This window comes from Stenotrophomonas sp. G106K1 (assembly GCF_037969685.1).
In the GTDB taxonomy this organism is placed as follows: domain Bacteria; phylum Pseudomonadota; class Gammaproteobacteria; order Xanthomonadales; family Xanthomonadaceae; genus Stenotrophomonas; species Stenotrophomonas lactitubi.
In genome coordinates, this window is record NZ_JBBPFR010000014.1 from 1 (window position 1) to 57671 (window position 57671).

54 protein-coding genes (1 of these 54 running past the window's edge) are annotated in these 57671 nt (G+C 65.4%); 15 read left to right on the plus strand and 39 right to left on the minus strand.

Annotation, left to right across the window (positions count from 1 at the left end):
* Nucleotides 1–132: 132 nt before the first annotated feature.
* From WKB25_RS13210 to WKB25_RS13225, 4 genes are all read right to left on the minus strand, one after another.
* Nucleotides 133–1140, minus strand: a complete 1008-nt coding sequence (locus tag WKB25_RS13210) for an aminoglycoside phosphotransferase family protein (RefSeq protein WP_340571145.1) — start codon at nt 1138–1140, stop codon at nt 133–135.
* Nucleotides 1141–1239: 99 nt separating this feature from the next.
* A complete protein-coding gene (locus WKB25_RS13215; protein ID WP_340571146.1) occupies nt 1240–2274 on the minus strand; it encodes a DUF418 domain-containing protein in 1035 nt (344 codons plus the stop codon).
* On the minus strand, nt 2271–2861 hold the full coding sequence (locus WKB25_RS13220) for a TetR/AcrR family transcriptional regulator (protein WP_340571147.1): 591 nt from the start codon (nt 2859–2861) through the stop codon (nt 2271–2273). The genes WKB25_RS13215 and WKB25_RS13220 overlap by 4 nt, the downstream gene beginning before the upstream one ends.
* Before the next feature lie 147 nt (nt 2862–3008).
* A complete protein-coding gene (locus WKB25_RS13225) occupies nt 3009–3812 on the minus strand; it encodes an APH(3')-II family aminoglycoside O-phosphotransferase (RefSeq protein ID WP_340571148.1) in 804 nt (267 codons plus the stop codon).
* Between the two features lie 105 nt (nt 3813–3917).
* Between WKB25_RS13225 and WKB25_RS13230 the strand changes: the two genes are divergently transcribed.
* Nucleotides 3918–4199: a hypothetical protein gene (locus WKB25_RS13230; protein ID WP_340571149.1), complete on the plus strand. Its 282-nt coding sequence runs from the start codon at nt 3918–3920 to the stop codon at nt 4197–4199.
* Between the two features lie 15 nt (nt 4200–4214).
* Here WKB25_RS13230 and WKB25_RS13235 read toward each other — a convergent pair whose 3' ends face one another.
* Nucleotides 4215–4826, minus strand: a complete 612-nt coding sequence (locus WKB25_RS13235) for a TetR/AcrR family transcriptional regulator (RefSeq protein ID WP_340571151.1) — start codon at nt 4824–4826, stop codon at nt 4215–4217.
* A 103-nt stretch (nt 4827–4929) separates the two neighbouring features.
* Here WKB25_RS13235 and WKB25_RS13240 point away from each other — a divergent pair, with 103 nt between their 5' ends.
* Nucleotides 4930–6006, plus strand: a complete 1077-nt coding sequence (locus WKB25_RS13240; RefSeq protein ID WP_340571152.1) for an MBL fold metallo-hydrolase — start codon at nt 4930–4932, stop codon at nt 6004–6006.
* A gap of 21 nt (nt 6007–6027) precedes the next feature.
* Here the strand turns inward: WKB25_RS13240 and WKB25_RS13245 are convergent, their stop codons facing one another.
* Nucleotides 6028–6534, minus strand: coding sequence for a DNA-binding protein (locus WKB25_RS13245; protein WP_340571153.1), 507 nt, complete (start codon nt 6532–6534; stop codon nt 6028–6030).
* Between the two features lie 104 nt (nt 6535–6638).
* On the minus strand, nt 6639–7418 hold the full coding sequence (locus WKB25_RS13250; RefSeq protein WP_340571154.1) for an NAD(P)H-dependent oxidoreductase: 780 nt from the start codon (nt 7416–7418) through the stop codon (nt 6639–6641).
* Between the two features lie 84 nt (nt 7419–7502).
* On the opposite strand from WKB25_RS13250, the gene WKB25_RS13255 reads away from it, so the two are divergent.
* The 3 genes from WKB25_RS13255 to WKB25_RS13265 all read left to right on the plus strand — a co-directional run bounded on the left by WKB25_RS13255 (nt 7503) and on the right by WKB25_RS13265 (nt 12027).
* Entirely contained in the window at nt 7503–8399 is an 897-nt protein-coding gene (locus tag WKB25_RS13255) for a LysR family transcriptional regulator (RefSeq protein ID WP_340571155.1), read from the plus strand.
* A gap of 114 nt (nt 8400–8513) precedes the next feature.
* Nucleotides 8514–11636 carry a discoidin domain-containing protein gene (locus WKB25_RS13260; protein WP_340571156.1) on the plus strand — a complete coding sequence of 1041 codons (3123 nt, stop codon included), beginning with the start codon at nt 8514–8516 and terminating at the stop codon, nt 11634–11636.
* 19 nt (nt 11637–11655) lie between these two features.
* A complete protein-coding gene (locus WKB25_RS13265; protein ID WP_340571157.1) occupies nt 11656–12027 on the plus strand; it encodes an Imm1 family immunity protein in 372 nt (123 codons plus the stop codon).
* A gap of 70 nt (nt 12028–12097) precedes the next feature.
* Here WKB25_RS13265 and WKB25_RS13270 read toward each other — a convergent pair whose 3' ends face one another.
* The 10 genes from WKB25_RS13270 to WKB25_RS13315 all read right to left on the minus strand — a co-directional run bounded on the left by WKB25_RS13270 (nt 12098) and on the right by WKB25_RS13315 (nt 23733).
* Complete coding sequence (locus tag WKB25_RS13270) at nt 12098–13072, minus strand: ABC transporter substrate-binding protein (RefSeq protein WP_340571158.1); 975 nt, start codon at nt 13070–13072, stop codon at nt 12098–12100.
* 19 nt (nt 13073–13091) lie between these two features.
* Nucleotides 13092–14834 (minus strand): amino acid ABC transporter permease/ATP-binding protein, encoded by a 1743-nt coding sequence (locus WKB25_RS13275; RefSeq protein ID WP_340571159.1) that lies wholly within the window; start codon nt 14832–14834, stop codon nt 13092–13094.
* Complete coding sequence (locus WKB25_RS13280) at nt 14831–15391, minus strand: GNAT family N-acetyltransferase (protein ID WP_340571160.1); 561 nt, start codon at nt 15389–15391, stop codon at nt 14831–14833. Before WKB25_RS13280 ends, WKB25_RS13275 begins: the two co-directional genes overlap by 4 nt.
* Complete coding sequence (locus tag WKB25_RS13285; RefSeq protein ID WP_340571161.1) at nt 15388–16608, minus strand: M20 aminoacylase family protein; 1221 nt, start codon at nt 16606–16608, stop codon at nt 15388–15390. Before WKB25_RS13285 ends, WKB25_RS13280 begins: the two co-directional genes overlap by 4 nt.
* Nucleotides 16609–16612: 4 nt before the next feature.
* Nucleotides 16613–17956 carry an LLM class flavin-dependent oxidoreductase gene (locus WKB25_RS13290; RefSeq protein WP_340571162.1) on the minus strand — a complete coding sequence of 448 codons (1344 nt, stop codon included), beginning with the start codon at nt 17954–17956 and terminating at the stop codon, nt 16613–16615.
* Between the two features lie 16 nt (nt 17957–17972).
* A complete protein-coding gene (locus WKB25_RS13295) occupies nt 17973–18950 on the minus strand; it encodes an LLM class flavin-dependent oxidoreductase (protein ID WP_340571164.1) in 978 nt (325 codons plus the stop codon).
* Between the two features lie 14 nt (nt 18951–18964).
* Nucleotides 18965–19327, minus strand: coding sequence for a DUF3088 family protein (locus tag WKB25_RS13300; protein ID WP_089240600.1), 363 nt, complete (start codon nt 19325–19327; stop codon nt 18965–18967).
* Between the two features lie 166 nt (nt 19328–19493).
* Entirely contained in the window at nt 19494–20519 is a 1026-nt protein-coding gene (locus tag WKB25_RS13305) for an LLM class flavin-dependent oxidoreductase (RefSeq protein ID WP_340571165.1), read from the minus strand.
* A 3-nt stretch (nt 20520–20522) separates the two neighbouring features.
* Nucleotides 20523–21104 (minus strand): FMN reductase, encoded by a 582-nt coding sequence (gene msuE / locus WKB25_RS13310; RefSeq protein ID WP_340571166.1) that lies wholly within the window; start codon nt 21102–21104, stop codon nt 20523–20525.
* Between the two features lie 52 nt (nt 21105–21156).
* The gene (locus WKB25_RS13315; RefSeq protein WP_340571167.1) at nt 21157–23733 is read right to left on the minus strand and encodes a TonB-dependent receptor; all 2577 of its coding nucleotides are present in this window, start codon (nt 23731–23733) and stop codon (nt 21157–21159) included.
* 341 nt (nt 23734–24074) lie between these two features.
* Here WKB25_RS13315 and ftrA point away from each other — a divergent pair, with 341 nt between their 5' ends.
* Nucleotides 24075–25076 carry a transcriptional regulator FtrA gene (ftrA, locus tag WKB25_RS13320; protein WP_100552342.1) on the plus strand — a complete coding sequence of 334 codons (1002 nt, stop codon included), beginning with the start codon at nt 24075–24077 and terminating at the stop codon, nt 25074–25076.
* A gap of 28 nt (nt 25077–25104) precedes the next feature.
* Here the strand turns inward: ftrA and WKB25_RS13325 are convergent, their stop codons facing one another.
* Both WKB25_RS13325 and WKB25_RS13330 read right to left on the minus strand, forming a co-directional pair.
* Nucleotides 25105–25602 (minus strand): hypothetical protein, encoded by a 498-nt coding sequence (locus WKB25_RS13325; protein WP_340571168.1) that lies wholly within the window; start codon nt 25600–25602, stop codon nt 25105–25107.
* Nucleotides 25603–25692: 90 nt separating this feature from the next.
* Nucleotides 25693–26280 carry a TetR/AcrR family transcriptional regulator gene (locus WKB25_RS13330; RefSeq protein ID WP_340571169.1) on the minus strand — a complete coding sequence of 196 codons (588 nt, stop codon included), beginning with the start codon at nt 26278–26280 and terminating at the stop codon, nt 25693–25695.
* Nucleotides 26281–26422: 142 nt separating this feature from the next.
* Between WKB25_RS13330 and WKB25_RS13335 the strand changes: the two genes are divergently transcribed.
* The 3 genes from WKB25_RS13335 to WKB25_RS13345 all read left to right on the plus strand — a co-directional run bounded on the left by WKB25_RS13335 (nt 26423) and on the right by WKB25_RS13345 (nt 27809).
* A complete protein-coding gene (locus tag WKB25_RS13335) occupies nt 26423–26737 on the plus strand; it encodes a metalloregulator ArsR/SmtB family transcription factor (protein WP_340571171.1) in 315 nt (104 codons plus the stop codon).
* A 2-nt stretch (nt 26738–26739) separates the two neighbouring features.
* Complete coding sequence (locus WKB25_RS13340; protein WP_033830924.1) at nt 26740–27198, plus strand: SRPBCC family protein; 459 nt, start codon at nt 26740–26742, stop codon at nt 27196–27198.
* 170 nt (nt 27199–27368) lie between these two features.
* Nucleotides 27369–27809 (plus strand): chemotaxis protein CheW, encoded by a 441-nt coding sequence (locus tag WKB25_RS13345; protein WP_340571172.1) that lies wholly within the window; start codon nt 27369–27371, stop codon nt 27807–27809.
* Nucleotides 27810–27863: 54 nt separating this feature from the next.
* Here WKB25_RS13345 and WKB25_RS13350 read toward each other — a convergent pair whose 3' ends face one another.
* The 4 genes from WKB25_RS13350 to WKB25_RS13365 form a co-directional block, all read right to left on the minus strand.
* Nucleotides 27864–28646, minus strand: a complete 783-nt coding sequence (locus tag WKB25_RS13350) for a 3-hydroxybutyrate dehydrogenase (protein ID WP_340571218.1) — start codon at nt 28644–28646, stop codon at nt 27864–27866.
* Nucleotides 28647–28732: 86 nt separating this feature from the next.
* A complete protein-coding gene (locus WKB25_RS13355) occupies nt 28733–29212 on the minus strand; it encodes a hypothetical protein (protein WP_340571173.1) in 480 nt (159 codons plus the stop codon).
* A gap of 85 nt (nt 29213–29297) precedes the next feature.
* Nucleotides 29298–30035, minus strand: coding sequence for a hypothetical protein (locus WKB25_RS13360; RefSeq protein WP_340571219.1), 738 nt, complete (start codon nt 30033–30035; stop codon nt 29298–29300).
* A gap of 98 nt (nt 30036–30133) precedes the next feature.
* Nucleotides 30134–30973 (minus strand): type 1 glutamine amidotransferase domain-containing protein, encoded by an 840-nt coding sequence (locus WKB25_RS13365; protein WP_340571174.1) that lies wholly within the window; start codon nt 30971–30973, stop codon nt 30134–30136.
* A 96-nt stretch (nt 30974–31069) separates the two neighbouring features.
* Here WKB25_RS13365 and WKB25_RS13370 point away from each other — a divergent pair, with 96 nt between their 5' ends.
* Nucleotides 31070–31993: a LysR family transcriptional regulator gene (locus WKB25_RS13370; RefSeq protein ID WP_340571175.1), complete on the plus strand. Its 924-nt coding sequence runs from the start codon at nt 31070–31072 to the stop codon at nt 31991–31993.
* Nucleotides 31994–32548: 555 nt separating this feature from the next.
* Nucleotides 32549–32905, plus strand: coding sequence for a hypothetical protein (locus WKB25_RS13375; protein ID WP_340571176.1), 357 nt, complete (start codon nt 32549–32551; stop codon nt 32903–32905).
* 68 nt (nt 32906–32973) lie between these two features.
* Here the strand turns inward: WKB25_RS13375 and WKB25_RS13380 are convergent, their stop codons facing one another.
* From WKB25_RS13380 to WKB25_RS13420, 9 genes are all read right to left on the minus strand, one after another.
* Nucleotides 32974–33786, minus strand: a complete 813-nt coding sequence (locus WKB25_RS13380; protein WP_340571177.1) for an RES family NAD+ phosphorylase — start codon at nt 33784–33786, stop codon at nt 32974–32976.
* A gap of 215 nt (nt 33787–34001) precedes the next feature.
* Nucleotides 34002–34937: a sce7725 family protein gene (locus WKB25_RS13385; protein ID WP_340571178.1), complete on the minus strand. Its 936-nt coding sequence runs from the start codon at nt 34935–34937 to the stop codon at nt 34002–34004.
* Between the two features lie 7 nt (nt 34938–34944).
* Entirely contained in the window at nt 34945–35835 is an 891-nt protein-coding gene (locus tag WKB25_RS13390) for a sce7726 family protein (RefSeq protein WP_340571179.1), read from the minus strand.
* Between the two features lie 242 nt (nt 35836–36077).
* Nucleotides 36078–37643: a glutamine-hydrolyzing GMP synthase gene (gene guaA, locus WKB25_RS13395; protein WP_012479957.1), complete on the minus strand. Its 1566-nt coding sequence runs from the start codon at nt 37641–37643 to the stop codon at nt 36078–36080.
* Nucleotides 37644–37752: 109 nt separating this feature from the next.
* Nucleotides 37753–39210 (minus strand): IMP dehydrogenase, encoded by a 1458-nt coding sequence (gene guaB, locus WKB25_RS13400; protein ID WP_140227099.1) that lies wholly within the window; start codon nt 39208–39210, stop codon nt 37753–37755.
* Between the two features lie 376 nt (nt 39211–39586).
* Nucleotides 39587–40465 carry a bifunctional methylenetetrahydrofolate dehydrogenase/methenyltetrahydrofolate cyclohydrolase FolD gene (folD, locus tag WKB25_RS13405; protein ID WP_099821271.1) on the minus strand — a complete coding sequence of 293 codons (879 nt, stop codon included), beginning with the start codon at nt 40463–40465 and terminating at the stop codon, nt 39587–39589.
* Between the two features lie 172 nt (nt 40466–40637).
* The gene (locus WKB25_RS13410) at nt 40638–42467 is read right to left on the minus strand and encodes a monovalent cation:proton antiporter-2 (CPA2) family protein (protein ID WP_340571180.1); all 1830 of its coding nucleotides are present in this window, start codon (nt 42465–42467) and stop codon (nt 40638–40640) included.
* A 555-nt stretch (nt 42468–43022) separates the two neighbouring features.
* Entirely contained in the window at nt 43023–44159 is a 1137-nt protein-coding gene (moeB, locus tag WKB25_RS13415; RefSeq protein ID WP_340571181.1) for a molybdopterin-synthase adenylyltransferase MoeB, read from the minus strand.
* 145 nt (nt 44160–44304) lie between these two features.
* Nucleotides 44305–45234 (minus strand): LysR family transcriptional regulator, encoded by a 930-nt coding sequence (locus tag WKB25_RS13420; RefSeq protein WP_340571182.1) that lies wholly within the window; start codon nt 45232–45234, stop codon nt 44305–44307.
* Between the two features lie 106 nt (nt 45235–45340).
* On the opposite strand from WKB25_RS13420, the gene WKB25_RS13425 reads away from it, so the two are divergent.
* Entirely contained in the window at nt 45341–46375 is a 1035-nt protein-coding gene (locus WKB25_RS13425; RefSeq protein WP_340571183.1) for an alcohol dehydrogenase catalytic domain-containing protein, read from the plus strand.
* Nucleotides 46376–46435: 60 nt separating this feature from the next.
* On the opposite strand, the gene der is transcribed toward WKB25_RS13425, so the two are convergent.
* From der to ndk, 7 genes are all read right to left on the minus strand, one after another.
* Entirely contained in the window at nt 46436–47833 is a 1398-nt protein-coding gene (der, locus tag WKB25_RS13430) for a ribosome biogenesis GTPase Der (protein ID WP_025874993.1), read from the minus strand.
* 15 nt (nt 47834–47848) lie between these two features.
* Nucleotides 47849–49057, minus strand: coding sequence for an outer membrane protein assembly factor BamB (gene bamB, locus WKB25_RS13435; protein ID WP_140227102.1), 1209 nt, complete (start codon nt 49055–49057; stop codon nt 47849–47851).
* Complete coding sequence (locus WKB25_RS13440) at nt 49057–49695, minus strand: tetratricopeptide repeat protein (RefSeq protein WP_025874997.1); 639 nt, start codon at nt 49693–49695, stop codon at nt 49057–49059. The genes bamB and WKB25_RS13440 overlap by 1 nt, the downstream gene beginning before the upstream one ends.
* A gap of 67 nt (nt 49696–49762) precedes the next feature.
* Nucleotides 49763–50623: a RodZ domain-containing protein gene (locus tag WKB25_RS13445; RefSeq protein WP_340571184.1), complete on the minus strand. Its 861-nt coding sequence runs from the start codon at nt 50621–50623 to the stop codon at nt 49763–49765.
* 18 nt (nt 50624–50641) lie between these two features.
* On the minus strand, nt 50642–51430 hold the full coding sequence (gene pilW / locus WKB25_RS13450; RefSeq protein WP_340571185.1) for a type IV pilus biogenesis/stability protein PilW: 789 nt from the start codon (nt 51428–51430) through the stop codon (nt 50642–50644).
* Nucleotides 51417–52622 (minus strand): 23S rRNA (adenine(2503)-C(2))-methyltransferase RlmN, encoded by a 1206-nt coding sequence (gene rlmN / locus WKB25_RS13455; RefSeq protein ID WP_093819808.1) that lies wholly within the window; start codon nt 52620–52622, stop codon nt 51417–51419. The genes pilW and rlmN overlap by 14 nt, the downstream gene beginning before the upstream one ends.
* A gap of 10 nt (nt 52623–52632) precedes the next feature.
* A complete protein-coding gene (gene ndk, locus WKB25_RS13460) occupies nt 52633–53058 on the minus strand; it encodes a nucleoside-diphosphate kinase (protein ID WP_008265389.1) in 426 nt (141 codons plus the stop codon).
* A 334-nt stretch (nt 53059–53392) separates the two neighbouring features.
* Between ndk and WKB25_RS13465 the strand changes: the two genes are divergently transcribed.
* The 3 genes from WKB25_RS13465 to WKB25_RS13475 form a co-directional block, all read left to right on the plus strand.
* On the plus strand, nt 53393–54061 hold the full coding sequence (locus tag WKB25_RS13465) for a TetR family transcriptional regulator (protein ID WP_025875011.1): 669 nt from the start codon (nt 53393–53395) through the stop codon (nt 54059–54061).
* A gap of 26 nt (nt 54062–54087) precedes the next feature.
* Nucleotides 54088–56460 (plus strand): 3-hydroxyacyl-CoA dehydrogenase/enoyl-CoA hydratase family protein, encoded by a 2373-nt coding sequence (locus WKB25_RS13470; protein WP_089240532.1) that lies wholly within the window; start codon nt 54088–54090, stop codon nt 56458–56460.
* Between the two features lie 103 nt (nt 56461–56563).
* Nucleotides 56564–57671, plus strand: the 5' portion of a protein-coding gene (locus tag WKB25_RS13475) for an acetyl-CoA C-acyltransferase (protein WP_025875015.1). 101 nt of this gene lie beyond the right edge of the window; the window shows 1108 of its 1209 coding nt (coding positions 1–1108); its start codon is at nt 56564–56566; its stop codon lies off the right edge, out of view.

The window sequence follows — 57671 nt, forward strand, 5'->3', positions numbered from 1 at the left end:
TACTTGCGCCGTCCCCCGCAACCGGACCCACCCCGCCCTCCCACGGAATGCCCGCGGTTGAAGTTGCTTCGGCAGTTGCTGTTGCTTCGGCTTCGGCCTCTGCAGGTGCCGGGCGCAGCCCGGCCGCACCCCCTACAGCACCCGATACGCGCGCTCGGCCGCATCGAATACATTGCCCGGCGCGAACTGCTCGCCCAGGTAATGCAGTGACTGCCGGTGCTGCTGCAGCGAACGCTGCGCCGCGCCGGGGCCCAACAGCATCTGCTCGAACTCGATCAGGTCCTGCAGGATGCGCCAGTGCCGGTACCATGCAATCCAGCGCGGATCGCCGAGGTCGTCGCCATATCCCTCGGCGAAGCCCAGCGGATGCTCACGCCCCCAACGGCCTCCCACCGCGGCGCCGACAAACATCAGGTCGCGCTCGCGCGGGGCCAGTGCCAGGCCGTCCCAGTCGATCAGGTGCAGCGCGTCGTCCTGTCCCATCAGCAGGTTGCCGGCATGCAGATCGGCGTGGCACAGGCACAGCACGGGTGCTTCGTCCTGCAACGCACGACGCAGCGCTTCGGCACGCTCGTGAAGTTCCGCGATGCGCGGCCGCTGCTGCTGCCACAGCGCCAGGAATGCACTGCCGGATCGATCCTGCGCCTGCGCCAGCGTTGAGGGATCCTGCAACCACGTCCCCACCGTATCGACCGCCGCGGTTTCAAGCCGCAGCGTCGGCAATGCCTGGCGCAGCGCCGGCGGAAGTTCCGCCTCATGCAGGCGGCGCAGCACTTCGCCCAGCCTGCGCCATTGCGCACGGCTCAGCGGTGCCTCGAAGCCCGATTGCCCTTCGATATAGGGGAACAACGTGAACTGCAGGCCCCAGCGCTGCACCGAGGCACCGCCGGTCAATGCCGGCCAGGGCGCAACGATCTCTTCAATGCCCAACGTGCCACGCAGCCAATGCAGGCTGTCCCAGACCGCTGGCGCAACCTGATAGTTGCGGCACTTCAACCACCAGTGGTCGTGGCGGGCATCGATGCGGAAGACGCACGCGTTGGCGTCGGCACCCACCGGACGCGGCACCACCGCTGTCGCGTTGATGTCGTAGGACTGCTGCAGGACCTCAACAATCTGCTGCGCCGAAGCGAATGACATGGAGGCAAGCGTGCTTTGGTGACGGCACCTACTATCGCAGATGGCCCTGCATCCGCACAGGCCAACGGGTCACAACATCGGCGTCCTGCGACAAAAGAACTAGCCGGCGACGCCTCGCATCACCGCTTCCAACGGACCGCGCGCGAACTTCCATGACCACAACCAGGCTGCTGCGGTAGCCAGCATCACGAACAGCAATGCGGCCATCAACACCCACGACAGGCTGGCGCTTCCATCCAGCAGACCGAGCGATTCCAGCACGCCCATGCCAATCAGGATGTGCGCCACGTACAGGCTCAGCGTCATCCGTCCGGCCGCGGTGAACGGCTCCAGCCAATCACCGGGATGCAGCCGCACCAGCCACAGGCACGCAGCGATCAATGCACACGCCGCGCCTGCACCGGTCAGCAGATACGCCGGACCGGGTGGCATCGGCTGCGTCGCCAGCCAGACCTGCCACGCCGTGCCGTGGCCCCACTGCTGCAACGCCTGGCCGGCACCCATCAACAACAGGCCGAGCAGCAGCAGGACACGCTGCACCCGTGGTTGCGACAGCGGCAGCCGCGCCAGCAACATGCCCAGCAGGAAGAAGCACAGCCACGGCAACACGGGATGGAAACCGTTGAACAGCAGGTTGCGCATCGCACCCGGCCATCGCCACAGACCTTCGTAAGCCAGCGTCTGCCAGTTCCATCCCTGGCTGTAGTCCCAGCGCAGCAGGGCCCAGAACGAGACCATCGCCAGGGCAGCCATGCTGCCCAGAAGAACACGAGGCGAGGCGCGCAGCCACAGCACCGCCACCGCGAAGTACACCGCGTAGTAGTGCAGGATGTCGGCGGGAAACACGGTGAGGTTGAGCAAGCCGAGTACGGCCAGGAACACGGCCCGCCGCCAGGTCTGCACGCTCGCCTGCCACCACGCTTGCCGCCGCGTGGCCAGCACCAACCCCACCCCGGCCAGCGTCACGAAGCTCGCCGAGGCCTTGCCTTCCAGCAGGTGGAAGAATCCAGCAAGCCACCCGCCGCCGTCGGCTTCAACGGCCATCGCCAGACGGAAGTTGACCAGCACCATGCCGGCCAGCGCGAGATAGCGCGCAAGGTCCAGCCCATGCAACCGTCGATCGTCACTGCTCACGAACGGCCTCCAAGCAGCGCTGTCAGCAGGCCAGGATCAAGCACGTCGGCATCCGCATCGCGCACCTCGCCCAAGCCCTGCCGCAACGCATCGCTTTCGATCGCATCCAGCAGCACCTGCGACTGCAGCGTCGCCGACAGCGCAGGGCGCCGGCGTTCACGCCGTGCAACCTCCTGCAGGGCCTCGGCCAGACCGCGCTGCAACTGCGCGCGGTTGCCCGCAAATGCCGCCGCCACCGCCGGAGTGCGCGCGCTCTCGGCCAGCACTTCCACACTCAGCAGCGCCCATTCCGGCTGCCGGCACAAGGCGTGGAAGTCCTGCAGGAACCCCTGCACCTGCGCACGTTCGCCATTGCAGTCCGTCAGCCGCTGCAACAAGGGCTGCAGCTCATCCTGCTCGGCTTCGGCGGCCGCCAGGATCAGCGCCTCCTTGCCGGGAAAGTGGTTGTAGAGATTGCCCAGGCTTACGCCGGCCGCCTGCGCGATGTCGCGCATGCTGGTCTGGTGGAAGCCCTTGGCCAGAAAACACTGCAGGGCAGCCTGCAGGATCTGCGAGGCACGCTGTTCGTTGCGGTCGGTACGGTTCATGTCGCAAACGATGAACGAACGTTCGTTCATTGAAAAGATCGACCGGAGCTATCGGCCAGTCGCCGTTCAGGCCGCTGCGTTTGACCTCAACCGCTGGCGAGGGCCGATCCTGACGCGCTCTGCAACGCCGGCGGACTTCGCGTGCTCCTAGAAGAATTCGTCCAAGAGGCGGTAGTAGGCCAGTCGATCTTCATCGGCGCGCATGCCATAACGGGCCAGCAGTGGCGCGACCCAACGGGTGTCGCCGTAGTTGTGGACCAGGCTGCGCGCGGCCAACGCCAGGTCCTGGCAACGATCAGCCACGCCCAGCCTGCCGCAATCGATGAAACCACTGAAGCGCCCGTCGACCGCGATCAGATTCGGCAGGCACGCATCGCCGTGCGCTACCACCAGATCCTCATCCGCCGGACGGGTTGCCAGCAGTTCGGCATAGACCTGTTCCGCGCTCTTGCCCAGGCGCTCATCGTCAAAATCATCCGCATCGATCTGCCCGGCCGCCACGCGCGCGGCTACCGCCGGCAAGCGCGATGCGAGGCGATGATCGAACGGACAAGCGGCGATCGGCAGCGCATGCAGGGCGCGCAGCGCGTCGGCCAGCAGCACGACCACCTGGGCAGGTTCCAGCGTCGGCGACGATGCCAGGTCATGGCCGGGCAACGCACTCATCAGCAGCCAGCGCCGACCGCCCTCCTCCGCCGTATCCAGCACCGTGGGCACCGGCTGTCCCTGCGCCCGCAGCCAGCGCAGACGCAGGATCTCGCCATCCAGCTCGCTGAAGGCATCAATCACTTCCGATTTCAGGAACGCATCCGGCAACCCCGGGCGTCGCACCCGCGCTACATCAGCGCGCGACATGCCGATGCTCTGCATCTCGATCTCTTCATCGCGCATCGCGCTGCGCCACTGCGACGGCAGGGGCATGACATCGCCATCGCTAGATCCTGCTTCCATCTCCACCGCTCCGGCCCCGGTCACAGCCTGGATTCTCTCCGAAGCGGACACTTCACAGCAAAGGACATCGCCTGAAACTCCTGGTCATCGGCGCCAGCAAAGGCCTTGGCCGCGCCTTCGTGGAAGGCCTCTGCCAGCCCGGCGATACCGTCGTCGGCGTATCGCGCACGCGCCCCGCGCAGCTGGACTGCGGCCACGGCGGGCGCGATGCTGCAGGTGCTCTCGGTGGGCACGCGCCAGCTGGCGGTGGATCTGATCGACACCACGCTGGGTGCCACCGGTAGTGAATGCTCCAGTGACCCGCGCACTGCCGCCGAGATGCGCGTCCATGCCGATGCGGTGGCCGACATGCTCTGCGCTTACCTCAGGCAGCTGGGCGCGCACTGACCTGCAGCCGCCGGCTTACACCGCGTAGAAGCCGAGGAACATGGCCACCGCCGACTCGGCCACGCGCGTACGTTCGGCTGGTGCCAGCGGCGCTTGGCCCATCGTCACCTGCGGCCAGAACGCGAAGCTCTTCACCAGGCCCTGCAGCTGATGTCCGGCAAATTCCGGATCGACCTGGCGCAGCCGCCCATCGGCAATCGCCGCGCGGATCCACGCGCTGACGCCACTCTCCTTCTCGCCCATGCGGCAGACGATCGCCTGCGCACGCTCGGGCGAATGGATGATCTCAGCCATCGCCACCCGTGCCAGATCGATGAAGTTGGCATCACCCAGCAGGTCCAGCTTCTGCCGCAGCAACTGCAGCAGCTGCACATCCAGCGGCTGGTCGGCGCGGTACGGCAGCTCGACGCTGGCCACGCTGCTCTGCCACAGCTCTTCCAGGATCAGCGCGAACAGTTCTTCCTTGCTCGGGAAGTGGTTGTAGACGGTGCGCTTGGAGACACCAGCCACCGCCGCGATGCGATCCATGCTGGTCGCCTCGTAGCCGGCCGACCGGAACTCCTCCACCGCCGCGCGGACAATCGCCTCGCGTTTGCGGTCGGTAAGGCGTTGCGGGGCACGGGACATGGCGGGACCAGATAGCTGAACGGATGCCCCTATTTTACACCCGGCAGTGTACTTTCCGAAAATCGAAAACTACACTGTGCAGTGTACCCTGCGGACGTCACCCATGAAGCGCCTGCTCCTTGTCCTCCTGCTCGGAATCCTCGCCGTGACCGCCTATACCTTCTGCAAATCCTGGTCCCTCCCCGACTTCCCCGATTCGCCGCAGTACCGCGAAGGCAAGTTCCGCAACGCCCTGCCGAAGCCGGCGATGGGCCTGCGCGATGGCCTGGAGATCTGGTGGACCTTCCTGTTCAACAAGCCCAAGGGCACCGTGCCCAACCATCCCATTCCGGTGCAGGCGCTGGACCGCGCCATGCTGGACGCGGCGCCTGACCGCAGCCTGTTCCGGCTCGGCCATTCGACGATCCTGCTGAAGCTGCGCGGCCAGTACTGGCTGACCGATCCGGTGTTCTCCGAACGGGCATCGCCGGTGCAGTGGATGGGCCCGGCGCGCTTCCATGCACCGCCGATCAGCATCGACGAACTGCCGCCGATCGCCGGCGTGATCCTCTCGCACAACCACTACGACCACCTCGACCACGCGGCGGTGATGCAGCTGGCCGGGAAGACCGCGCGCTTCATCGCACCGCTGGGCGTGGGCGACCAGCTGATCGCCTGGGGCGTGGATGCGGCCAAGGTCGAGCAGCTGGACTGGTGGCAGTCCACCGAAGCCGCTGGCCTGCGCCTGACCGCAACCCCCGGCCAGCATTTCTCAGGCCGCGGCCTGGGTGACAGCGATCGCAGCCTGTGGGCGTCGTGGGTGATCCAGGACGATGACTTCCGCATCTTCTTCAGCGGCGACACCGGCTACTTCGATGGCTTCAAGGCCATTGGCGAGAAGTACGGCCCGTTCGACCTGACGATGATCGAAACCGGTGCCTACGATCAGCGCTGGGCGTTCGTGCACATGCAGCCCGAACAGACCCTGCAGGCGCACCTGGACCTGCGCGGCAAGTGGCTGCTGCCGATCCACAACGGCACCTTCGACCTGGCCCTGCACGAGTGGCAGCAGCCGTTCGAGCGCATCAGCGCATTGGCTGCAGCGAAGAACGTGCCGGTGGCCACGCCGATGATGGGCGAGGCACTGGACATGCAGGCACCGACCGCTGGAACGCGCTGGTGGGAGCGGGTGGAACTGTAACGGCCTGTCGCGCAGCGACCCTCAGCCGGGATGCTGAACCAGCCGTTCCTGCTCCTTCGCCACATTGATCTGAAGCGCCGCAGCAGCGAGCTCCACCAGCTCGCTGCTGACCTTCTGGCTGCCGCGTGCCTGCATCCACGAGAGAATGCCGGCCAGGTGCCAGATCGACGCGCTACCCTCGTGCACCGGTGCCGGAAACGTCTGCGGGTGCGCAAGCAGCAACTTGCGCATGTTCTGCCGAGACATGCCCAGCAGATCGGCAACATCCGTCAGCCCTACCAGATCGGGACTGACTTCGATCGGTTCTGCACCGGGTACGGCACGCTGGACGTCTGCCAGCGCGGAGCGCATCGCCTCAGCGGCGTTGCTCGCCTCACGACAGAATTCCAGCGCCAGCCTTGCCACGCTCCCTATGCCCGGCAGTGCATCTCCACATCCAGCATCGAGCAGGCGCCGCTCGAGGACACCTTGATCAATCGAGGTATCAAGCAAGTGGTATCTGAGGGTGAAGTTGAATTCCGTCTTCAATGGACCTGCGTATCCTTGAGTTCACTGAAGGTGGCTACAGTGCGCGCCGCTGGACTGCCGAACCTACAGAATCTCTGTCGCGTTTCCAGAGGCGAATGCGCCACTCACGGTTCGAGGTGCACTCGCAACCCTGCCTCACCCTCGGCCAACTCCGGGCGCAGCTCCAGCGACGGGATCAGGTAATCCCCAGCGTTCTGCCGCCGGTAAGCAATCACCGGATCGTTTGCCAGCCCATCCAGGCGCGCGCCCAACCCCTCCAGCACGGCGGGCAATGACGCCTCATCGATACGACCGCTGCGGTAGATCACATGCGCGGGCAGCACGTCAAAGCCGGGATAGAACAGGATGCCGTGCTGGATCGGGAACAGCACATCGTCGATCGGCCCATTGATGCCACGTGGACCGTAATGCGACTCCCAGCCGCCGGTGGTTACCACCAGCATCGCGCGCTTGCCGGACATCGTGCCCTCGCCATAGCGGTCGCCCCAGTGCCGGTCGGAGTGTTCGCCCACGCCATAGGCAAAACCATAGGCATACACGCGATCCACCCAGCCCTTGAGGATGGCCGGCATCGAGAACCACCACAGCGGGAACTGCAGGATCACCGCGTCGGCCCAGCGCAGTTTTTCCTGTTCGGCGGCGATGTCGGCGCTCTGCTGGCCGGTCCTGAAGGCGTCGCGCGAATCCAGTGACGCGTGGAACGGCAGCGAAGGATCGCGCCCGGGGTGATCGTCGGCATCGATCTGCGCCTTCCATTGCATGGCATGCAGGTCGGACACCTGCACGCTGTGGCCGGCGCGTTGCAGGTGCTCGACGGTGAAGGTCTTCAGGGTGCCATTGAGCGAGGTCGGTTCGGGGTGGGCGTAGACAAGCAGGACGTTCATGGTGGTACCAGGGAGGAGATGCCGGCCATGCTGGGCGCCGCCGCGCTATAGTTGAAATGAATTCCTGCAATCCCCGGCATTGCCATGGACAATACCCTGCGCCGCATTGATCTCAACCTGCTGGTAACCCTGCAGGCCTTGCTGGAAGAGCAGAACGTCACCCGCGCGGCCGAACGCCTGCACCTGGCCCAGCCCACGGTCAGCGTGCAACTGGCGCGCCTGCGCCACCTGTTCGATGATCCGCTGCTGCTGCCGGGGCCACGTGGCATGCGTGCCACCGCACGTGCCGATGCGCTGCGCGAACCGTTGGCCGAGGCCCTGGCTGCACTGCAGCGCGCGGTCGCACCGGTGCAGGCGTTCGATCCCGCCCAGGCCACGCAGACCTGGCGCATCATGGCGTCGGACTTCGGCGAAACCACGATCGTCCTGCCGGCACTGGCCGACCTGCGCATGCGCGCACCCGGCGCGCGCCTCGCCGTGGTCAGCCTGGCGCCGGCGCAGATGGTGGCGCAGAGCGAGCGTGGCGAGATCGATCTCGCGCTCCACATCACCGCCGACGCGCCTCCGTCACTGCACCATCGCCCGCTGTTCCAGGAACGCTACGTACTGGCCGGGCGCCGCGATCATCCACGCCTGAAGCGGCGGCCAACGCTGAAGCAGTTCTGCGCGCTGGACCACGTGATCGTGTCACCGGATGGCGGCGGTTTCCATGGCGGCACCGACAGCGCGTTGGCGCATGTAGGCGCACGTCGCAACGTGGTGCTGTCGGTGCCGCACTTCCTGTTCCTGCGCAGCGTACTGCTGCGTACGGACCTGGTGGCGATGATGCCCTCGCGCCTGGTCGCGCAGGACCCGGCCCTGAAGGCCGTTGAAGCACCCCTCGATGTGCCGGGGTTCGAAATGGTGATGCTCTGGCACGAGCGCGTGCATCGCGATCCGGCGCATCGCTGGTTGCGCGAGCGGATCTGTGCGCATTCATGAGACGTCGGGCTGGAACGCGTCCGGGAAATATTGCGACGCGTCATGTAACCGGTTACATCCCTTGCTAGCGTAGGCCCGCCCGTTCCGGGCCCCTGTCGATGTGAGGCCTTCGCAATGACGTTGTGCGCTGACCGCTGGACCGCTCCCTGCCCGCCGAACCGGCGCCTTGCCCTGGCCCTGCTGTTGCCGACCCTCGCACTGGCTGCAGCCGTGAGCGCACAGAACCTGCCGCCTCGTGCGCAATGGCAGGCCAGCGCGTCATCGCAGCAGGTTCCAGCGATGGCGATCAGCCACCTGATCGACAACGATCCAAAGACGGTGACCGGCGGTGCGTTCAGCCCGGGACACTGGTTCCAGATCGATCTCGGCAAGCCGGCGATGCTGGCCGGTGCCCGCCTCACCTGGGATGTCTCCAATCCCGAAGGCTATTCACTGCAGACCTCGCTCGATGGCAAGCAGTGGCAGACCGCCTATGTCATGGGCGATTCGCTGGGCGGCATCGAGACCCTGTATTTCGCGCCGCGCCAGGCACGCTATCTGCGCCTGGCCAGCCCGCAGCGCACCTCCGACTGGGGCGTCTCCATCTTCGAAATGGAACCGCTCGATGCCGCGCTCACTGCACGCGTGACCGGTCTGGATGCCGCCCAGTCCGCAGCGCTGTGGCAGGGCGGCGGCACGGTGGCCATTCCCGCTGGCAAGGGCGGCATCCACACGCTCGACATCACCCTGCCCCGTGCGCAGCCCAGCACCGGCCTGGCGGTGGACTGGGCCAACGTGCATGGCGCCGCAAGCCTGCAGGCACAGGATGCGAAAGGCCACTGGCACGAACTGGCCCGCGATGCGCAGGCAGCGAGCCGGCAGCAGAGTTGGCTGGCGGCCGACGCCCCGCTCGACCTGCAGGCACTGCGGCTGACCGTGGAAGGCGATGCACCGCAGATCAAGCGCATCCGCCTGCTCGGCCCGAAGGCGGTGATGACGCCGATGAAGCGCTACCAGATCGCCGCCAGCGGCGCGCAGCGCGCGTTGTTCCCCGCCTCGCTGCACATGCAGCAGACCTACTGGACCGCGGTGGGTGTGCACGCGGGCCGGCAGAAATCGATCTTCGACGAATACGGCAACATCGAGGCCTACAAGGGTGCACCGCTGGTGCAGCCGATCTGGCGCAACGCCGATGGCCGCGCGGCCGGTGCCGCCGGACAACCGGTGCAGCACGCCCTTCGCGATGGCTGGAAGCCGATGCCATCGGCCACCTGGTCACCGCAACCGGGGCTGGAACTGCGCAGCGAGGCCTTCGCCTTCGAGCGCGACGGGCAACCGGTCACCTTCGTGCGCCATCGCCTGCGCAACATCGGCAGCACGGCGATCGAAGGCACGCTGACCCTTGCGGTGCGACCGATGCAGATGAACCCGCCGTGGCAGAACGGCGGGCTGTCGCCGATCCGCGAAGTGGCCGTTGAAGGCAACGCCGTGCGCGTCAACGGCCGCACCCTGCTGCAGTCACTCACTGCGGTGGATGCCGCCGGCACCGCGCCCTTCGGCAACGAAGGCGACACCGAGATCACGTCGGCCATCGCCAGCGGGCAACTGCCTGCCGCACAACAGGCAAGCGATGCCGCAGGGCTGGCAGCGGCGGCGTTGAGCTATCGCGTCAGCCTGTCACCCGGTGCCAGCGATGCGGTGGTGGTGGCCTTCCCACTTGGCACCGCCACCGCCGATGCCAATGGCGTGCTGCCGCAAGCACCGGCCCTCGACCTCGCCTCGCTGCCGCGCAACGGCGACAAGGCCTTCGACACGCTGGCCAGCCGTGCCTCCGCCGATTGGCAGGCACGCCTGGGCCAGGTGGGCCTGCGCCTGCCCGATCCTTCGCTGGTGGACATGCTGCGCGCGCAGGCCGCGTACATGCTGATCAACCAGACCGGCCCGGCGATGCAGCCCGGCCCACGCAACTACAACCGCTCCTTCATCCGCGACGGCATGGCCACCTCGGCCGTGCTGCTGCGCATGGGCGAAGCCAAGGTCGCGCGCGACTACCTGGCCTGGTACAGCGAACACGGCGTGCACGGCAACGGCCTGGTGTCGCCCATCCTCAACGACGATGGCAGCGTCAATACCGGCTTCGGCTCGGACATCGAGTACGACAGCCAGGGCCAGTACGTCACCCTGGTGGCCGACGTTGCACGGCTGGATGGCGGGCCGGAAAGCGTGCGTGCCTATCTGCCCAAGGTGAAGGCCGCGCTGCGCTTCCTGCAGGAGCTGCGCGAACGCACGCTGGTGCCGGGCTATTTGGCCGACCAGCCCGCACCGGAGCGCTTCGCCGGCATTCTGGCGCCGTCGATCAGCCACGAGGGCTACCCCTCGCCCACCCACAGCTACTGGGACGACTACTGGGGTCTGAAGGGCTGGCATGACGGCGCGTGGCTGGCCGAATCACTGGGCGACCACGAAACCGCGACGTGGGCGCGCGAACAGTACAAGGCGCTGTATGACGCACTGCATGCCTCGATCCGCGCAACGATGGCATGGAAGGGCATCGACTTCATTCCGTCATCGGCCGACCTCGGCGACGGCGACCCGACCGGTGTGTCGATCGCACTGGACCCGACCGGCGCACAAAGCGTGCTGCCCGCCGAGGCCCTGCGCACCACCTTCGCCCGTTACCTGGACGATGTGCGCAAGCGCAACCAGCCCGGTGCGCTGTATGCCTACACGCCGTATGAAATCCGCAACGTGCTGAGCTACGTGCACCTGGGCCAGCCCGAAGCCGCCGACGAACTGCTACAGGGCCTGCTGCACGATCGCAGGCCGCTGGAATGGCAGGTGCTGGCCGAGGTCGTGCATTCGCGGCTTCGTTTCCCGCGCTACCTCGGCGACATGCCGCACACCTGGATCGGCGCCGAATACGGCCGCACCCTGTTCGGCATGCTGATGCGCGAGGACGATGACGCGCTGTCGCTGCTGCCGGGTACGCCGCCTTCCTGGGTGGCCGGTGAAGGCCTGGCCGTGGACCGCCTGCCCACTGCCTATGGAACCCTGCAGATGCAGGCGCACCAACGCGATGGAACGCTGCAGGTCTCGCTCGGCAAGGGACTGCGCAAGGGCACGCCGGTACGTGTGTGGTGGCCGAGCCGCACCCTGCCGAAGGACGTGCGCGTCGATGGGCGATTGGTACAGAATTTCGACAAGGATGGGGTGCTGCTCGATGGCCCGTTCCGTATGCTTGAGGCACGCTGGCAGTGACGCCCTTGCAGGAACCGAAGTGATCGAACTTCTACTCAATGACGGCCCGGTTGCCGCCACTACCGACGAACAGCTGGCCAGTGCACTGGCGCTGGCCGCATCCATGCCCCAGCTCGAGCTGTGGGCATCGGTGCCCGACGGCCCATCGCTGTGCATGCTGCGCAATGCGGAGCACGCGTGGCTGATGTACCTGCGCGAGCCCGGCGACGGCGGCTTCCATTCCTGCGGAAACGAACATCGCGCCGGCAACGCCTATTTCCGCCTCGACAACGGCCAGGTGGATGGCTATCCGCTGGCATGGTGCATCGACATCGAGGCGTGCTTCGCTGCGATCCGTTTCTTTCACGGCAATGGAGGCGCCCGTCCGGAACACATCGATTGGCAGTCCTGACCCCGGTAGAGGCCGACCTTGGTCGGCACGCCGTCCGTCGAGCGAGCTCGACGCCTACCAGGCGGCATCGCTAGAACCCCGGCAATCCCGGCGGATTGGTCTGCGATTGCGGCACCGCTTCTTCGGCTACGTTCCAGCGCGCCAGCACCTTCGCGTAGGTACCGCTGCTGATCTGGGTGTTCAGTGCCTGGGTCACCGCATCGGCCAGGCCGCTGCCCTTGCGGGTGGTCACCGAGATCGCCGCCGCATCGGGCCAGCCACCCGGGAACAGGCCGACCCGGCGCACCTTGCCATCGCGTGCCGAATAGGCGCCGGTGGCATTCGGCTCGAACGACACGTCGGCGCGGCCGGTGATCACCGCCAACCGCCCGATCACCGCATCATCGAAGTACTGGTACTCCACCGGTTTCAGGCCCGCGGCGATGTTCTGCTTGTCCCATTGGCGCAGGATCTGGTCCTGGTTGGTGCTGGCCCCCACCACCACTTTCAGCCCGGCCACGTCGGCGGGCGTGGCAATCTTCTGGATCGGCCCATCGGTGCGGGTATAGATGCCCAGCAGGTCGAAACGGTAGCTGGAGAAATCGAACTTCTTCTTGCGCTCTTCAGTGACCGTCACGTTCGACAGCACCGCATCGTACTTGCCCGATTCCAGCCCCAGCGGCCAGTCGGCCCAGGCCACCGGCACCACCACCAGCTTCAGGCCGAGGCCATCGGCGATCAATCGTGCGATATCGGGCTCCACGCCCACCACTTCCTTGCTGTCGGCACCGTAGTCGGCCAGCGGCAGCTGACCGGGGTGGGTAGCGATGGTGAACGCACCCGGGGTGACGAAGCGATAGCCGGCCGGAATCAGCGCTTGTGCCTTCGGATCGGACGTGCCCTTCAGTATCTCCGCGTTGCTGGCTGCAAGTGATGTCGCCGCAACGGGCACGCCATCGGGGCCCTGGCGTACGCGCGAGTAGACGATGCCGGCGATGCCGATGACCAGCACACCGACGATCAACAGGGTGCTGCGTGCGGGACGTCGCTGCGATGCTGGGCTCATGGGGGTTCTCGAAAAAGGGTTACAGGGTCTTGGCCAGGAAATCGGCGGTGCGTTGCTGCCGCGGGCGCTCAAACAGCGCGTCCGGCGTGCCCTGCTCGATCACCCGGCCCTGGTCCATCATCACCACGTGGTCGGCCACGCGACGGGCGAAGCCCAGTTCGTGGGTGACGATCACCAACGTGGTGCCGGAACTGGCCAGTTCCTCGATCACGCTAAGCACCTCGGACACCAGCTCCGGGTCCAGCGCGGAGGTGGGCTCATCGAACAGCAGTACCTTCGGCTGCAGCGCCAGCGCGCGGGCAATGGCCACGCGCTGCTGCTGGCCACCGGACAGCTGGCGTGGGAAGGCATCGGCCTTGTCGGCCAACCCCACCCGATCCAGCAGGGTGCGCGCCTGCTGCTCGGCCTGTGCACGCGAAATGCCGCGCACGGCGATGGGCGCTTCGATGATGTTCTCCAGCGCGGTCATGTGCGGGAACAGGTTGAAGCCCTGGAACACCATGCCGACTTCCGCGCGGCGCCGGCGGATCTCGCTTTCAGGCAGCTCGTACAGCGTGTCGCCGTCGCGGCGGTAGCCGATCAGCTGGCCGCCCACGGTGACGAAGCCACTGTCAGCGCGTTCAAGATGATTGATCAGCCGCAGCAGCGTGGACTTGCCGGCACCGGATGGACCGATCAGCACGGTCACGCTGCCCGCCTTCAGTTCCAGGTGCACGTCATCCAGCACCGTCTGCTCGCCGAAAGCCTTGCCCACACCCTGCAATGAAACGGCGGCGCCCGTTCCTGCCTCGATCGGCACGGCAAAGGCGGCGCGGCTGGGTACGCGTGCGCTGGACGGCGCTACGGGACGCTGTGGCGTCGACGGTACCCGCGACACGTTGCGCTCATGTTGCAGCTGGCCACGCGCGAAACGCTGCTCCACCCGCCGTTGCAGCAGCGACAGCACCGTCAGGATCACCAGGTACCAGACCGTGGCCACCATCAGCAGCGGCACCACCTCCAGGTTGCGGCGGTAGATCACCTGCACGGTGTAGAACAGCTCCGGCAGCGCCAGCACGTAAACCACGGAGGTGCTCTTGGCCAGCCCGATCACATCATTGAACGCCGCCGGCAGGATCGAACGCATCGCCTGCGGCAGGATGATGCGGCGCACCTGCCGACCGCGCGGCAGGCCCAACGCTGCGGCCGCCTCGTACTGGCCGTGGTCGACCGACAGGATGCCACCACGGATCACCTCCGCCGAGAACGCCGCCTGGTTCAAGGTGAGGCCGAGTACCGCCGCAGTGAACACGCCGATCAATTGCGTGGTCGGGTACGAGAACAGGCTGATGCCGGTGAACGGCACGCCCAGCTCGATGGTGCTGTACAGATAGCCCAGGTTGTTCAGCAGCAGCAACAGCACCAGCAGCGGAATCGAACGGAACAGCCACACGTAGCCCCACGATACCGCAGAAAGCAGCGGTGAACCGGAGACGCGGGCCAAGGCCAGCAGTGTGCCCAACGCGAAGCCGAGGCCGGTACCGAGCGCGGTCAGCAGCAAGGTCCGCCCCAACCCTTCCAGTACCGGGCGGGCGAAGAACCATTCGGCGAACGTGCCCCAGCCCCAGCGCGGGTTGCCCAGTACCGACTGCAGCCCGATCAGGATCAGCGCCAGTGCCAGCACCGTACCGATCACCTGTAGCGGGTGCCGCGCCGGCACGATCTTCAGCGCCGTGGCCGGCTGGCGGGGAATGCCCTCGATGGCGGTGGACGGCGTGCTCATGCCACCGCTCCGTGCAGTGCGATGTCGGGCGCGACGCCCACCTGCGGCCGCGGCACCAGCTGTTTTTCGAACGGCAGATGCGCGATGGTTTCCGGGTCTGCATCCAGGTCGAACAGCGCGGTATAGCCGTGGCTGAGATACAGGCCGACTGCCTCCGGCTGGCGGAAGCCGGTGGTCAGGAACACGCGCCGATAGCCCTGCCGTGCAGCCTGGCTTTCCAGTTCCTGCAGTACGCGCCGGGCGATGCCCTGCCGACGCAGGCCGGGCAGCGTCCAGATGCGCTTGAACTCGGCGGTATCCTCGTCGCGATGCGGCATGAACGCGCCGCCGGAAATCGCCACGCCGTCGCGCAGCAGCAGCACGAACGCACCCACCGGGGCAGCGAAGGCTTCGGCCGGGTAGCGCTGCAGCTCTTCGCGGGCGCTGCCACCAATGCGCCGGCGTACGTCCGCGTAGCGGTTGTCGTATTCCTGTTCCAGGCCATCGAACAACGGCCGCGCCAACGGGTCATCCACCGTGGTGTACAGGAAGCGATCGTTGTCATGCCACACGCTCATGCCACGTCCTCCACCAGGTAGTGCTCGGCCAGGCGCGCCCACAGGCTGGCCGCCGGGGCGATGGCCGCATCGTTGAACACATAGCGCGGGCTGTGCAGCGGCGCGCTGTCGCCATTGCCGACGAATACGAAACTGCCCGGCCGCGCCTGCAGCAGGAAAGCGAAGTCTTCGCTGGCGGTACGTGGTGCGAAGGCCTCCACCACCTGCCCGGCGCCGAAGCCCTGCACCGCCACCTCGCGGACGTAGGCGGTCTGCTCCGGGTGATTGATCACGCTGGGGAAGCCGCGCGGGAATTCGATCTCGGCACGCGCACCAAACGCGGCGGCGGTCTGTTCGGCAATGTCGGTCACCCGCCGACGCAGCGTATCGCGCACCTCCGGCAGGTACGCACGCACGGTCAGCTTCAACTCGACCACATCGGGGATGACATTGGCCGCCTGCCCACCGTGGATCGAACCGACGGTGACCACGCCCATCTGCCGCGGGTCGACATTGCGCGACACCACGCTCTGCAGCGCGGTGATGATGTGCGCAGCGGCCAGGATCGGGTCGACGCTGCCCTGCGGCTCGGCGCCGTGGCCGCCCTTGCCGATCACCCGCAGCCGCGCCCAGTCCACCGACGCCATCGCCGGTCCGTCGACGAAGCCGAAGTGCCCTACTGGAACGCCCGGCCAGTTGTGCAGGCCATAGATGGCATCGACCGGAAAGCGTTCGAACAAGCCATCGGCGATCATCTTCGAAGCACCTGACCCGGTTTCCTCGGCCGGCTGGAACACCAGCTGCAACGTGCCGTCGAATCGCCCGTGATGCGCCAGATAGTGGGCGGCCGAGAGCAGGATGGCGGTGTGGCCATCATGGCCGCAGGCGTGCATCAGGCCTTCGCGCTGGCTGGCATAGGCCAGCCCGGATGCTTCATGGATCGGCAGCGCATCGATGTCGGCGCGCAGGCCCAACCGGCGACTGCCCTGCCCGCGCTGCAGCGTACCGACCACGCCGGTGCCACCCACGCCGGTGCTGACCGCGTAACCCCATTGCTGCAGCAGCTCGGCCACGCGGGCACTGGTGCGGTGTTCCTCGAAGGCCAGTTCCGGGTGCTGGTGCAGGTCATGGCGGATCGCGATGGCCTCGTCGGCACGCGCCGCGATCTCGGGCAGTACGCCCGTTGCCGTCGAGTTCCGCCGGGCATGGCCCGGCGCTACCGAGGTATCTCCGCTCATCGCCTTATCCCACCTTCCGCGCCGGCTCGGCGTCGGTCGCATACCGGCTCGCCTTGCGTGGCAGGCCCAGGTGGTCGCGCAGGGTCTCACCTGCTAGCTCACTGCGGTGGTAGCCGCGCGCTTCCAGCAGCGGCAGCACCAGGGTCACGAAATCATCCAGGCCTTCGCGCTGCGCGGCGAAGCCGAGGATGAAGCCATCGCTGGCGCCGGCGTCGAACCAGCGGATCAGTTCGTCGGCCACATGTTCAGGCGTACCAATGAAGTTCGGCCGCGGGCTGACCGCCTGCAGTGCCACTTGGCGCAGGCTCAGGCCCTGCTCACGCGCGTCCTGCTTGATGCGGTCGGTGGTGGAGCGGAAGGAATTGGCACCGATATCGCCCAGCTCCGGGAACGGCGCATCCGGGTCGTACTGGCTGAAGTCGTGGTGGTCGAAGAAGCGGCCGAGATACGCCAATGCATCGTCCAGCCCGGCCAGCGCGGCAATCGCCTGGTACTTGGCTTCGGCTTCTTCCGCCGTACGGCCAACGATTGGACCGATGCCAGGGAAGATCTTGACGTCACCGGCGCTGCGGCCATGGGCGATCGCCGAGTTCTTCACCTTCTGGGTGAACGCACGGGTCTCCTCCAGCGACGGCGCGTGGGTGAACACCGCATCGGCGTACTTGCCGGCCAGCGCAATGCCATCGTCGGAAGAACCGGCCTGGAAGATCACCGGCTGCCCCTGCGGCGAGCGCTGGATGTTGAGCGGACCTTCCACCTGGAAGAACCGGCCTTTGTGGTCGAGGCGACGGAACTTTTCCGGTGCAAAGAACGTGCCGCTGTCGCGGTCGCGCACGAATGCATCGTCGTCCCACGAATCCCACAGGCCCTGCACCACTTCCAGGTACTCATCGGCGATCTGATAACGCAGCGCGTGTTCCGGATGCGGGCGGCCGTAGTTGCGACCCGAACCTTCCAGCGGCGAGGTCACCACGTTCCAGCCGGCGCGGCCACCACTGAGCAGGTCCAGCGAGGCGAACTGGCGGGCTACGGTGAACGGATCGCTGTACGAGGTGGAGAGCGTGCCGGCCAGGCCGATCTTCTTGGTTGCCGTCGCCAGTGCCGACAGCAGCGAGATCGGCTCGAAGCGGTTGAGGAAATGCGGGATCGATCTCTCGTTGATGTACAGGCCGTCAGCAACGAAGCCGAAGGCGATGCCGTTGTCCTCGGCGGTACGCGCGATATCGATGTAATAGCCCAGGTTGACGCTGGCATCGGGCGCGTTGGACGGATGCTTCCAAGCATGCATGTGGCTGCCGGGGCCCTGCAGCATGATGCCGAACGGGATGGGACGCGGGGTCGTGCTCATGGGGTCGCTCCAGCAGTCAGGCCACCGCCGCGCGGGGTGCGGGCGACAGCAGTTCAAGGGACGTCAGGCGTGCGTCGAGATCGGCCACCGGCGCGTCGAGGATGAATTCACCCACGCCGAAGCGTCGATGCAGCGCATCCAGCTCGCTGCGTACGTGCTGCGAATCGCCAGAGAGCACGCTGGGGCGTGTCTCTTCGATGCGGAACTCAGTGACACCCACCTGCCGTGCGTACTCGGCAGCGGCCTCGGGGCTGGGCAGGTTCACCGTCTGTCCCGGGCCGAGGTGCAGCTTGTAGACCCGCAACGCGCCGATATGGCGCGCAGCGGCCTCGCTGGTGGGCGCGGCGAAGGCCACCGTTGCCAGCAGCGGCGCGTGCGTGGACATCGCGCGATACGCCTCGAAGGCGGCCTCGATGTGTTTCGGGTCGCCGTCAAAGTGCGCGGCATACACGAAGCGCCAGCCAAGTTCGGCCGCCTGCCGCGCGCTCTGCGGGCTGGCGCCCAGCAGAAAGCGCTCCGGCGACGTCTGCGGAATCGGCCGTGCCTGCGCATCCGCCTGCGTATCGGAAAGATAGCCTTCCAGGTCGCGCAGCTGCTGGTCGAAATCGGCGAATGCCGGGCGACCGGCGGCCAGTGCGGCAGTCGATGCCGGCAGACCGCCCGGTGCCTTGCCCACGCCCAGATCCACCCGCCCTGGCGCCAGTGCGGCCAGCAGATTGAAGTTCTCGGCCACCTTGTACGGTGCGTAGTGGCGCAGCATCACCCCGCCACTGCCGATGCGGATGCGCCGGGTCTGCGCCAGCACCCACGCCGCCAGCACTTCCGGTGCCGGGCTGGCCAGCGTCGGCGCAGCGTGGTGCTCGGCAAACCAGTAGCGGTGGTAACCCAGCTGCTCGGCGCGCTGTGCCAGTTGCAGGCTGTTGCGCAGCGCCTGTTCCGGCGTGCTGCCGTCAGCCACCGGGCTCTTGTCCAACACGCTGGTGAGGTAACTCATCGTCACGTCCTCGCTCAGGGATGGGCCACGGGAATGCCCAGCAGGCCATTCAGTGCCGCCAGGATCGGCTCGGCACCGGAGATGTACTGGCGCTGCTGGTACTCACCACTGGCGTGTTCATTGACCACGCCCTGCGGCAGCACCAGCTTCGGCAGCGACTGGTCCTGCTCGCCGATCTCGGCGATCACCTCCCGGCGCGGCCGGCTGAAGCCGATGCGGCGCACGTCCAGTTGCGCGTCCAGGCCGTCGATACTCGACAGCGCACCTTCCAGCAGCAGACTGTGCCGGCAGAAGAAGCGTTGTCCGGGCAACTGGCCGTCCTCGAACTCGCGGTCCAGCAGGAACAGGATGGGTTTGTGGGTTGCGTCTACAGCCACGGAATCGTCCTCGTAGGGGCCGGCAATGCACTGCCGCTTCGATATCGATGCTAGAGAAGGACGGCCGCATGCCAGCGCCGGAACTCGACAATCCACGGTCGGATCCGGCCATGCAGATGCAGGTTGGCAATAAGCAGACTGCCGGCCGTTATGGGCGCCGGTGGCATCACGCCGCTTGCGCGGGTGCGCGCCAACCCAGCGCCGGCGCGATGTCCTCGATCACCGTAGTGAGGATGCGCCGGTAGTCCTGCTCGGGCAGCTCATAGGGCAGCTCCACCCGCAGCTCGTCCACCTGCTGCAGCAGCGGATCGGCCTGCAACCGCGCGATGATCTGCGCCGTGCTGCCGACCACGTCGGGCGCGAACATGGTGCGACGTGGCCCTTGCGGCGCCAGAGTGCGCCAATGCCGCTGCGCACTGAAGGCGTCGATCCGCTGGCGCGTGGCCGCATCCACATCCTCGGTGGGCACCAGCACCCGCCCTACCGCCACGCGGCGCGGGCTGCCCAACGGCAATGCCGCGCGATAGGCCTGCAGGTGCTGCAGCTGGGCGACGAAGAAGTCATCACTCAGCTCGGCGCGGTTGACGTTGCCCAGCAGCAGATGCAGCCCCTGCTCCCCCGCCGAACGCGCCGACTGCAGAGAGCCTGCGCCATACCAGACCCGGTCCACCAGCCCCGGCGCATGCGGCTGCAGTCGCGGGCGATAGCGCGTGGCGGCATTGCCGACCTCGGCATCGGCGGCACCCAACGGCTCACCCCTCAGCGCTTCCAGCAACCGCGCGACCCGGTCATGGGAAAAGTCGATGTGCGCCGGGTCGCTGTCGAACAGCAAGGGCCCAACCAGTTCCCCGTGCGGCGGCACGCCGGTACTGACGCCCACCTGCAGCCGGCCACCGGCCAGCGCATCCAGCAACGACAGATCTTCGGCCAGACGGAACGGTGTTTCATAGCCCAGCTGGATGACCGCACTGCCCAGCTCGATGCGCGTGGTGTGCTGGCTGGCCGCCGCCAGGAACACCGCTGCCGAGCTGATGCCCGGTTCCAGGTGGCGATGGCGCACCCACGCGCCGTCATAGCCCAGCTGTTCGGCAAACGCGATCAACGCCAGCGTCGCGTCCAGGCCCGCGCGGGGCTGTTCCGGCAGATAGCTTCCGGGAGTGAGGAATGCCAGGTGCCGCAGCTGCACCGCCACGTCCTAGGCGATCCTGCGCAGCGGCGCCGGCAGCGCCGCCGCCAAGGGTGCCACGTGTCCCGCCGCACGCTCGGCCGCCAGTTGGATGCGCGCCTGCAGTGCAGCGCTGTTGATGCGGTCACCGTCGAAGTCGGCCGGCGTGGCATACACCCCGATCGGCAACGTATGCGCCTGCAGGAAGCTGAAAAGCGGCCGCAGCTGATGGTCGATCACCAGCGCGTGGCGCTCGCTGCCACCGGTCGCGGCCAGCAGCACCGGCGTATCCACCAGCGCGTCCAGCTCGATGAAGTCGATCAGGTGCTTGAACAGGCCCGGATAGGACCCGCGATACACCGGCGTGGCCGCCACCAGCAGCTGCGCCGATTCAATCGTGGCCAGCGCGCGCTCCACCTGCGGCTCCACTTCACTACGCTGCAGCGCCTGCCCCAGCGAGCGCGCGATCGGCGCCAGCTCGACCAGCTCCACGTTGATGTTGACCCGCTCACGCAGCGCTTCCAGCAGATGCCGCACCAGCAGCAACGTGCGTGAGTTGGCCGATGCCGTCGGCGAACCAATCAACGCAACCACATTCAATGCAGATGACATGAAACGCTCCCTTGTAGCGCCGAGCCACGCTCGGCTGCGTGTTGCATGAACCTCAGAACCGGTAATTGACGCGCCCGTACCAGAACGTCCCGACGTTGCTCAGCACATCGCCGCTGTCCCAGGTGGTCTCGATGCTGGCCACGTCGGTGGCGCTGCGTGCGTACGCGGGCACCTTGCGGGTGCGCTTGTCGAACACGTTATTGATGCCCAGTGCCGCGCTCCAGCCCGCGCCCAGCTCCACCCCACCGGACAGGTTGGTCACCAGCACCGGCGGCTGCTTGTACTCCACGCCGTTGTTCAGGCGCTTGATCGGGCCGTAGTAGGTGAAGTCCACGTTCGAGCGCCAGCGCCCGTTCTGCCAGCCCAGCCCCGCCACCTGCGTGTACGACGGCGTGCGGAAGCGCAGCGCGTACTCACTCGACCTGGTCAGCAGGTTGATGTTCGGCAGCCCCTGCAAGGCCTGCGGAATCGCGCTCACCTTCTGGATGGTGGTGCGGCCCACGTTGGCCGCGTAGCTCCAGCGCAGCTTGCCCCACTGCGTTTCCTGGTTCGCTTCCAGAGTCAGCTCCACACCACGCGTGCGGGTGTCGCCCACGTTGGTGAAATAGCTGGCGTAGAACGCATCACCGGGCAGGATGCTGATGCCGGCCGTTCCCAGCAGCGCATCGATGGTGTTCTTCTGCGCGGCGGTCAGCACGGTGCCACTATTGTCGGTCACCCGCGCCGGGTCCTGCGCGTTGTAGCCGATCTGGCTGGACTGGCCCAGCTGGCCACGGATGTCGATCTGGTACGCATCCACCGCCAGATGGAAGGCCGGGCTCGGGTCCCAGGTCACGCCGAGGCTGTAGTTGGTGGCCTTCTCCGGCTTCAGCGGCGTAGCGCCCAGTGCCACCGCTGCCGGCGAAGCGACCTGCGCCACCAGCGTGGTACCGCACGGGCAGCTGCCGGTGGCCTGGTAGAACTGCGCCCCCAGGCTCGGCGCGTGGAAGCCGTTGCTGACCGTGGCCCGCACGCCCAGCGCATCGGTGAAGTCGAAGCGCGTGGTCAACCGACCGGTGGACACCGTGCCGAAGTCGGAATGGTCTTCCCAGCGCGCGGCCGCATCCAGGTACCAGCGCGAAGTGATGTTGGTCGCTGCACCGGCGTATACCGCCTTGCTGTTGCGGGTGGCCTTCACCGCATCGGCGGTGGAATAGCCCACGAAGGCGGCCGCACCGAAGCCGGTGTACGACTCCCACTGCCCTGCCCCACGTTCGTACTGCTCATGCTGGTACTCGGCACCGGCGCTTACTTCCAGCGGCGATGCGAAGGCCGCCACCTCGAAGCCGCGACGAAGATCGAGGTTGGCGATGCCCTGCTGGTAGTCCAGCTTGCCGTCGTAGAAGTCGGTCGGCGAGCCGGGGTACGGCAGCGAATAGTTCACCGAATTGCGGGTGTAGGTCCGCACCGTGTTGCGGTTGCCGGTCAGGCTGACGTCGTAATCCCAGCCCGCAACCTGGCCCTTCACCCCGGCCGTGCCGGTGTACTGCTTCTCCTTGGTTTCCAGCACCGGCAGGAAGCCGTCGGGAAACACGCTCAGCACGCCCGGCGCCCTGTAGGTGGTGAAGATCGTCGCCGGCAGCCGGAAATTCTGGATCGCCTGCGCGGTACGGTCGCTGGCGGTGGCATTGGCGTAGAACTGCGCGTTCTCGCCCAGCCCATGGCCCACGTTCACCGCGAAGGCCTTCAACGCATACGACGGCGAGCTGAGGATGATGTTGGCCTCGGCATCGCGTCCGGCCTCGGCCGGGTTCGGCGACGCCCCGGCCGGCAGCCGGTTGTTCGGTCGCAGCGCCACCAGGTTGCCGCTGCCGTCCACCGCCGGATAGCTCAGGTAGCCATCGATGTAGCGCCGCGTGCGGATCGCATGGTGCTGGCGCGTGCTCTCCCCGGACAGGTTGATGAAGCCATCCTCGCCCCAGGGCAGGCCGATGTTGGCGCGCACGCTGGTGCGGCTGCCGTCACCATCGGTGCTCTGCCCGCTCTCCACCGACACATCGCCACCGTGCGCCTGCGATTTCAGGATCACGTTGATCACCCCGGTGATCGCGTCCGAACCGTAGATGGCCGATGCGCCATCACGCAGCACCTCTACGTGGTCGATGGCCGATACCGGAATCAGCGCCAGATCGGCCCAGGCGTGGCCCGGATAGCCGCCGCCGTTGGCACCACTGACGTACGCACTGGCGTTGCGGCGCTTGCCGTTCACCAGCACCAGCGTGTAACCCGGCGACAGGTTGCGCAGCTGGTAACCGCGGATCAGGCTTTCCTGGTCGCTCTGGTAACCACCAATCTGGCTCAGCGATGGCAGGCTGCGCTGCAGGGCTTCCAGCAGATTGGCCTGGCCGGTGGCCGCCAGGTCCTCGGCGGAAATCACGTCGATCGGTGTCGAACTGTTCTTCACCGTGCGCGTGCTGGTACGCGAGCCGGTCACCACCACCGCATCCAGCGTGGACGCGGCAAGGTTGGCGGAAGTGGCAGTGGTCGCCGACGGTGCATCGGCCTCAGCCGCATACGCCGGTGCAGCGGCAAGAGCGGCGGCAATCAGCAGGGAGAGCGTGGACAGCGCAGGAATGTGGGCAGCAGGCATGGGGGCTCGTGGGGGTGGGCCGAAGACACGCCTCCATTCAAGGGCCCACGCCCAACCCGCAACAGCGGATATCGCGTCATGTGACCGTCACATCGCGCCAGCCACATGACCGCTGGTAATGAGGTTAGGCGGCCGCGCCGGTGCACTACTGTCTGTAGAGCCGAGCCCACGCTCGTCTGCTCTTCGCGACCGCGTCAGAATGCATCCACCCCTTCCGGTATTGAGCCGAGCGTGGGCTCGGCTCTACCAAGAAGGGAGCGACCGCTCCATATACCCCGCAGGCATCACCTCATGCCCGCGCGCCACTCAGCGGCACGTGCCTGCATCGGTAGCATCAAGCCATGCCCACCCTGCCTGCCGAACCGAACGCGCCCACCGTCGCCATCGTGGCCTGCCACGGCCAGGGCCTGTTCGAATTCGGCTGCGCGGTCGGCCTGTTCGCGCCCATCCGCCCCGAACTGGGCGTGGCCTGGTACCGCACCCAGCTCTGCGCGGGCGAGCCCGGTGCGCTGCGCATGCTCGGCAGCGCACAGGTACAGCTGCCCTACGATCTGAGCGCAGTCGACGACGCCGACATCATCGTCATTCCCGGCTGGCGCGAACCCAGCGAGCGCCCACCGCAGGCGCTGCTCGATGCCCTCACCCGCGCCCATGCGCGTGGCGCCCGCATCACGTCCATCTGCTCCGGTGCGTTCGTGCTCGCCTGGGCTGGTTTGCTCGATGGTCGCCAGGCCACCACCCACTGGCGGCTCACCGAAACCCTGGCCCGCGAGTTCCCACGCATCCACGTACGCGATGATGTGCTGTACGTGGACGCCGGCAGCATCATCACCTCGGCCGGGTCGGCCACCGGCATGGACATGATGCTGCACATGGTGCGCAAGGATTACGGCGCGCGCGTAGCCAACCTGGTCGCCGAACGACTGGTGCTGGCGCCGTGGCGCGATGCCGAACGCAGCCAGCGCGTCAGCCGCGCGATCCCGCTGGGCGAGCCCACGCGGCTGGCGAAACTGATGGAATGGATGCGGCGCAATCTGCGCGAACCGCATTCGCTGGGCAGCCTCGCCGAACAGGCCGCGCTGAGCCAGCGCACCCTGCAGCGGCAGTTCCTCGAGGCCACCGGCCTATCGCCGATCGACTGGCTCATCCGCGAACGCGTGGCCTACGCACGCGAACTGCTGGAAACCACCGACCGGCCACTGCAGTGGGTGGCCGAACAGGCAGGCTTCGGCTCGCAGGAATCGTTCCGCCGGCACTTCCGCGGCATGGTCGATGCCAGCCCCATCGAATACCGCAACCAGCACCGCAGTGGCATCAGCGCCGACCGGCTGGTGGGGTGTTGAACAGCCCAGCATGGCTGGCCACATGGCCTCAGGACGGACGTGATCCGCGCGCGTTGATCCGCCAGCACTGCGCGGCAAACCCGATCACAAACACCACGGCACACCCCAGCAGCGTCTGCAGGATCACCGGCGCCAACGGCGCCGACGCGATCGGGTGCGCCACCGGCAACCGCGTCAGCGTTTCATTCACGCCCGGCACCAGCGACAGCAGGAAGCTGAAGGACAGCGCGAATGTCGACAGATAGGGCGCCAACCGGCCAAGCAACCGCAGCCGCGCCGCCAGCACGCCCCCGAAGGCAATCAGCAGGATCACCACACCAAACGCATGGCCTGGATTGAGGCCCCCGGTGCTGGAGACGGTGAACGACGTCACCACCGACAGCACCAATCCCAGCAGATAAAGCTTGCCCGCGCGCGTAGCGGGATCAATGGCGCGGTAGCGGATGAATCCGTAAATGCCGGCGACGATGGGAATCAGGCTGATCGCGGTGTGTACGACGCCCAAGGAAGAAAGCGGATGACTCATGGCAACCTCTGCTGGAGTTATGAATCTACTAGTAGGTAGATTCGATGGACAAAAAGATGGCCGGCTGCGCGCAGGCCTTCCGGGAATCACTCAGACCGCCGCGCTCACCCGGGCAATCGACAACCGTGCCAGCGCCGCGAACGTCGCTGCATCACCAAAACCGCGCGCGGCCAGCATCGCGCCATGTACCGACGCCATGAAGGCCTTGGCCTCGTCGGCAGGCGTGCCCTGCAGGCGCAGCTGGCCGCGGGCCACGCCCTTCTCCAGCGTCGCGGTCAGCCAGCTGGTCAGATCCTCGAAGTGCCCGCGCACTTCGTCGGCAACTTCCAGCGGAATCATCGGCATCTCGGCGGCCAGCATCGCGCAGATGCAGAACGACGCCGTGCCACCGGCAATGCAGGCCGACCAGTAGTCCACGTAGGCGTTGAGTTCCTGCAACGGGTCGCCCAGCTGCCGATCCAGCAGCGCCAGGCCCTCGCGTGCCTCCGCCCGGTACAGCTCCACCACCGTGCGCACCAGGTCGGCCTTGCTGGGGAAATGGTGGTGGATGCTGGCCTTGCTGATGTTCACCCGCGCGGACACGTCGGCATAACTGAAACCGTTGTAGCCACCGGCCTCCAGCAGGGACCGCGCCTGCGCGATGATCTCCAGGGCCTTGGGGGAAAGTGCGTCGCTCATGCATTCAACCTACTAGTAGGTTGATTCGCTGTCAAGCGCCCAATTGACATGCAGGCACTTACCTGCCTATTGTGCGGCCACGGACATCCGCGCCGTCATGCTGCCCCCCAATCAAGATCGACAACCGGAACCGGAGGCCCCCATGGATGCAGACAAGGTGTTCAAAGCACTGGCCGACCCCACGCGCCGCACGCTGCTGGACCTGCTCTGCGAAGACAACGGCCAGACCCTCAGCCAGCTCTGCGAGCACTTGGACATGGCCCGCCAATCGGTCACCCAGCACCTGGGCCTGCTGGAAGACGCCAACCTGATCAGCACCGTCAGGCGTGGCCGCGAGAAGCTGCACTTCATCAACCCGGTGCCGCTGCACGATGTCTATACGCGCTGGGTAAGCAAGTTCGAGCAGCAGCGCCTGAGCCTGCTGCATGACCTCAAACAGGAACTGGAAGGAGAATGACGATGAGCGCTGAATCCACCCGTTTCATCCACGTGATCTATATCGCCTCCACGCCACAGAAGGTGTTCGAGGCCATCACCCGGCCGGAGATTGCCCGCACCTACTGGGGCCATGAAAACGTCTCGGACTGGAAGCCCGGCTCGCGCTGGCAACACGTGCGCGCCAACGACGAACGCAAGGTCGAACTGGTCGGCGAGGTGGTGGAAAACACCCCACCCTCGCGGCTGGTGATCACCTGGGCGGCCGCTTCACAGGCAGACAACCCGAAGGCCTACAGCCGGGTGACGTTCGAGATCGTGCCGTATGAGGACATGGTCAAGCTGACGGTGACGCATGACGAGCTGGAACCGGGCAGCGGCATGGATACCGGCATCCGCCAGGGCTGGCCGATCGTGCTGTCGAGCCTGAAGTCGCTGCTGGAAACTGGCAAGGGCCTGGACGTCTTCGCCAAACCCCAGTAGTGCCAGCCCATGGCTGGCAACCCCCGGCCCAACCCGAACCGTGAAGGCACCTTGATTCCGCTGAACGACGCATGCAACGCGTGCTGGCCGCTCACCCGTCAAGCACGCGTTACGTCACGTCAACACGGCATCATTGCGACGCAGTCTAAATACCCTTCCACAGGTTCCTCTTGCAGCCCTCTTCCCCTTCGGCCGGTGAACCGGCCCCGTCGTCGCCGGCCTTCATTGAAGTTGTTGTTGTGCGGGCCGGTACCCACCTGTTTGCCATCGATGTCGAAGCCGCAATTGAAATCCGCGGGCTGGAAACCTTTGATCGCCTCGGCAGTGGCACGAGTCCGCACCTCACCGTGCGCGGCCACGCCCTGCCGGTGGTCGACCTGCGCCAGGCCATCGGCTTGAGCGCGTTCGCCCACGGCTGCCCAGCCATGCTGCTGATGCAGGCCGGCGCGGAGACGTTCGCTCTGGCCGTGGACGAGGTGCGGGACATCGAAAGCGTGCCACGCCACAAGGTGCGGCCCGCCTCGGATATCCCGTTCGGGTTTTGCAGCCATCACGTCACGCTGGGCGCGCTCGGCGAGATTCCCCTGATTGATCCCGCACGGCTTCGGTAACGCGGGTCACCGCACACGGTAGCGCCGGGCCATGCCCGGCGAGCAGCCAGCCAGCTAGCGGGCTGTCCAGCCCCCATCCACCGGCAGCGCCGTGCCGGTGATCTGCGCCGCAGCATCCGAGGCCAGGAACACCACCATCTCCCCCAGCTGCTCGGGCGTCACGAACTGCAGCGAAGGCTGCTTCTCGGCCAGCAACGCGCGAGCAGCGGACTCCTGATCCGTTCTCTCGCGCTCGGCCAACGCGGTGATCTGTTGCTCGACCAGCGCCGTTCGCACCCACCCCGGGCAGATGGCGTTGGCGGTGATGCCAGTGCCCGCGTTCTCCAGCGCCGTTACCTTGGTGAACCCAACCACGCCATGCTTGGCCGCCACATAGGCCGACTTGTTCACCGACCCAACCAGCCCATGCACCGATGCAATGTTGATGATGCGACCGGATCCCTGCTGCTTCATGTAGGGCAAGGCCGCCGCCGTTGAGTGGAAGACCGCCGAGAGATTCAGCGCGAGGATCGCATCCCACTTCGCTACAGGAAACTCCTCGATCAACGCGGTGTGCTGGATGCCCGCATTGTTCACCAGGATGTCGATGCGCCCCATCTTCGCAACAGCGTGGGTGATCATGCCCCGCACCGCCTCACCATGGGAAAGGTCGGCGCCATCATGCGCCACCCGCACACCGAACTCGGCCTCCAGGCTGGAACGGATGCGTTCGATCTCCGCCGCATCGCCAAATCCATTCAGGACGATGTTGGCGCCCTGCCGCGCCAGCGCGCTGGCAATGCCAAGACCGATACCGCTGGTAGAGCCGGTGACCACCGCGACCTTTCCGTTGAACATGGGCGAGCTTCCATCGGGCGTAGGCCGCCAGTGTAGCTCCACGGGCCAACCCCCTTTTGAATGGAACGGCCGATGTCGGCCCACGGTTAGAAGATGACGCTCGCTCGATCAACGGTCGCGAGCGGATTGGCCTTCCGCACCGCCTCCAGGAAGAGCAGGAAGTCGCGATTGAACAGCGACAGGTTGTTGGTGAACGTTACGCACCTTCTGCCCGCTTCTCTGCTGAAGCATACCTGCCAGATATAGCGCGCGTAGATGACATCGGACGTTCGTGTGACTGAGGTGATCTGCGAGAGCGGAACCGCCGTGGGCACCGGGCCCCGCTGCAGATAGAAGGTATCTGTATCAAAGAAGTAGTGCTCCCGATCCTCTTTGCCATTCACCATCACCAAGGTCATGGACGTGCCGGAAATCCGGCGAGGGGGATTCAAGCGCAGCCCTGATCCCAGCGCAGAACGGGCTCTCAGTGACGCTCGCCGATGGATCAGCCAGATGGTCAGCAGAGGAAGTGCCGCGAGGACAGCGAAGGCCAGGATTTTCAACACAGCTTCCAGTGTGCTTGCCACACAGATCTCCACGATGAACTTTCAGGCATTGGCGACGCCCAAGTAGATCCACGCCACGCGTGGATGCTCTGGCCTCAACGCCCCATCACTTCCAATGATCCGACCCCAAAAACGGCAGGCTCAACACAAACACCGGAACCGCCACAGGCACCAGCGCCGCACCCAGCACCTTCCCGGCCGTCGTCCCCACCCCCGGCTTGTCCGTATCGTCCGGCCGGATCCGCTCAGCCCGCGCGGTAATCGGCTGCGCCAGCTTCGCCTTCGCGGCCAGCGCCGCAGCGTCCGGCAACGTCACCCGCTCGCCATCACTCTCGAACAGCGCGCTGTAATAGCTGCCGCCCTGCCTGGAAAGATTGCAGTCCGGGTTGGCCGCCAGTTCGTAGCGGGTGCGGGCTTCAAGGATGTACGGCCGGCGCGTCAACCCATCGATGGCCTTGGCCACCCGCGGGCTGATCTCCAACCGCTCCAGCTTGAACTGCGCGGCCTGCTCCGGCGTCACCTGCTCTGGTCGCAGCAGCAGCGCGTAGCTGCCATGCACCTTGGTCCTGTCGGCCGGTACGCGCCAGTCCTCACGGAAATACAGCTGCGCGCAGACCACGGCCTCGCGCAGCGGGCTGTCCATCAAGGCACGGTAATCACGGAACGGCGCCGCATCAAAGCGCATCGGCTCGTCATAGACCGGCAGCAGGTACAGCTTGCCGTCGTCGGCCACGAACGCGCCGGTGATCTCGCGATTGGAATGGTGGTAGTCCGGGCCACTGGCACAGCCAGACAGCAAAACCAGACACAGGGCAGAGAGAATGAAGAAGACGGACGTTCGCATGTCGTAGTGATTGGCTTCCCTGGAAAACCGACCTCGCCCATAAGGTCGAAGCCAGTCCACCATGGTGCCATGGCCCAGCATGCGATGAAGAGCCCGCCCTACTTCAACCGCTCCACCAACCGCTGCCCCACCTCCAGCGCCGAAGCCGGGTTCTGCCCGGTAATCAGTTCGCGATCCACCACCACATGCCCCGTCCACGGCGTGGTGTTGCTGCTGAACTTCGCACCCGCCCGCTGCAGCGCGGTCTGCGGGTAGAACTTCATCTCACCGCCGCCCAGCAGCGGCTTGGCCTGCTCTTCTTCCTGGTTGCTGATCACCGTCATCTGGTAACCGCTGTAGATCCATTTCGGCGCAGCCGGCATCGCACCCGCGTCCAGCGTCGCCACGAAACCACCCGCATCCGGCAGCGTGGACAGCAGCGCGATCGGCCCGTGGCAAACCAGCGCGGTGGTCTTGCTGCGCTGGTGGAAGTCGGCCAGCAGCCGGCCCAGCGCCGGGCTCTTCAGCAGGTCCTGCATCGGCGCGTGGCCACCGGGAATGTAGACCGCATCGAAACGCGCGTAGCCCTGCTGCTCGACGCGCGCCAGGCTGACCACCGGCGAGGCGATCGGCGAGGTCAGCGCCAGCTTCTCCAGCAGGTCCTTGTGCAGCGTCAGCTGCGCGGCGTCGTTGCCGAAGTACGCCGGCGTCACCGAGGACGCATCCACCGTCGGCGCCCGCCCCTGCGGCGTGGCGAAGGTCACCTCGTGGCCCGCGTCCAGCAGCAGCTTGACCGGCTGCATCAGCTCGTTGAGATAGAAGCCGGTGGACAGCACCTTGCCGTCCTTCAGGTCCAGGTGGTTCTCGTCGGACAGCACCACCAGCACGTTGGCGGCATGCGCGCCGCTGGCGGCCAGGGTCAGGGCTAGCGCTGCGGCCAGTCGGGTCATCAGGTTCATGGGGAGCTCCTATCGGGGAATGGCCGCCACTTTATTCATCGCCCCAGCGGCGATAAATTGGCCCCATCGCAAAACATCTGTTCCCCGGAGAGCCAAATGAGCCGCAAGTTCGACTACCTGGGCGATGTGGAGGTGTTCCTTGCGGTGGTCGAGCACGGCTCGTTCACGGCCGGCGCGGTGGCGCTGTCCACCACGCCCTCGGTGCTGAGCCGCGCGGTCGCCCGCCTGGAAGCGCGGCTGGGCCGGCAGCTGCTCCAACGGACCACCCGCCGCGTGGGCCTGACCGACGCCGGGCGGCTCTACCGGGAACAGGTGCGCACCGCCTTCGGCCTGCTGGACGACGCCGAGCGCGACGTACTGGCTCAGGACGGTGCGCTGGCCGGTCGCGTGCGCCTGAGCGTGCCCACCACCTATGGCCACTACCGGCTGCCGCCCGTGCTGGCGCGCTTTGCGCAGCAGTACCCACAGGTGCAGGTAGAACTGAACATCACCAACCGCAACGTGGACCTGGTGGCCGAAGGCTTCGACCTGGCCATCCGCCTGGGGCAGCTGCCGGACAGCGGGCTGGTGGCGCGAAAGCTGGAAGACGCGCCGCTGCTGCTGGTGGCCGCGCCGGACTACCTGCAACGCCGCGGCACGCCGCAGACGCTGGACGACCTGCAGCAGCACCTTTGCCTGCCCTTCGTGATGCCGCGCACCGGGCGGCTGGCGCCGTGGATCTTCCGAGACGGCGGGCGAGATGTGGACTGGCTGCCGCGTTCGTCCATCGAGACCTCCGACGATGTGCTGGGCGTGGTGTCGCTGGCCGAACAGGGCATTGGTATCTGCCAGAGCTATGAGTTCATCGTGCGCGAGCGGTTGCTGCGTGGGGAACTGGTGGCAGTGCTGCCGCAGCTGCGGGGGCGGTCGCGGCCGTTCTCGGTGATCTATGCGCCACATCGGCGGCAGTCAGCGGCGGCGCGGGCGATGATTGAGTTGCTGGTGGGGAATGCGGCTGTGGTTGGGGATGGTGCTGATTGAGGCTGCGACGCTCGCTGGCGGTGTCGTGTTTTAACCGCTTTTCGGGGTGTGCGGCTGATCGGGCGCCGTTGTCTGCCGACGCGGACTAAGAACTGTTGCAAAGAAGGCCATCGCACTATTCGCTTGGGGCATGGGCGATTACGCCACTTTGATTCGCAATCAGCAGAGCATCTGCACGAATGCGTCTTGTGACGTCGCGTGCTGCACGAAGGGTGCATGCAACAATAGATATTCGCTCTCGAACTCCGCGATTTCTTCGCGAACTTCAATTTGCATTCGAAGCCTCAGCGTAAACACCATGGCGCGCCACCGACAACGGGTGGCAACGGGTCTGCAAACCCGCGATGAGAAAAGCACATGTTGTTTACGCTTGCCCGTCGGCACCGTCCTTAACCGGTGCCGGCGGGCAATCCGTCGGCCTATATGGCGGGCGGTGCGTGGGGGCCTTCGGGCCCGCCGGTCTATGTGCTTGCTCATCCCGGTTTGCAGCCACGCATCGTCCGCCACCCCGCTTACGCGGTGGCGCTGTTAAGCACAGCCAAGGAAACCGACGCCATGAACGATTCCGACACCTTCGCTTCGTACGCCGCTGTTGAGCCCATCAACGACGACACCCCACTGCCGGACCTGAGCACCTTCTTGGGCATACTCAAGCGCATGCGCGGCTGCGAGGGAGCTGATGGCATGCCCTGGCCGGAGAACGATGTGTCACCCGGCCGCCGAGTGAGCCTGGCAAGAACCGAGCGCGCGTTGGTGGGACTGCTGACAGTGCTGGAGGTGCTGCATTCGGCCGACCGCTGCCGGGTGGCAGCGGAGCCAGAGCGGCATTTGGATGAGGGGGTTGTTGATGGGCTGTTTCTGGCTTGCCGCGGGTTGGTTGAGTTGGCTTGTCGCGAGGTTAGGCCAGAGTAAAGTCGAGCAAGTCAACTCCAATCCATCTAGTGAGGCACGAAACAGCCACTCACGCTCTCCGCAAGTCCTTAGGTCTTTGCCACTGCGACTGATACCTTCGATATCTGGTAAGCGGCTACTGCGCCGCCCGTCGCGGCGCAAGGGTTAAAGAGCGCCAAATTGATTCCGTCACTGACTGAACTCCGGTAAATAACCCCGTCAAACCCTCGTGTCTTGATGTACTCACAGAGGTACTGGCTCGGGATGTAATCAATTGCGGCTCCAGCTGGCTGAACCGGACGAGTCAACTCCTCCCCTAGCCTCTCCAAAAAAGGGAGATCTGCACGTAGCTGACCGATCTCGCTTGAATCAGTCAGAATGAAAGGAGAGACCAGTTTTCGTGGATCACGAAGATCTACCGCCTTTATATCGGGAATTGTGAACTCGGCTACACAAGCGACCTCGCCAGTGTGCGGACGGATTTCGGCGGCCGCCGTCTCCGGCAAAGATCCAAGATAGAGATATGGGATGCCTGCTGGATTCGCACGCCCATGTGATGAACGTCGCTTGGGCGGAGCGCCCATTTGGTCGATAGGGAAGTCCACATCTTCCGTCCTGATACGGGCCCGATACCACACGGCAGGCAGCGCTGGGGCCAGAAGCATGTCGAGCAGCTGACCAAGTCTGTCAAGATCGATGGCCACATCCAGGAACCACCGATTGGCGTACATCATCTCGTCTCGTAACTTATCCCATTGTGCCAATCCTTGACTGTTATATGTTGACGAAGGCGCAAAGGACTGCCTAACCAACTCCCCATCATCCAGAATTTCCGCTAAAAGTTCCTTTGCATGTGCTGAGTCCATATGTACGTGCGTAAAGAGCTTCCAGTCTTCCTTCATCCAGTCAACCAGAGGCCTACCGTCGTCCGCAGGCTCATAAACGTTAAGCAATAGCTCAAAATAATTTATGAGCTTCTTAGGCTCCAGAAGCTGCACGTCAACAGTGCCGCAAAAGTCGCAATCGCCTCTACTAGGCTCTAGCGAAGGGAAGATCTGCAGCCGCAGCCCTTGATCATCAAAGCACTCTGGACAACAAAAACGCTGAGGCATGTCGATCAACCCAAGTAGTGAGCAAGAGTTTCAACATGATGCTTCATGGAGAGCTTCTTTATATAGCCAAGACCGGGGAAGTGACCCTTCTCATGTAGAACTCGAAACTCCCTAACAGCACTCGTATCCAGTATGTGAGACGTCCCACTATCAAGTTTTTCGATTAGCTTTCTTAGTGCCTGTGCAAATTTTCCTGCAGGATCCGCAGGAGTATCCTTCGTATCGGACACAAAATGATGGATGTACATAACATCATCATTATCGGGGTCAATAAAAGTTAAATGGATAGCAACAGCGTACGCAGGCCCACCTCCCTCACTGTAAACATCGCCAACAACAAGGAAGTCACCGAACCCATCCATTCCCAACTGATCGAAGGTCACATGCAGATCTGAGAATTCCTCAACATCTGGATAATCCGCATTGCGAACCTTCCGAAAACCATCTCGAATGAGAATCCCATTGCCAGACTCGAAGTGCCTTCTGTACAAGGTCTTCGCATGATCCTCCAAGAAGACATGCGACAAATTTTCCAGACGATCTGCCATCTTGGCAGCCAACGCTTTGGGAATGGTAAAGCCGGCGTGCACTAGAACTGGATTGTGTGCTTCGTGCGCCGCATAGCACTCGACAACATCTTCGACAGTCATATCACTGCTCAGCAATATGCCAGCCAAAACATTCTCACTCTCGCCATACTCATCACTTAGGAATTCGCTGATACTTGCACCATCGACCTTGTGATCACCATAGTTCGGATTCACAACTACAATGATCCTCCCCCCCGCACTACACACTGCCTCAAGAGCTCGTCTGAGTCCATTCAAGCCTTCTCGCACCGGCTCAACAATTGGCACAAATCCAGAATTAGCCAGAAGTGGGGCCAACTCTCGAATAGTGATCAACTCGAATTGCTTTCCGCGAAAATAAGGATGATACATTTGCAAATTACCCCCAGTTCATTGCAGTTTTCAGCGGCGTCCTAATTGCCTTTACAAGCCTCTCATGATCGCCGTGACGAACACTAATGGAAAGTGCAGCAGCATGAAGCGATTCTGGCAACCCTTGAAGAAGCTCAGAAAGGGGGGCCAGATTGCGTGTACGCTTGAGAGTTCTAACCATCTCCCGATGGAGTAGAACTGGATCAAGTGTCTCAAATAGTTCGCGCATCAGCGCATGCCGTTGAGTATTCGGGACCTTTGGCACATCCCCCCCCATCGAACGCAGTATTTCTGAACTCTCTGCAATTCTAAGTGACTCGAAGACGGTGGCAGGACAAATACGTTCAGGGCACTCGACAACCTCGCGCACCGTAGAAATGCGATATCGCCTGGAAAGGCACATGACACCAACATCCTCTGGCACGATTGCCAAAACGCGATCGACATGAGACTCACCAGCTATTACATTCACCTTCGCAAACAGGCGCTTATAATTCTCAACTTGAGATGCAAGCCGAGAAAGTGAATCACGCTCTGATTTGATCTCATATGCGGTAGAAGTTCCGTTCAGTATAACCAGATCCGCCTTGCTCCCCCCCACTCTAAACTCGCTCAGCATCGAAGCAGTGCGAAGCGAATGAGTTCCCATTAGCACTTTGCGGATCACAGCGGCGCGATAGACATATTCATCTCGCCGACCAGCAACACGAAGCACTCCAAATGCCGAATCGAAGGCATCTCCAACTGTCGCCAGAACATCAAGCTCGCCCCAAACATCAGCCTGCAACGCCAAGCGAGAGAACAAAGTTGACCGTCCATATTTCGCCATCTCGCGAAACACGGATGCAGAAAATAGCCGAGTCAAAGCTGCGATCTGTCCGGCGCTATAACTACTCATCTAACACCCAGTTCGTACATAGCAATACTCAATCTCGCGCCATCAATTAACACAAACTCCCCCAAACAGCAACGAGCAACTCTTTCTTCTCTTGCAAATCAGTAATGTCTAGATCCAGAGCGGCGCCATGACCACTCTTACCATCTTGCAGTCATGCCTCGTATTCGTAGAAAAGCCCGCACTACTGCGGGCTTTTCAAAAGCAACTCGAATCATCGAAGAACGTCATCGACGACTGTCAACTCACTCCCACTCAATAGTAGCCGGCGGTTTCCCCGAGATGTCATAAACCACCCGCGACACCCCCCGCAACTCATTGATGATCCGGTTGCTCACCGTCCCCAGGAACTCATACGGCAGATGCGCCCAATGCGCCGTCATGAAATCAATCGTCTCCACGGCCCGCAGCGCGATCACCCACTCATAAGCCCGCGCATCACCCACCACGCCCACCGACTTCACCGGCAGGAACACGGCAAACGCCTGGCTGGTCTTGTCGTACAGATCCGCCTTGCGCAGCTCATCAATGAAGATGGCATCGGCCTTGGCCAGCAGTTCGGCGTATTCGCGCTTCACTTCGCCCAGAATACGCACGCCCAGACCCGGGCCCGGGAACGGGTGGCGGTAGACCATGGTGCGCGGCAGGCCCAGCTCAACGCCCAAGCGGCGCACTTCGTCCTTGAACAGCTCGCGCAGCGGCTCCACCAGGCCCAGCTTCATGTGCTCCGGCAGGCCGCCCACGTTGTGGTGGCTCTTGATCACATGCGCCTTGCCGGTCTTGCTGCCGGCCGACTCGATCACGTCCGGGTAGATGGTGCCCTGCGCCAGCCACTTGGCGTTCTTCAGCTTGTTCGATTCTTCGTCGAAGATCTCAACGAACAGGTTGCCGATGATCTTGCGCTTCGCTTCCGGGTCGCTCACGCCTTCCAGCGCGGCGAAGTAACGGTCGGCGGCATTTACGCGCACCACCTTCACGCCCATGTGCTCCGCGAACATCGCCATCACCTGGTCGCCTTCCTGCCAGCGCAGCAGGCCGGTATCCACGAACACGCAGGTCAGCTTCTCGCCGATGGCCTTGTGCAGCAGCGCGGCCACCACGGACGAATCGACGCCGCCAGACAGGCCCAGGATCACTTCGTCATCGCCCACCTGTTCGCGCACACGGGCGATCTGGTCGTCGATGATGTTCGCGGCGGTCCACAGGGTCTGGCAGCCGCACACGTCCACCACGAAGCGGCGCAGCAGCGCCTGGCCCTGCAGGGTGTGGGTCACTTCCGGGTGGAACTGCACGCCGTACCAGCGCTTTTCTTCGTTGGCCATGGCGGCCACCGGAATGCGGTCGGTGGTGGCGGTGATGGTGAAGCCCGGCGGTGCAACGGAGACGTGGTCGCCGTGGCTCATCCAGACATTCAACTTCGGCTCGCCGCCGTGGTCGCTCAGGCCCTTGAACAGCGCATCCGGGTTGATCACGTTCACTTCGGCGTGGCCGAATTCGCGCTGGTCAGCCGCTTCGGTGGCACCGCCCAGCTGCGCGGCCAGGGTCTGCATGCCGTAGCAGATGCCGAAGATCGGCAGGCCGCTGTCGAACACTTCCTGCGGCGCGGCGGGCGCGCCCGGCAGCGTGGTCGATTCCGGGCCACCGGACAGGATGATGCCCTTGGCGCCGAAGCCGGCGATCTCGGCCGGGTTGTGGTCCCACGCCCAGATTTCGCAGTAGACGCCCAGCTCGCGGATGCGGCGGGCGATCAGCTGCGTGTACTGCGCGCCGAAATCGAGGATGAGGATCTTGTCGTTATGGATGTTGGTCATGGCGCCCCGGCAATGCAGTAGGGAAAACGAAAACGTCAGATTTTTTCAGCGGCAGATGGAGAAAGAGGAACGGGAATCAGCTTCCTCGTTCCTCTTTGCTCGTCCCGCATCAGGAGCGGTAGTTCGGCGGCTCTTTGGTGATCGTCACGTCGTGGACGTGGCTCTCGCGCTGGCCGGCGCCGCTGATCTTCACGAACTTGGGCTTGCTGCGCATGTCCTCGACGGTGGCGCAGCCCACGTAGCCCATGGTGGCGCGCAGTCCGCCCATCAGCTGGTGGATGATGCCGCCCACCGGACCGCGGTACGGCACGCGGCCTTCAATGCCTTCCGGCACCAGCTTGTCGGCGGTGGCGGCGTCCTGGAAGTAGCGGTCCTTGGACCCCTTCTCCATCGCGGCCAGCGAGCCCATGCCGCGGTAGCTCTTGTACGAACGGCCCTGGAACAGCTCGGTTTCGCCCGGCGATTCCTCGGTACCGGCCAGCAGGCCACCAATCATGATGGTGGAGGCACCAGCGGCCAGCGCCTTGCCGATGTCGCCGGAGTAGCGGATGCCACCGTCGGCGATCAGCGGGATGCGGTCCTGCAGCGCTTCGGCCACCAGGTCGATCGCGGTGATCTGCGGCACGCCCACGCCTGCCACCACGCGGGTGGTGCAGATCGAGCCCGGGCCGATGCCCACCTTCACTGCGTCCGCGCCGCTGTCCAGCAGCGCCAGCGCGGCTTCACCGGTGCAGATGTTGCCGCCGATGACCTGCACGTTCGGGAAGTTCTTCTTGACCCAGCTGACGCGGTCCAGCACGCCCTGCGAATGGCCGTGCGCGGTATCGACCACGATCACGTCCACGCCGGCAGCGACCAGCGCTTCCACGCGGCGATCGGTATCGCCGCCGACGCCGACGGCCGCGCCGACCAGCAGGCGGGTGGCGATGTCCTTGGCAGCGTTCGGGAAGTCGGTGTTCTTCTGGATGTCCTTGACGGTGATCAGGCCACGCAGGGCGAACTCGTCATTGACCACCAGCACCTTTTCGATGCGGTTGCGGTGCAGCAGCTGCAGCACTTCATCAGACGCGGCGCCTTCCTTGACCGTGATCAGGCGATCCTTCTTGGTCATGATGTGGCGGACCGGGTCGTCCAGCTCGGTCTCGAAGCGCATGTCGCGATGGGTCACGATGCCGGCCAGCAGGCCGTCGCTGCCCACCACCGGCACGCCGGAGATGTTGTGCGCCTGGGTCAGGGCCAGCACGTCGCGGATGGTGGTTTCCGGGCCGACGGTGATCGGGTCGCGGATGACACCGGCCTCGAACTTCTTGACCTTGGCCACTTCAGCGGCCTGCTGCTCCACGCTCAGGTTCTTGTGGATGATGCCCATGCCGCCCAGCTGTGCCATGGCGATGGCCAGGCGCGCTTCGGTGACGGTGTCCATGGCTGCGGACAGGATCGGAAGCTTGAGCTTCAGGTCGCGCGTCAACCGCGTTTCGAGGTTGACGTCCTTGGGCAGGATGGTCGAATGAGCGGGGACGAGCGAGACGTCGTCGTAGGTGAGAGCTTCAGCCTGGATGCGCAGCATCGGCATACCCGAGATGTGGGGAAGCGCGACATTTTACCCTGTTTTGGCGGCCAAGAACAGTAATTTTGGTAGCCGGAAACAGGCAATGCTGCGACACAGTGTCGCGCGGGCGCACCGCCCTTGGTAGGTGCCAACCTTGGTTGGCACGAACCGTCCGGCATCCGGACCCCAGCTGGGGCAACGGCCCCGTCAGATGTGTGCCAACCAAGGTTGGCACCTACCAAGAGCGGGTCATGCGGGGATCAAAACCGCCCGGCAACCGCCTTTGGTGGGTGCCAACCTTGGTTGGCACGAGCCGTCCTGTATCCGGATCCCAGCTGGAGCAACAGCCCCACCAGATGCGTGCCAACCAAGGTTGGCACCCACCAACAGCAGGTCAGACCCCGGCTTCCGCCGCTTCCAAGGTGTTCTGCATCAACGTGGCCACGGTCATCGGGCCCACGCCACCCGGCACCGGGGTGATCCAGCTCGCCCGCTGCGCTGCAGCCTCGAACCCGACATCGCCCACCAACCGGCCGTCGTCCAACCGGTTGATGCCGACGTCGATCACCACTGCACCCGGCTTCACCCACTCGCCCGGCACGATGCCCGGGCGGCCCACCGCCACCACCAGGATGTCGGCGTTGCGCACGGCCTGTTCCAGCACGTCCTTGGGGGTGAACTTGTGGCAGCTGGTCACGGTGCAGCCGGCAATCAGCAGCTCCAGGCCCATCGGCCGGCCAACGTGGTTGCTGACGCCGACGATGGTGGCGTTGCGGCCGCGCACCGGCTGGTCGGTGTGGCCCAGCAGCGTGGTGATGCCGCGCGGGGTGCACGGGCGCAGGCCGAACTCACGCAGGGCCAGGTGGCCGACGTTTTCCGGGTGGAAGCCGTCCACGTCCTTGCGCGGGTCGATGCGCTGGATCAGCCGGCGCGCATCGGGGATGCCCGGCAGCGGCAGCTGGATCAGGATGCCATTGATCTTCGGGTCGGCGTTGAGCTGGTCGATCAGGTCGAGCAGCTCGGCCTCGGTGGTGCCGGCCGGCAGATCGTAGTCGTAGGCCTCGATTCCGACCTTCTCGGCGGCGCGGCGCTTGTTGCGCACGTACACGGTCGAGGCCGGGTCGCCCCCCACCAGCACCACGGCCAGGCCGGGGCGGCTGCCACCAGCGGCGACACGGGCGTCGACCCGCACCTTCAGGCTGTCGAGCAGGTCCTCGGCGATACGGCGGCCATCGAGGATGCGGGCAGGAAGCTGGGAGGCGGAGTCGGTCATCGGGGGCAGGCGTGGGGCGGCGGGGACGCTATTGTCCCCGATTCACGGCCCCTCGCCCACCGGCACGGCGCCGATCCGCCCACTCCTGTAGAGCCGAGCCTACGCTCGGCTCGCGCGCGCAGCGCGGGTCCAGCGCGACCCGGCTGAAGCGCAGCCGAGCGTGGGCTCGGCTCTACTCTTCTTCCGGCACCTCATCCGCATTGAGCGTGCGCGCCTTGCGCTTGGGCGCGGTGAACGGCGTCGGCGTCGGCACACCCGGCAGCGCGCTGCCAAACACCATGTGTGCACCGGCGCGCAGGTTGCCGCCGGCCATTTCCAGTTCAAAACGCTCGGCGTCGCGTTCGCGGATCTGCTCGGCGATCTCGCGCGCGTCGTCTTCCTCCGCACCCAGTTCCACCAGCGCGGCCTGCCCGAACAGCAGCGCCGACTCGAAGGTTTCGCGAATCTGGAAATCCACGCCGGCATGGATCAGCCGCAGCGAATGCTCGCGGTCGAACGAGCGCACCAGCAGCTTGGCCTGCGGGAACTGGTGGGCCACCAGTTCGACGATGCGGTCGGCGTCCTCGGCATTGTTCACGCACACCGCGACCGCCCGCGCACTGCCCGCGCCGGAGGCATGCAGTACGTCCAGGCGGGTACCGTCGCCGTAATAGATCTTGAAACCGAAGCGCTCGGCGTTGTGGATCATCTCCACATCGTTGTCGATGATGGTCACGTCCACGTCGCGGGCCAGCAGCGACTGGCTGGCCACCTGGCCGAAGCGGCCGAAGCCGATCAGCAGCACGCTGCCGGACAGGCCATCGGCGGTGTCCACGCCGTCCAGGCTGACGGTCGGCGTCGGCGCCACGCGCTTGTAGACCAGCACCACCAGCGGCGTCAGCGCCATCGACAGCACCACCACGGCGGTGAAGTTGGCATTGATGTCCAGGCTGATCACCCCGGCGCTGGCCGCGGCGGAGAACAGCACGAAGGCGAACTCACCGCCCTGCGCCATCAACACACCACGGTCCAGCGCCTGCGCATGGTCGCTGCCCATCAGTCGCGCCACCACGTAGATGCACAGCGCCTTGGCCGCCATCAGCGCCACCACCAGGCCCAGGATCATCGGCCAGTTGCCGGCCACCACGCCCAGGTCCAGCGCCATGCCCACGCTGAGGAAGAACAGCCCCAGCAGGATGCCGCGGAACGGTTCGATGTCCGCCTCGATCTGGTGGCGGAAGGTCGATTCGCTCAGCAGCACGCCCGCCAGGAACGCACCCATCGCCATCGACAGGCCGGACAGCTGCATCAGCAGCGCCGCACCCAGCACCACCAGCAGTGCGGCGGCGGTCATCACTTCGCGCGCCTTCGATTCGGCCAGCACGCGGAACAGCGGATTGAGCAGGAAGCGGCCGACCAGCACCAGGCCGACGATGGCGCCCACGCCGATCGCCACCGACATCCAGCGCGAGCCGTCGCCATCGGCGCTGCCGGCAGCCGGTGCCATCCACGCGACCAGCGCCAGCAACGGCACGATCAGCAGGTCTTCGAACAACAGGATCGAGACGATCTTCTGCCCCGACGGCAGCGCGATATCGCCGCGCTCGGCCAGCAGCTGCATCACCACTGCGGTGGAGGTCAGCACGAACCCGGTGGCGCCGATGAAAGCGATCTGCCACGGCAGCCCGAACAGCTTGGCGATGCTGGTCAGCACCAGCGCGCAGGTGACAATCTGCAGCGTGCCCAGCCCGAAGATCTCCTTGCGCAGGCTCCACAGGTGCGAGGGCCGCATTTCCAGGCCGATGACGAACAGGAACATGACCACGCCGAGTTCGGCGGTATGCAGGATCGCCTGCGGGTCGGAGAACCAGCCCAGCCCGAACGGGCCGATCGCCAGGCCGGCGGCGAAGTAGCCCAGCACCGAGCCCAGGCCGAGCCGACGGAACAGCGGCACCATCACCACCGCTGCGCCCAACAGGGCGACGACCTTGACCAGCTCGCTGGTCGCTGCTTCTACCGCCATGCGGTGGGTTCCCCGGAAATCGAAATCGGACTCAACGATAGAGCAACACCGATGACGGCAATAGCACGTGTGTTGCGTTTTATTGTCTTGGAGATGGAACGATCACGGGATTGGCCCCGCACATCATCCTGAAACCATGCGCGCGCTTCGGTAGGTGCCAACCTTGGTTGGCACAATCCCGAAGCCATGACCTGTAGAGCCGAGCCCATGCTCGGCTGATTCTGGCCTCAGCGCGAAGAGCAGCCGAGCGCAGGCTCGGCTCTACAGTAGATCCACGCCATGCGTGGATGGCGCCCAACCGGGCTCGCCCACCCCAGTAGATCCACGCCATGCGTGGATGAGCTCCAACCGGGTTCGCCCACCCAGTAGATCCACGCCATGCGTGGATGAGCTCCAACCGGGTTCGTCCACCCCAGTAGATCCACGCCATGCGTGGATGCGCCCCAACCGGGTTCGCCCACCCCAGTAGATCCACGCCATGCGTGGATGGCGCCCCAACCGGGTTCGCCCACCCCAGCAGATCCACGCCATGCGTGGATGGCGCCCCGACGCGGTTCACCCGCCCCGGCAGAACGCGGCGTAATCGATATACCCCGGGAACGGCACGCCCGGCGCACACACCGGGCACTGCGGGTCCGGCCCGATGCCGGTTTCGCGGAAACGCATGCCCAGCGCATCGAAGCGCAACAGGCGCCCCACCAACGGCTCGCCGATGCCCAGCAACAGCTTCAGCACCTCGGTGGCCTGCAGCACCCCGGCCAGGCCCGGCAGCACGCCCAGCACGCCCGCCTCGGAGCAGTTGGGCGCGAACTCCGGCGGCGGCGGCTCCGGGAACAGGCAGCGGTAGCACGGCGCCACGCCACGCTGGCGGCCGGCGTCGAACACGCTCACCTGGCCGTCGAAGCGCTCGATGGCGGCGTACACCATCGGCTTGGCGTGCTTGATGCAGGCGTCGTTGAGCAGGTAGCGCAGCGGGAAGTTGTCCGAGCCGTCCAGCACCACGTCGACGTCCTGCAACAGGCGGTCCACGTTCTCCGACGTCACTCGTTCCGGCACGGCCTCGACCTCGATGGACGGGTTCAGCGCCAGCAGGCGCTCACGTGCCGAATCCACCTTCAACTGGCCGACGCTGGCCTCGGTATGCACGATCTGTCGATGCAGATTGCTTCGCTCCACCCGGTCATGGTCGGCGAAACGCAGGTGCCCTACCCCGGCCGCCGCCAGATAGAAGCCGGCCGGCGCGCCCAGGCCGCCCGCGCCCAGCACCAGCACCCGCGACTGCTGCAGCCGGCGCTGGCCGGCCTCGCCCACCTGCGGCAGCAGCAGGTGGCGCGAATAGCGGTCGTAGAAATCGCGGTCGGCGGCGCTGGTCAGCGGCTGCACCAACGGCAGCGCCTGCTCGCGCCAGGCGACGGCGCCACCAGCGACGGAGCTCACATTCGTGTAGCCCGCATCCAGCAGCGCCTGCGCCGCATCGGCTGAGCGCTTGCCGCTCTGGCAGATCAGCAGGATCTCCTGTTCCGGCCGCGGCAGGTGCGCGGCCGCGTCAGCCAGCAACTCGCCCTTGGCGACGCCAAGCGCGCCTTCGGCCATGCCGCCGGCCCGCTCATGCGCCTCGCGCACGTCGATCAGCACCGCGCCATGGGCCAGGCGTGCCCGTGCCTGCTCGGGGGAAAGCTCTGGAATGCTCATGGCCGCATTATCGCGCACGTGGCATCGGCCCGCCTTGACCAGGATCTGTAGAGCCGAGCCTATGCTCGGCTGGCGCGCGGCAATGCGCGAAAAGCAGCCGAGCATGGGCTCGGCTCTACAGGTGCACCACAAGCGTAGCCCGGCGCTATGCCGGCTGCCTGCTTCTAACCTGCTGCTGAAGAAGACCGATCAGCGCTTTCAGCCCGGGCGGAACATGCCGATGGCCCGAGTAGTACAGCGAAAGACCGGGGAACTCGGGACACCAGTCCTCAAGCAACCGAAGCAGGCGACCATCGGCCAACGGCTCCAGCGCCAGATGCTCGGGAACGAACGCAATGCCGATGCCGTCAACGGCGGCGTCGACCATCAACGGTTGGTCCGTCAGCGTGATCGGCCCGGAGACGTTCACCCGCTCGGTGACGCCCTGGCGCTCGAACTCCCAGCGATAGATCGCCCCGCTCTCGAACCGGAAGCGGATGCAGTCGTGCTGATGCAGATCCAGTGGCCGCAGTGGCCGTCCACGCGCGTGCAGGTACGCCGGTGAGGCAACCGCCGCGAACCGCATGGGTGGCGTAACCGCTACGGCCACCATGTCCCGCGGCACGGCTTCGGCAAGGCGGATACCCGCATCAAAACCGTCCGAAACGATATCGCCCAACCTGCCGTCACTGACGATGTCCAGATGCACCTGCGGGTACTGGCGCAGGAACCGTGCAAGCACCGGTTTCAGCACGAGCCGTATGGCTCCTTCGCTGGCATTGATGCGGACGGTGCCACGCGGCGTGCCCGCTTCGGTATCCAGCGACTGCAGAGCCTCCTCGATGGACGCCATCGCCGGCCGCAGCTTTTCCGCCAGGCGCTCGCCGGCGTCGGTCAGCGAGACGCTGCGCGTGGTCCGATTGAACAGGCGTGCGCCCAGCCGCTGCTCCAGCGTCTTGATGGCATGGCTGATCGCCGACGGGGTGATGTTCAACTCCGCCGCCGCACTGCGGAAGCTGCGATGCGCTGCCACTGCGAGGAACGCGGTGAAGGCCGCCAGATCACCTCCACCCGATTGCTGAATTAGATTCACCATATCGTCAGATATTGAATCGATTGTCTTGATAGTCAGCGGATTCTACGCTCAGCGCTGTCGCGGGCGCAGGCCCTCGGCGCTCATCCACCGAGACAGGATCAAGACGATGAAGATGATGAAGGCGGTTGTGATGACCGGGCCGAACAAGCCGTGGCAGGTACAGGACGTCCCGGTACCCGTGATCGAAGCTGGCCAGGTACTGGTCAAGGTTCACGCGTCCGGCATGTGCTACACCGATGTATGGGCAACCCAGGGTTACGGTGGCGACATCTATCCCCAGACGCCCGGGCACGAAGTAGTCGGAGAAGTGGTGGAGGTGGGCGCCGGCGTGCACTCGCGCCGAGTGGGCGATCGCGTGGGCACCACGTGGGTCCAGTCCTCCTGCGGGCGTTGCCCCTACTGCCGCGAGAACCGTCCCTTGTCCGGACAGACGGCGATGAACTGCGATGCACCTCGCACCACCGGCTTCGCCGCGCAGGGCGGCCATGCCCAGTACATCGCGATCTCCGCCGAAGGCACGGTACTGCTGCCTGACGGACTCTCCTACGTGGATGCGGCGCCGATGATGTGTGCCGGCTACACGACCTGGAGCGGGCTGCGCGATGCGGCACCCCAGCCACGGGAAAAGATCGCGGTACTTGGCATCGGCGGGCTTGGCCACGTCGCCCTGCAGCTGTCCAGAGCCTGTGGCTTCGAGACCATCGCAATCACGCATTCCGCGGACAAGCATGCACTTGCCCTGCAGTTGGGCGCCGACCAGGTCGTTGCCAGTGGCAAGGAACTGAAGGCGATCGGCGGCGCCGACGTGCTGCTGGTGACCACCAACGAATTCAGCTCGGCCGAAGAAGCCATGACCGGCCTGCGTGTCGATGGACGCGTGGTGCTGTGCGGGCTGGACTTCAGCCAGCCCTTCTCGATCTCGTCCGAAGGCGTACCGTTCCACATGATGCGCCAGCGCGTGATCGGCGCCACCCATGGTGGCCAGCACTACCTTGGCGAAGTGCTGGCGCTTGCCGCCACCGGCAAGGTAAAGCCGATGGTCGAAACCTTTGACCTGGACCACGCGACCGAGGCCTATGACCGCCTGGCATCGGGCAGGATGAGGTTCCGCGGGGTGCTGCTGCCGTGGGGCAGCGCCTGAGAAAGCACGCCGTAACGCGCCACAACCAAAAAGGCGGCCCTGCGGCCGCCTTTTCGTGAATCACTTGCCCTTGACGTGCTTCATCAAGCGCCGCTTGGCCTTGACCTGCCGTTCGGTCAGCACGTTCTTCTTGCCTTCGTACGGGTTGGCACCCTCGCGGAAGATGAACTGCACCGGCGTACCGATCAGCTTGAAGCGCTTGCGGAAGAAGTTCTCCAGGTAGCGCTTGTACGATTCCTGCAGTTCCTTCAGGCGGGTGCCGTGCACGATGAAGGTCGGCGGGTTGGCGCCGGCCGGGTGCACGTAACGCAGCTTGGAGACATGGCCGCGGATGGTCGGCGGCGGGTTGGTCTCGTAGGCCACTTCCAGCGCCTTGTTCACTTCGCTGGTGGTGAAGGTCTTGTTCGCAGATTCGTGCGCACGGTGCACCGCACGGAACAGCTCGCGCAGGCCCGAGCCATGCTTGGCCGAGATGCGCACGGACTCGGCCCACGGCACGAAGCCCAGGCGCAGCGACAGCATCGTTTCCGCCTGCTCACGCTGGTAGTCGGTCAGGCCGTCCCACTTGTTGATCGCGATCACCAGCGCGCGGCCGGCATCCAGCACGGCGCCGAGCACGGTGGCGTCCTGGTCGGTCACGCCTTCGGTGGCATCGAGCATCAGCACGGCCACCTGGCACTGCTCGATCGACTGCATGGTCTTGACCACCGAGAACTTCTCGACGACCTCGTCCACGCGCGAGCGGCGACGCAGGCCGGCGGTGTCGATCAGGCGGTATTCGCGACCGTCACGCTCCAGGTCCACCGAAATCGAATCGCGGGTGGTACCCGGCACGTCCGAGGCGATCATGCGCTCTTCGCCGAGGATGCGGTTGACCAGAGTCGACTTGCCCACGTTCGGGCGGCCGACGAAGGCGATGCGCACGCGGTTCGGATCGTTGTCCAGTTCTTCGCCGCTGCCCTCTTCCGGCAGGCGCTGGATGACTTCGTCCAGCAGGTCGTCCAGGCCCTGGCGGTGGGCAGCCGACACGGTCAGCATCTCGCTGAAGCCGTAGCGGGCGAACTCCGAACGCACGGTGTCCTCGTCGGTGCCGTCGATCTTGTTGATCAGCAGCAGCGTCGGCCGCGACAGCTTGCGCAGCCAGGCCAGGATCTCATCGTCCATCGCCGAAGTGCCCTCGCGGGCATCGACGACGAACAGGATCAGGTCAGCTTCGCCAGCGGCAGCACGGGCCTGGCGCGTGGTAGCGCCAGCCAGGCCTTCTTCTTCCTCTGCGATGCCGCCGGTATCGACGACGAGGAAATGGTTGTCCTCGTCAAGCCGGCAGACGCCATAGTTGCGGTCCCGGGTGACGCCGGGCTGGTCATGGACCAGGGCGTCACGGGTTCGGGTCAGTGCATTGAATATGGTCGACTTGCCGACATTCGGCCGTCCAACCAGGGCGACCAAAGGCAGCATCGCGATTACTCCGTATTAATTTGCCAACCGGAATGCGGTCAGCTTGCCATCAACGTTCTGCACCAGCAGCACCCCATCGACGACGATTGGCTGGGCCAGAAGCGCATCACCGCCGCTTTTCGCCCGCGCCGCCATCGCGCCATCGGAGGCCTGCAGCCAATGCAGGTATCCCTTGTAGTCACCGACCACCACGTAGTCGCCGTGCAGCGCCGGACCGGTCAGCGAGCGCCGGGCCAGTGCGGTCTGCGACCACATCGCCGCGCCGCTGGCCTTGTCCAGGCCGAACACGCCGCCCTTGTTGTCGGTAACGAAAACATTGCCCGAAGACACCGCCACACCGCCGGCACCGCCGTGGTCACGCGCCCACAGCGGGCGACCGGTCGGGCCTTCGATGGCCATGGTCTGGTTCTTGAAGCTGCTCACGAACAGCGTATTGCCGTCGAGCACCGGCGCGCCATCGACGTCGGCCATGCGGTCCAGCTCGGTACGGCCTTCGCCGGTACCCACGTTCTGGTCCCACAGCGTGCGGCCGTCCTGCATGGCCAGCGCCGCGACGCTGCCCTCGTCCTTGCCGATGAACAGCACGCCCGGACCGGCCACCACCGCCGCGTTGCCGCGCACGGTCAGCGCCGGCAGCTCGCTCGGGTTGAACCACTTCTGGGTGCCGTTGCCGGCATCGAACGCGGTGACGCGGCCGTCATTGCTGCGCACGAAGACCATGCCCTGGGCAATGGCCGGCGCGGCGATGACTTCGTTCGGCACGCGTGCGCGCCACTTCTCGCTGCCATCGTTGATGTCCAGCGCGATCACCTGGCCATCGAGGGTACCGATGACCACCAGGTTCTCGCCGACGCCCGGACCACCGGACAGCCGCAGCTTGGCCTTCTTCTTTTCCTTCTTCGGCTCCCAGGTCCAGACCTTCTTGCCGGTCTGCAGGTCGATGGCGTGCACGCCACCGGTGATCGCCGCGGCGAACACGTGGCCGTTGGCCACTGCCGGGCCCTGGCGCACGCCGATGCGGCGCTCGCCCTTGCCCAGATTGACCGACCAGGCCTTGTTGACCTTCAGGGTCGGCTCGAACTTGACCAGTTCAGCCGGCTCCTGCGCCTTCTTCGCTGCTGCGTCCTTGCCGGCGAACCAGCCCTTCATGGTGCTGCAACCGGACAGCGCCATACCGAGCAGGAGTACGGTGGCGACGCGCGTGATCATGACCTTCTGACTCATCAAACCGACTCCGCAGGGGCGGCGACGGTGCCGCCGGCGTCCATAACCTTGGTTTCCAGCAGTCGCCGCTGCGGCGCTGCCACGTCCAGCGTCTTCAGCGCCTTCTCATACTGTTCGCGGGCCGCGTCACGCTTGCCCTGCGCCATCAGCGCATCGCCATGGATTTCCAGGCTGCTGCTGTCGGTGGCGCTGCCCAGCAGCTTGATCGCTTCATCGCCCTTGCCGGTAGCCACCAGCAGGCGCGCCACGCGCTGGTCGACCACGCGCTGCAGGTCGCCTTCGACCTTCACCGCGCGCAGGGTAGCCAGCGCTTCTTCATTCTTGCCCGCATCGACCTGGGCCTTGGCCAGCTGCAGCGCAGCCAGGTCGCCGTAGATGCTGGACGGGCCAGCCTCCAGCGCCTTGACCGCCTTGGCCGCGTCGTCGAGCTTGTTCTGCTGCAGGCCTACCAGGGCCTTCTGGTACTCGACATTGGCCGAGGCCAGCTTGCCGCCCTGGTCCTTCTGGTACCACTGCCAGCCGGCAATGGCACCGATGGCGATGACTACGCCACCGAGGATGCTGGCGCCATTCTTCCGCAGCCAGCTGCGGACGCGTTCACTTTGTTCGTGCTCGTCGAGCAGGTCGTCGATCGCCATGCGTACTCTCGCCCCGCCCATCGGGAGGGACCATTGGGATTATCGAAGGTGGTGAAAAAACCGCGCCTCAGTGCGAAACCGGGACAACGGAGCCTTCAGAGGATACCTGAAAGCGTGCCACGTTGGCTCGCTGATAGGGCGTCAGATCGACGATAGCGCCATTCTGCTGAACCTGGACCGCCGAAGCATTGCCCAGGGTGACGCGGGCAACCTGGCCCGGCGTGAAGCTGCGACTTTCACCGGACTTGATCAGCGCCTTCTCCACGGTGGCACCATCGGGGCCACCGATATCGACCCAGCTGTCGCCGCTGAACTGCATGTCCAGGTTGGCGGCTGGCGCCGGCGCGGCGCGTGGCACCGGGGCCAGCGAGGCAACGTAGGGGGTAGCGGCCGGCTTGGCGACGGGCGCGGCCGCCACTTCGGTGGGCGCAGCAGCGGCGGACCCGGGACCGGCCGGGGTAACCGGTACGGCGGCCGGGATCACGTCCAGCGAAGCGGTGTTCGGCGAAGGCGCGGTGCCATCGAAGTGGCCACGGGTGGCGAACCAGACCGGGACCGCCAGCACGGCGGTAATACCGACATACAGCGCACGGCGGCCGAGATTCTCGGCAATCCGGCGCGCACGCGGGGTATGGGTGTGGCTGACCAGGGTCGGCGGAACCACCGGGCCAACCTGGGCCTGTTCCAGCAGTTCGCTGACGTCGACACCGAGCAGGCGGGCATAGCTGCGCAGCTGGCCGCGCACAAACACCGGCGCCCCCAGCTTCTGCCACTGCTCCTGCTCGAGCGACTTCACCACTTGAACCGGCATGCGCAGGCGCTGGCCGACGTCTTCGAGGGTCAGTCCGGCGGCCTCGCGGGCCTGGCGCAGGCGGGTGCCGCAGCCGGCCACAGTCTCGAGATCGCTCACAGTCTGGTCATCAATCACAATGCATCAACCCTGGAGTTAGGAGCCCGCATCCTGCGGAAATTCCTGTCGAATCCGCTGAAGATAGCGATCAGATGCCGCCTGATCACCCAGCCGCGCCTCGATTTGAGACGCAAGTTGTAACACGGAACGCGTGGCCGGTGCAGCCGCAATCCTACGTTCGGCGAAGGCGCGGGCCTCCATGAACTGGCCGCGACGGAAGCTCAGCTGGGCCATCGCCTCCAACGCGACCGGGTTGTCCGGCACCTGCGCCAGGGCGGCCCGCAGGTCGCGCTCGGCGCGTTCAAGCTGGCCAGCGTCCAACGCGCAACCACCGGCATTGCTCAGGGCAGCGGCGGGCGTGGCGTAGTCCTGGGCAGCCAGGGCACGATCGAACCAGACCAGCGATTCGGCCGAGTGGCCGTGCTGGCACAACCATGCCGCGTAATTGTTGAGCACGTCACCGCGTTTCGGCGCCAGCTCCGCAGCGCGGCGGAACCCATCCCCCGCCTGCTGCTCGCGCCCCCTGCGGTCTTCGACTCCGGCCAGCAGCATCACCGCATCCACCCCGTTGGGCTGGAGCTTCAGCGCACGGCGCACCTTGCGCTCGGCCTCGTCCAGATTGCCCACCTGCATGTCGCGGGCGGCCAGCGCCAGCAGATCCTCGTAGTGAAACTTCTGGCGTACGCCCGGCGCATCGCGGACGCTGTGGATCGGCGCGACCCCGCCCGGGCCGATCGGAATCTCACTGGTGGTCGAGCAACCGCCCGCTGCCAGTGCCAGCGCGCCTGCGAACAGGGCCACCGGCAGGCGATCAGGCCGCCGCATCGCTCCCCTTCCCTGCCTGCAGTGTCTTGTTGAACTCTGCCTGGCGGCGGGTGCGATCCATGACCTGGCCCTTGAGCTGGCCGCAGGCGGCGTCGATATCGTCGCCACGGGTACGGCGCACCATCGTCAGCACATTGCTGTCGAGCAGGATCTTCTGGAAAGCGCGGATATGCGCTTCTTCGGAGCGCTCGTAGCGGGTACCCGGGAACGGATTGAACGGGATCAGGTTGACCTTGCCCGAGTCCCTGGCCTGCACCGCGTTGTCGAACTGGTGCATCAGCCGCGCCAGCTGGCGGGCGTGCTCGGGCTGGTCGTTGATGCCCTTCATCAGGGTGTATTCGAAGGTGACCGATTCGCGGCGCTTGTTGGCACGCAGGTAGCGTGCGCACGAAGCCATCAGCTCGGCGATCGGGTACTTCTTGTTGAGCGGCACGAGGGTCTCGCGCAGCTCGTCGTTCGGCGCATGCAGCGACACCGCCAGCGACACATCGCTTTCGGCGGACAGGCGGTCGATCTGCGGCACCAGGCCGGAGGTGGACAGGGTCACACGCTTGTTGGCCAGGCCGTAGCCCAGATCGTCGCGCATCACGCTCATGGCACGCACGACGTTGTCGAAATTCATCAACGGCTCGCCCATGCCCATCATCACCACGTTGGTGAGACGGCGCATCTGGTGCGGCACGTTGCCCAGGTGGCGCGCTGCGATCCACACCTGGCCGATGATCTCGGCGGTGGTCAGGTTGCGGTTGAAGCCCTGGGTGGCGGTGGAGCAGAACGTGCAGTTCAGGCCGCAACCGACCTGCGAGGACACGCACAGCGTGCCGCGGGTCTTGTCGGGGATGTACACGGTCTCGATGGCGTTCTTGCCATCCACGCCCATCGCCAGCAGCCACTTGTGGGTGCCGTCGGCGGAAGGCTTGTCGAAGATGATGTTCGGGACGAGGACCTCGGCATGCTCCTGCAGCTTGGCGCGCAGGACCTTGCCGAGGTCGGTCATCTCATCGAACTCGGTGACGTAGCGATGATGGATCCACTTCATCACCTGATGGGCGCGGAACTTCTTCTCGCCGAGAACCTCGACGAAAAACTTCTCCAGGCCCGCGCGATCGAGGTCGAGCAGGTTCTGCTTGCCAGCCGTGGGTGCCGACTTCGGCAGCGGCTGGATGGCGATTTTCTGTACGACCTCGTTCACGGCATTACTCTCAGCGCGAGACGACTTCGGTGGCGGCGAAGAAGTAGGCGATTTCAATCGCTGCATTCTCGACCGAGTCCGAGCCGTGGGCGGCATTGGCATCGATGGATTCGGCGAAGTCGGCGCGGATGGTGCCCGCAGCGGCTTCCTTCGGGTTGGTGGCGCCCAGCAGGTCGCGGTGGGCCAGGACGGCGTTCTCGCCTTCCAGGGCCTGGATCATCACCGGGCCGGAGATCATGAACTCGACCAGCGCGTTGAAGAACGGACGCTCGCGGTGCACGGCGTAGAAGCCTTCGGCTTCACGGCGCGACAGCTGCTTGTACTTGGCGGCCACGACCTTCAGGCCGGCCTTTTCGAAGCGGGCGTAGATTTCGCCGATGACGTTCTTGGCAACGGCGTCCGGCTTGATGATCGAAAGGGTGCGCTCCAGCGCCATGGGATGTCTCCAATGGAATCGGGCCGCTGATGGCCCGAAGGGTAACAAAAAAAAAGCCGCGTCGAAACGCGGGCTTAGCCTGATAAACGTGCGCGGATTGTAAAAGATCCGGCCGAGTAGTGCCAGCCCATGGCTGGCAGGCGGGTGTGGCCGCTCCCGCGCCGCGACCGATCCCTGGGCCGCCTGTTCAGGCTTCAGGGGCTGCCAGCCATGGGCTGGCACTACTGATGAATCCTTTGTAACCGCCGCCCTGATTTTGCTGCACTGCAAAATGCCATACGCTACCGTCTGGTTCTAGTATCAAACAATCGTTTGATTAAGGTCCGCCCGCCCGATGGCCAAGCCCGCCCACTTCTCGACCAAGGACCGGATCCTCGGCGCCGCCGAGGAGCTGTTCGCCCAGCACGGCTTTGCCGGCACCTCGCTGCGCCAGGTCACCAGCCAGGCCGACGTCAACATCGCTGCGGTGAACTACCACTTCGGCTCCAAGGAAAACCTGGTCAACGAGGTGTTCCGTCGCCGCATGGACGAGATGACCGGCGCCCGCCTGGCCCAGCTCGAGCGCGCCCGCAACGAACACCCCGGGCAACTGCGGCCGGTGCTGGCCGCCTTCGTCGAGCCGGCCCTGGCGCTGGCCCAGGACCGCCAGAACGGCGGCGCCTTCGTCCGCGTGATCGCCCGCGCCTACGCCGAAAAGAACGACAACCTGCGCAAGTTCCTGTCCGACCACTACGGCCACGTGCTGCGTGAGTTCGGCAAGGCGATTGCCACCTGCGTGCCCGGCCTGAGCAAGGAGGAGCTCTATTGGCGCCTGGATTTCCTGGCCGGCTCGCTGACCTATGCCATGGCCGATTTCGGGTTGATCAAGCGACCCGCCGGTGTCACCGAAACGGCGCATCGTGCCCATGCCGCGCATGAACTGATCCATTTCGCCGAGGCCGGATTCCGCGCCGCCGCCCGCAGCGGCAGCGCCCTGCCCGCCTCCATTGATTCCACCCAGTAACTGCTGACCAACAAAGGCCCTACACCATGTCCAATTCCCTGCTAGTCCGCCGCGCCGCCGTGCTGGGTGCCGGCGTCATGGGTGCCCAGATCGCCGCCCACCTCACCAATGCCGGCGTCGACACCGTGCTGTTCGACCTGCCCGCAAAGGAAGGTCCGGCCGATGGCATCGTGCTGAAGTCGATCGCCAACCTCGGCAAGCTGAGCCCGGCACCGCTGGCCAGCAAGTCGCTGGCCGAAGCCATTACCCCGGCCAACTACGAAACCGGCCTGGAACAGCTGAAGGACTGCGATCTGATCATCGAGGCCATCGCCGAGCGCATGGACTGGAAGCAGGACCTGTACAAGAAGATCGCCCCGTTCGTGGCCGACCACGCCGTGCTGGCCTCCAACACCTCGGGCCTGGGCATCAACAAGCTGGCCGACGTGCTGCCCGAGCAGCTGCGCCACCGCTTCTGCGGCGTGCATTTCTTCAACCCGCCGCGCTACATGCACCTGGCCGAGCTGATTCCGGCCACCACCACCGACGCCAGCGTGCTGGAAGGCCTGGAAGCGTTCCTGGTCACCACCCTGGGCAAGGGCGTGGTGTACGCCAAGGACACCCCGAACTTCATCGGCAACCGCATTGGCGTGTTCTCGATCCTGTCCACCATCCACCACACCCAGCAGTTCGGCCTGGGCTTTGATGAAGTGGACGGCCTGACCGGCCCGCTGGTCGGCCGCCCGAAGTCGGCCACCTACCGCACCTCCGACGTGGTCGGCCTGGACACCATGGCCCACGTCATCAAGACCATGGGCGATACCCTGCCGAATGACCCGTGGCATGAATTCTTCAAGTCGCCGAAGTGGCTGGATGCGCTGATTGCCAAGGGCGCCCTGGGCCAGAAGACCGGCGCCGGCATCTTCCGCAAGGTCGGCAAGGACATCGTGGTGCTGGACCTGGAAAAGCAGGACTACCGTCCGGCTGACCGCGCCGCCGCGCCGGAAGTGGTCGAGATCCTGAAGATCAAGAACCCGGCCGAGAAGTTCGCCAAGCTGCGCGAGAGCCAGCACCCGCAGGCGCAGTTCCTGTGGGCGACGTTCCGCGACCTGTTCCACTACAGCGCCTACCACCTGGCCGACATTGCCGAGACCGCGCGCGACGTCGACCTGGCCATCCGCTGGGGCTACGGCTGGTCGCTGGGCCCGTTCGAAACCTGGCAGGCCGCCGGCTGGAAGCAGGTCGCGCAGTGGATCGCCGATGACATCGTCGCCGGCAAGAGCATGAGCAACGCCCCGCTGCCGGATTGGGTGTTCGATGGCCGCGACGGTGTGCACGCCGCCGAGGGCAGCTACAGCCCGTCGCGCAACGCCAAGCTGCCGCGTTCGTCGCTGCCGGTGTACCAGCGCCAGCGCTTCCCGGATCCGCTGCTGGGCGAAAAGTTCGCGCCGGGCGAGACCGTGTTCGAGAACGACGGCCTGCGCATGTGGCACGACGGTGATGGCATCGCCGTGGTCAGCTTCAAGACCAAGATGAACACCGTGTCCGACCACGTGCTGGACGGCCTGCAGGAGTGCGTCACGCGCGCCGAGAAGGACTTCCAGGGCCTGGTGATCTGGCAGCAGAAGGAACCCTTCTCCGCCGGTGCCGACCTGGCCGGTGCCCTCGGCCTGCTGCAGGCCGGCAAGGTCGACCAGTTCGAGGAAATGGTGCACAACTTCCAGCGCACCAGCCAGCGCATCAAGTACTCGCTGGTGCCGGTGGTGGCTGCGGTGCGTGGCCTGGCCCTGGGGGGTGGCTGCGAGTTCCAGATGCACAGCGCCAAGACCGTGGCCTTCCTGGAAAGCTACATCGGCCTGGTCGAGGCCGGCGTCGGCCTGCTGCCGGCCGGTGGTGGCCTGAAGGAACTGGCCGTGCGCGCGTCGCAGGCCGCAGGCCCGGGCGGTGACGTGTTCGCCGAACTGAAGAAGACCTTCGAGACCGTGGCGATGGCCAAGGTGTCCAACTCGGCGGTCAACGCCCAGGAACTGGGCCTGCTGCGCAGCACCGACAAGGTGGTGTTCAACAGCTACGAGGCGCTGTACATCGCCAAGGCCGAAGCGCGTGCGCTGGCCGAAGCGGGCTACCGTCCGCCGCTGCCGGCACGCCGCATCCAGGTGGCCGGTGACGTCGGCATCGCGACCTTCAAGATGATGCTGGTCAACATGCTGGAAGGCCGCTTCATCAGCCCGTACGACTACGAGATCGCCGAGCGCATCGCCACCGTGCTGTGCGGCGGCAAGGTCGACCGCGGCACCCTGGTCGACGAAGAGTGGCTGCTGACCCTGGAGCGCAAGCACTTCGTCGAACTGGCCCAGCAGGAAAAGACCCAGGCCCGCATCGCGCACATGCTCAAGACCGGCAAGCCGCTGCGTAATTGATTGATGGTGGGTGCCACCCCTGATTCGGGTCGGCACCGTCCCCTGCTTCTGGTAGGTGCCGACCTTGGTCGGCACGCCGGTAAAAACTCAAGAGATCACTGCAATGACCAAGCAAATCCAGGACGCCTACATCGTCGCCGCCACCCGCACCCCGGTTGGCAAGGCGCCCAAGGGCATGTTCCGCAACACCCGCCCCGATGACATGCTCGCCCACGTGCTGCGCAGCGTCGTCGCGCAGGCGCCGGGCGTGGACGTCAACCGCATCGATGACGCAATCATCGGCTGCGCGATGCCCGAAGCCGAGCAGGGCATGAACGTGGCCCGCATCGGCGTGCTGCTGGCCGGCCTGCCGAACACCATCGCCGCGCAGACCGTGAACCGCTTCTGCTCCTCCGGCCTGCAGGCCGTGGCGCAGGCAGCCGACGCGATCCGCCTTGGCAACGCCGACCTGATGCTGGCCGGCGGCACCGAATCGATGTCGATGGTGCCGATGATGGGCAACAAGATCGCGATGGCCCCGAGCGTGTTCGACAACGACCACGTCGCCATCGCCTACGGCATGGGCATCACCGCCGAGAAGGTCGCTGAAGAGTGGAAGGTCTCGCGCGAAGAACAGGATGCGTTCGCCCTGGCCTCGCACCAGAAGGCCATGGCCGCCATCCAGAATGGCGACTTCAAGGACGAGATCAGCCCGTACGAGATCGTCTCGCACCAGCCCGACCTGGCCGACGGCAAGCGCATCATCACCCGCAACAAGGTCGCCGACACCGACGAAGGCCCGCGTCCGGATTCCTCCGCCGAAGGCCTGGCCAAGCTGCGCCCGGTGTTCCGCAACGGCCAGTTCGGCGGCACCGTTACCGCCGGCAACTCCTCGCAGATGAGCGATGGCGCCGGCGCGGTGCTGCTGGCGTCGGAACAGGCGATCAAGGATTACGGCCTGACCCCGCTGGCCCGTTTCGTCAGCTTCTCCGTGGCCGGTGTGCGCCCGGAAGTGATGGGCATCGGCCCGATTGCCGCGATTCCGAAGGCGCTGAAGCAGGCCGGCCTGACCCAGGACCAGCTGGACTGGATCGAGCTCAACGAAGCCTTCGCCGCACAGTCGCTGGCGGTGATCCGCGATTGCGGCCTGGACCCGAGCAAGGTCAATCCGCTGGGCGGCGCGATCGCCCTGGGCCACCCGCTGGGTGCGACCGGTGCGATCCGTACCGCGA

Coding starts and splice junctions, on each gene's coding strand:
- WKB25_RS13360 (WP_340571219.1), bottom strand. CDS start 30,035: ATGCGAACGTCCGTCTTCTTCATTCTCTCTGCCCTGTGTCTGGTTTTG.
- WKB25_RS13375 (WP_340571176.1), top strand. CDS start 32,549: ATGAACGATTCCGACACCTTCGCTTCGTACGCCGCTGTTGAGCCCATC.
- WKB25_RS13280 (WP_340571160.1), bottom strand. CDS start 15,391: ATGAGCGTGTGGCATGACAACGATCGCTTCCTGTACACCACGGTGGAT.
- pilW (WP_340571185.1), bottom strand. CDS start 51,430: ATGCGGCGGCCTGATCGCCTGCCGGTGGCCCTGTTCGCAGGCGCGCTG.
- WKB25_RS13225 (WP_340571148.1), bottom strand. CDS start 3,812: ATGGAAGCAGGATCTAGCGATGGCGATGTCATGCCCCTGCCGTCGCAG.
- WKB25_RS13290 (WP_340571162.1), bottom strand. CDS start 17,956: ATGAGCACGACCCCGCGTCCCATCCCGTTCGGCATCATGCTGCAGGGC.
- guaB (WP_140227099.1), bottom strand. CDS start 39,210: ATGCTGCGCATCCAGGCTGAAGCTCTCACCTACGACGACGTCTCGCTC.
- moeB (WP_340571181.1), bottom strand. CDS start 44,159: ATGAGCATTCCAGAGCTTTCCCCCGAGCAGGCACGGGCACGCCTGGCC.
- WKB25_RS13420 (WP_340571182.1), bottom strand. CDS start 45,234: ATGGTGAATCTAATTCAGCAATCGGGTGGAGGTGATCTGGCGGCCTTC.
- bamB (WP_140227102.1), bottom strand. CDS start 49,057: ATGAGTCAGAAGGTCATGATCACGCGCGTCGCCACCGTACTCCTGCTC.
- WKB25_RS13335 (WP_340571171.1), top strand. CDS start 26,423: ATGGATGCAGACAAGGTGTTCAAAGCACTGGCCGACCCCACGCGCCGC.
- WKB25_RS13270 (WP_340571158.1), bottom strand. CDS start 13,072: ATGAGCCCAGCATCGCAGCGACGTCCCGCACGCAGCACCCTGTTGATC.
- WKB25_RS13325 (WP_340571168.1), bottom strand. CDS start 25,602: ATGAGTCATCCGCTTTCTTCCTTGGGCGTCGTACACACCGCGATCAGC.
- WKB25_RS13260 (WP_340571156.1), top strand. CDS start 8,514: ATGACGTTGTGCGCTGACCGCTGGACCGCTCCCTGCCCGCCGAACCGG.
- WKB25_RS13275 (WP_340571159.1), bottom strand. CDS start 14,834: ATGAGCACGCCGTCCACCGCCATCGAGGGCATTCCCCGCCAGCCGGCC.
- WKB25_RS13425 (WP_340571183.1), top strand. CDS start 45,341: ATGAAGATGATGAAGGCGGTTGTGATGACCGGGCCGAACAAGCCGTGG.
- WKB25_RS13380 (WP_340571177.1), bottom strand. CDS start 33,786: ATGAAGGAAGACTGGAAGCTCTTTACGCACGTACATATGGACTCAGCA.
- WKB25_RS13370 (WP_340571175.1), top strand. CDS start 31,070: ATGAGCCGCAAGTTCGACTACCTGGGCGATGTGGAGGTGTTCCTTGCG.
- WKB25_RS13465 (WP_025875011.1), top strand. CDS start 53,393: ATGGCCAAGCCCGCCCACTTCTCGACCAAGGACCGGATCCTCGGCGCC.
- WKB25_RS13470 (WP_089240532.1), top strand. CDS start 54,088: ATGTCCAATTCCCTGCTAGTCCGCCGCGCCGCCGTGCTGGGTGCCGGC.
- guaA (WP_012479957.1), bottom strand. CDS start 37,643: ATGACCAACATCCATAACGACAAGATCCTCATCCTCGATTTCGGCGCG.
- WKB25_RS13330 (WP_340571169.1), bottom strand. CDS start 26,280: ATGAGCGACGCACTTTCCCCCAAGGCCCTGGAGATCATCGCGCAGGCG.
- folD (WP_099821271.1), bottom strand. CDS start 40,465: ATGACCGACTCCGCCTCCCAGCTTCCTGCCCGCATCCTCGATGGCCGC.
- WKB25_RS13220 (WP_340571147.1), bottom strand. CDS start 2,861: ATGAACCGTACCGACCGCAACGAACAGCGTGCCTCGCAGATCCTGCAG.
- WKB25_RS13340 (WP_033830924.1), top strand. CDS start 26,740: ATGAGCGCTGAATCCACCCGTTTCATCCACGTGATCTATATCGCCTCC.
- WKB25_RS13385 (WP_340571178.1), bottom strand. CDS start 34,937: ATGTATCATCCTTATTTTCGCGGAAAGCAATTCGAGTTGATCACTATT.
- WKB25_RS13410 (WP_340571180.1), bottom strand. CDS start 42,467: ATGGCGGTAGAAGCAGCGACCAGCGAGCTGGTCAAGGTCGTCGCCCTG.
- der (WP_025874993.1), bottom strand. CDS start 47,833: ATGCTGCCTTTGGTCGCCCTGGTTGGACGGCCGAATGTCGGCAAGTCG.
- WKB25_RS13295 (WP_340571164.1), bottom strand. CDS start 18,950: ATGAGTTACCTCACCAGCGTGTTGGACAAGAGCCCGGTGGCTGACGGC.
- WKB25_RS13210 (WP_340571145.1), bottom strand. CDS start 1,140: ATGTCATTCGCTTCGGCGCAGCAGATTGTTGAGGTCCTGCAGCAGTCC.
- WKB25_RS13390 (WP_340571179.1), bottom strand. CDS start 35,835: ATGAGTAGTTATAGCGCCGGACAGATCGCAGCTTTGACTCGGCTATTT.
- WKB25_RS13255 (WP_340571155.1), top strand. CDS start 7,503: ATGGACAATACCCTGCGCCGCATTGATCTCAACCTGCTGGTAACCCTG.
- WKB25_RS13240 (WP_340571152.1), top strand. CDS start 4,930: ATGAAGCGCCTGCTCCTTGTCCTCCTGCTCGGAATCCTCGCCGTGACC.
- WKB25_RS13440 (WP_025874997.1), bottom strand. CDS start 49,695: ATGGCGATCGACGACCTGCTCGACGAGCACGAACAAAGTGAACGCGTC.
- WKB25_RS13285 (WP_340571161.1), bottom strand. CDS start 16,608: ATGAGCGGAGATACCTCGGTAGCGCCGGGCCATGCCCGGCGGAACTCG.
- WKB25_RS13365 (WP_340571174.1), bottom strand. CDS start 30,973: ATGAACCTGATGACCCGACTGGCCGCAGCGCTAGCCCTGACCCTGGCC.
- msuE (WP_340571166.1), bottom strand. CDS start 21,104: ATGTCATCTGCATTGAATGTGGTTGCGTTGATTGGTTCGCCGACGGCA.
- WKB25_RS13350 (WP_340571218.1), bottom strand. CDS start 28,646: ATGTTCAACGGAAAGGTCGCGGTGGTCACCGGCTCTACCAGCGGTATC.
- WKB25_RS13315 (WP_340571167.1), bottom strand. CDS start 23,733: ATGCCTGCTGCCCACATTCCTGCGCTGTCCACGCTCTCCCTGCTGATT.
- ndk (WP_008265389.1), bottom strand. CDS start 53,058: ATGGCGCTGGAGCGCACCCTTTCGATCATCAAGCCGGACGCCGTTGCC.
- ftrA (WP_100552342.1), top strand. CDS start 24,075: ATGCCCACCCTGCCTGCCGAACCGAACGCGCCCACCGTCGCCATCGTG.
- WKB25_RS13250 (WP_340571154.1), bottom strand. CDS start 7,418: ATGAACGTCCTGCTTGTCTACGCCCACCCCGAACCGACCTCGCTCAAT.
- WKB25_RS13235 (WP_340571151.1), bottom strand. CDS start 4,826: ATGTCCCGTGCCCCGCAACGCCTTACCGACCGCAAACGCGAGGCGATT.